Here is a 56,267-nt window from a genome sequence, read left to right as displayed (position 1 = left end):
GCCGCGCCGCCTTGCTTTGGCGGCATCCGTTCTTTCCGCAGCGCTCTGGCTCGCTGGCTGCGGAAGCCCCGGGGCCGTTCCCGGCCAGTTGAGCGGCGCCAAGGCCGGCGCATCCGGAGCCGTGCCGCGCGCATCGAACGCGGCCACTGCGCGCGACTACCGGCGCGATGCCGCGCGCCACGTGTACGACCTCAACCGCTCGCGCATCTACAGCGGGCAACTGCCGCCCATCCTCTATGCGGTCGGCACGCTGCAGGTGAACCTCGACACGGGCGGCAAGGTGGTCTCGATGCACTGGCTGCGCGCGCCGCAGCATGCGCCCGAGGTCATCGCCGAGATCGAGCGCGCCGTGCTGCAGGCCGCGCCCTTCCCGGCCGCCACGCGCCTCGGCGCGGTGACGTGGACCGACACCTGGCTCTGGGACAAGAGCGGTCGTTTTCAACTCGACACGCTGACCGAAGGGCAACAACAAGGCGACTGACCTCAGGAGCCGCGGTACGTGGAGTAGCTCCACGGGCTGACCAGCAGCGGCACGTGGTAGTGCTGGTCGGTGTGCGCCACGCCGAAATCCAGCGACACCTTGTTGAGGAAGTTCGGCTCGGGCAGCTTCACGCCGCGCGCCTTGAAGTAATCCGCCACGTCGAACACCAGCCGGTAGGTGCCGACCTTGATCGAGTGGTTGTCGTAGAGCGGGCCGTCGCTGCGGCCGTCCGAATTCAACGTGAAGCGCTTCACCAGCGTCGCGGCTTCGCCGTCGGTGGTGTACAGCGCCACCTCCATGCCGGCCGCGGGGCCGCCGTGCATCGTGTCCAGTACGTGAGTGCTCAAGCCCATGGGGCGCTCCTTCAAAGATCGGGAAAGATCGAGCGAGGGGCTCGAATCGGGTGCGGGAAATTCCGGTGGACAAAAGTGTATACAGTTACCGGCTTTGGGTCTATCATGAAAAACATGGAGTCCTCCACCACCCGTTCGATCGTCGATGCCCTCACCAAGGCCATCGTCGAGCACCGCCTGCAGCCCGGCACCAAGCTCGCCGAGCAGAAGCTGGCCGATCATTTCGGCGTGTCGCGCACGCTGGTGCGCCAGGCCCTGTTCCAGCTCTCGCAGAACAAGCTGATCCGCCTGGAGCCGGCGCGCGGCGCCTTCGTGGCGGCCCCGGCGGTCGACGAGGCCAAGCAGGTGTTCGCCGTGCGCCGCATGCTCGAGGCCGAGATGACGCGCGAGTTCGTGCGCACCGTCACGCCGGCCAAGATCAAGGCGCTGAAGGAACACGTCGCACTTGAAAAATCCGCCGTGTCGGGCGAGGACATTTCGGGCCGCACCGAGCTGCTCGGCGACTTCCACGTGCGCATGGCCGAGCTCATGGGCAACACGGTGCTGGCGCAGATCCTCGGCGAACTCATTTCGCGCTGCGCCCTCATCACGCTCATGTACCAGAGCACGAGCGCGGCCGAGCACTCCAACGACGAGCACGCCGACATCGTGAAGGCGCTAGCCGCCCGCGACGAAGAGCGCGCCGTGCGCCTCATGACCGAACACCTGGAACACGTCGAGGCGAACCTCACCTTCGACCGCAAGGTTCCGACCAACGACATCTCTCTTGCGCTGTCCTGAAAAGCCCTTGACCTCATGACCGTCTACGACACCACCCTGCCCTACCCGCGCGACCTCGTCGGCTACGGCCGCAACCCGCCGCATGCCCAGTGGCCGGGCGGCGCGCGCATCGCGGTGCAGTTCGTCCTCAACTACGAAGAGGGCGGCGAGAACGCCACGCTGCACGGCGACGCGGGCTCCGAGCAGTTCCTCTCCGAGATGTTCAATCCGGCCAGTTTTCCGGATCGCCACATCAGCATGGAAGGCATCTACGAATACGGCTCGCGCGCGGGGGTCTGGCGCATCCTGCGCGAGTTCGAGAAGCGCGGCCTGCCGCTCACCGTGTTCGGCGTGGGCATGGCGCTGCAGCGCTACCCCGAGCTCACAGCCGCCTTCAAGGAACTGGGCCACGAGATCGCCTGCCATGGCTGGCGCTGGATCCACTACCAGAACCTCGATGAAGCCACCGAGCGCGAGCACATGCGCCTGGGCATGGAAGCCATCGAAAAGCTCACCGGCGAGCGCGCCCTCGGGTGGTACACCGGCCGCGACAGCCCGCGCACCCGGCGCCTGGTGGCCGACTACGGCGGCTTCGAATACGACAGCGACTACTACGGCGACGACCTGCCCTTCTGGATGAAGGTGCAGAAGACCGACGGCACCGTCGTGCCGCAGCTCATCGTGCCCTACACGCTCGACTGCAACGACATGCGCTTCGCGCTGCCGCAGGGCTACTCGCACGCCGACCCGTTCTTCCAGTACATGAAGGACACCTTCGATGCGCTCTACGCCGAAGGCGATGGGAACGGCGACAACAGCCCCAAGATCATGAGCATCGGCATGCACTGCCGCCTGCTCGGGCGGCCCGGCCGCATCACCGCGCTGCAGCGCTTCCTCGACCACATCGCGCAGCACGACCGCGTGTGGGTTTGCCGCCGCCTGGACATCGCGCGGCACTGGAAGCAGGTGCATCCCTACACATCGGACGCCGCATCGACCGTCACAGGAAGCTGACCATGAGCCTCACCATTGCCCAACTCAACGCCGCCGTGCCGGCCGAAGCCGTCGCCCTGCTCGACGGCATCTACGAGCACTCGCCCTGGATCGCGCAGCGCGCACTCGCCGCGCGCCCGTTCCGGTCGCTCGCCCATCTGAAACACGCGCTGGTGAAGGCGCTGGCCGCATCGTCGAGCGACGAGCAGATCGGCCTCATCCGCGCCCACCCCGAGCTCGCGGGCAAGGCGATGGTCAGCAAGTCGCTCACGGCCGAATCGACTAACGAGCAGAGCAAGGCCGGCCTCACCGACTGCACGCCCGAGGAGTTCGCGAAGATCCAGAAGCTCAACGCCGACTACAACGCAAAGTTCGGCTTTCCGTTCATCCTGGCGGTGCGCGGCCCGCGCGGCACGGGCCTGGCCAAGCGCGAGATCATCGACACCTTCGAGCGGCGCCTGTTCAACCACCCTGAATTCGAACTCGGCGAAGCGCTGCGCAACATCCACCGCATCGCCGAGATCCGCCTGGACGACAAGTTCGCGGCCGACGTCTCGCTCGGCAACGATGTGTGGGACTGGCAGGAACAGCTCTCGGTGCACACCGACCCGGGCTACGCCGAAAAGGGCCAGCTCACCGTCACGTACCTCACCGATGCGCACCGCGCCTGCGCCGCGCAGATCTCGAAGCTGATGCGCGACGTGGGCTTCGACTCGGTGCACATCGATGCGGTCGGCAACGTGGTCGGCCGCTACGAAGGCGCCACGCCGGATGCGAAGACCCTGCTCACGGGCTCGCACTACGACACCGTGCGCAACGGCGGCAAGTACGACGGGCGCCTGGGCATCTTTGTGCCCATCGCGTGCGTGCGTGAACTCGCGCGGCAAGGCAAGCGCCTTCCGTTCGCCTTCGAGGTGGTCGGCTTCGCGGAAGAAGAAGGCCAGCGCTACAAGGCCACCTTCCTCGGCTCGGGCGCGCTCATCGGGCATTTCGACCAGCGCTGGCTCGACCAGAAGGATGCCGACGGCATCACGATGCGCGAGGCGATGCAGCACGCGGGCCTCAAGCAGGAAGACATTCCGAAGATCCAGCGCGATCCGGCGCGCTACCTCGGCTTTGTCGAAGTGCACATCGAGCAGGGCCCGGTGCTCACCGAGCTCGATCTGCCGCTGGGCATCGTCACCGCCATCAACGGCGGCGTGCGCTTCGTGGGCGAAGTGATCGGCACGGCCAGCCATGCCGGCACGACGCCGATGGACCGACGCCGCGACGCCGCCGCTGCGGTGGCCGAGCTCATCCTCTTCACCGAACAGCGCGCAGCGAAAGACGGCGACTCGGTCGGCACCGTCGGCATGCTCGAAGTGCCCAGCGGCTCCATCAACGTGGTGCCGGGGCGCTGCAAGTTCAGCCTGGACATGCGCGCGCCGAACAACGCACAGCGCGATGCGCTCACGGCCGATGTGCTCGCCGAACTCAAGGCCATCTGCGAACGCCGCGGCGTTCGCTACGAGATCGAGGAAAGCATGCGCGCCTCTGCCGCACCGAGCGCGCCCGACTGGCAGCAGCGCTGGGAGAAGGCGGTCGATGCGCTGGGCATTCCGCTGTTCCGCATGCCCAGCGGCGCCGGCCACGACGCGATGAAGCTGCACGAAGTGATGCCCCAGGCCATGCTCTTCGTGCGCGGCATCAACTCGGGCATCAGCCACAACCCGCTCGAATCGAGCACCAACGACGACATCCAGCTGGCCGTGCAAGCCTTCCAGCTTTTGCTCGACAACCTCGCCGCCGAACAAGCCCACTGACTTTCAGAAGAACAACCATGACCGACTACGCCAAGCTCGACGCCTGGATCGACGCCCACTTCGACGAGGAAGTGAAGTTTCTGCAGGAACTCGTGCGCGTGCCCACCGACACCCCGCCCGGCAACAACGCGCCGCATGCCGAGCGCACCGCAGAGCTGCTGAAGGACTTCGGCCTCGACGCCGAGAAGCACGCCGTGCCCGCGCAAGAGGTGAAGGACTACGGCCTCGAATCGATCACCAACCTGATCGTTCGCCGCCAATACGGCGCGGGTGGCCGCACCGTGGCGCTCAACGCCCACGGCGACGTGGTGCCCCCGGGCGAAGGCTGGACGCACGATCCCTACGGCGGCGAGATCGAAGGCGGCAGCCTCTACGGCCGCGCCGCCGCGGTGAGCAAGAGCGACTTCGCGAGCTTCACCTTCGCGCTGCGCGCGCTCGAAGCGGTCGCCAAGCCGGCCAAGGGCAGCATCGAGCTGCACTTCACCTACGACGAAGAATTCGGCGGCATCCTCGGCCCGGGCTGGCTGCTCAAGAACAAGCTCACCAAGCCCGACCTCATGATCGCGGCCGGCTTCAGCTACGAGGTCGTCACCGCGCACAACGGGTGCCTGCAGATGGAAGTGACGGTGCACGGCAAGATGGCGCACGCCGCCATTCCGACCTCCGGCGTCGATGCACTGCAGGGCGCGGTGAAGATCCTGAACGCGCTCTACGCGCAAAACACGCTCTACCAGCAGGTCACCTCGAAGGTCGAGGGCATCACCCACCCGTACCTGAACGTCGGCCGCATCGAAGGCGGGACCAACACCAATGTCGTGCCCGGCAAGGTGGTGTTCAAGCTCGACCGCCGCATGATCCCCGAGGAGAACCCGGTCGAGGTCGAGGCGACGATCCGCAAGGTGATCGCCGATGCGGCCGCAGAGAGCGCCGGGATCACGGTGGACATCAAGCGCCTGCTGCTGGCCAATTCGATGAAGCCGCTCGCGGGCAACAAGCCGCTGGTCGATGCGATCCAGAAACACGGCGGCGAACTGTTCGGCGAGCCGGTCAAGGCCATGGGCACGCCGCTCTACACCGATGTGCGCCTCTATGGCGAAGCCGGCATTCCCGGCGTGATCTACGGCGCCGGCCCGCGCACCGTGCTCGAGTCGCATGCCAAGCGCAGCGACGAGCGCGTGGTGCTCGAAGACCTGCGCCGTGCCACCAAGGTGGTGGCGCGCACGCTGAGCGACCTGCTGGCCTGAGCCCCGAGGCCGCCCGCGCCTTTCAGTGGGCGGCTTTCAATCTTTCGAGCTCGGCCTCTTCCTCGCGAAGCTTGCTCTCGCGCTGCGCGATCTTGTCGGCACGGCCCTTCTCCCTGGCCTGCGCCAGTTCGCGCTGCCGCTCGGCCACCTTGCGTTCCTGCGCTTGCACGCGCTTGCGGTGGTCGGCCTGCAGCCGCTCCGGGCTGCAGTTGCGCTGATTGGCGCTCAGTGCACGCTCCAGGCCGCGCACCCGCTGCGCCTGGCCCTTGGCCTTGGCCGCATCGATGTCGCGCTCGATGGCTTCGCGTTTGGCGTTGCAGCTTTCGCTGGTGATCGGTTGCGCCGCTGCGCTCAACGACAGGGTCGCGAGGGCCGCGGCAAGAATCGACGGGAGAAGGTGTCGCACGTGTTGTCCTTTTTCTGGCAGATGACGTCTGCCGGACGTTCACTGTAGCGAGCGCCGTTGCCGCCGGGGCTGCGGCCTTTCCCGTTCAAACCTTTCACTTCACTTTCATCGCCGCGTCACGACAGGATTGCAGACTCGGGTTCTCTTGAAACCCTGAGCGACGGCCAGCCTTTGCTGGCCGTCGCCGTGTCTGCCGTCATGAAATCCCATCTTCCCGCTTCCCGCACTTCCGCCGCTCTCTTCTCCACCCTCGCGATCGCTGCGGCCGCGCTCACCGCCTGCGGCGGGGGCTCGGGCGGCGGCAGTCCGTTCGCCGGGCTGCCCATCGCTCCGGCGGCACCGGCACCCGCGCCTGCCGCGCAGCCACCGTCCCCGCCGCCTGCACCTCCCGCGCCGCCCACCGAGCCCGCCGGACGCTGGACCGTCGGCGACCTGCACATCCACACCATGCAGTCGGACGACACGCAGCAGATCTCCACGCTCGACCAGGTGCTGGCCAAGGCATTCGACAGGTTCGGGCTCGACTGGGCGGCCATCTCCGAACACCTGCGGCTGTCTTCGTACGACAACGACGGCAACAAGCTCGCGACGCAGATCCCCTTTTCGGAGGGCATGGCGAAGTACCAGGTGCCGCGCATCAAGGCGCTGCAGGCCGGCGGCAAGTACGCCGACAAGACGATCGTCGCGTCCTTCGAATGGGACATGCCCGCGCACGACCACGGCAACGTCGGCATCCTGACCGACACGCCGATGTCGGACGCCGCGCTCAAGGCCGCGAGCCAGTTCGAATACCTCTTCACCAACCGCGACCCCGCGCTCTTTCCGGCCGGCGACGTCGCCGCCTGGGGCCCGAAGGCGGGCGTCAACTACAACACCCACGCCGAGACGCTCGCAGCCATTGCCTGGCTCAAGAAGAACTACCCCGAGACGAGCTACCTGCAGATCAACCATCCCTCGCGCAACCCGGGCAAGTACACGGCTGCGCAACTGCGCGAGATGAACGACGCGGCGCCGAACATCGTGTTCTCGCTCGAAGGCATGGTCGGCAACCAGATGGAGCCGGACCGCGGCGGCTACAACAGCGCCTACATTCCGGCCAACCTGCCCTCGCGCACCTACGGCGGCGTGGACTACCTGGTCGCGAAACTCGGCGGCACCTGGGACGCGCTGCTCTCCGAAGGACGCCACATCTGGAACGTGGCGGATTCCGACTACCACTTCACCACCTCGCAAGGCCAGTACAGCAGCGGCTATGCGCCGGGCGAATACGCGAAGAACCACCTCTGGGGCGACATCAAGGACGCGAAGTCGCTGCTCGCGGCATTCCGCGCGGGCAGGCTCTTCGCGGTGAACGGCGGCCTGATCGACGCGCTCGACTTCAAGGTTCAGGGCGCCAAGGGCGCGGGCGAGATGGGCTCTGAAATCGCAGCCGCGCCGGGCGAAGACCTGAAGATCACCATCCGCTTCAAGAGCCCCGAGCGCAACAACTACGAGTTTCAATTGGGCAGCGGCGTGTTCGCGAACGTGAAGCCGGTGGTGGACCACGTCGACCTGATCGCAGGCGACGTGACCGGCCGCGAAACCCCGGGCACGCCCGGCTACGCGCGCGACACCAACCCGTCGACCCGCGTCGTCAAGCGATTCACGCGCAGCGACTGGAAGCTCGAGGCCGACGGTTACTTCTCGGTGAGCTACACGGTGAAGGCCGCAGGCAGCCAGTACTTCCGCCTGCGCGGCACCAACCTGGGAACCGACGTGCCCAACGAAACGGCGGGCGGCGAGCCGCTGTTCGATGCACAGACGACCGGTGCGGACAACGTGGCGCGCTTCAACGCGATCAATGCACGCAACTACAGCGACCTGTGGTTCTATTCGAACCCGGTGTTCGTGAAGGTTGCGGCGCAGTAGTCCGGCGCACAGGAGGCACGCGGGACGTCGGCGGCAGGCAGCCGCACAACTGCCGGCCGGCGTGCCCGGGACGACCTCAGCCGAATGTTGCGAAGGGGTCGCTCTCGGCCGTGACCCAGGGCAGCATCTTGCGGCCAAGTCGCGTTTCGTAGCTCGCGATCCAGATGAGTGCGCGTGCGGCCAGCGCCGCATGCGCTTCGATCGGCGTCTGCGCCGGACCTGCGTACACGAGCCGGCACAGGAAAGCCGCTCCCCAGTAGATGTCGGCGGAGTAGCTCAAGCCTCTGGCGTAGATCGGGCCGGTGAACATTCGCGTTTGCCACTGGTTGCGCGTTGGCGTGGCGCCGATCGCTGCAACTTCAAAACCGGGTTCGACTGTCAACGTGGCCACCTTTCCATGTAGTGCGAGGGTCGCGAATCGGCACCGGAAGGTCTGTGCGCTCGCCCACATAGTGGGGCCTGCGGTGCCGAACGGGAGACTTTCGATCGAATGCCGGATCGAACGGCACTTGAAGAGCCATGCGCCGCCCGGCCATCTGCCTGAGCAACAATAGCCGACCTTTTTTGACCGGCCCCGCATTCATGCGCGCTCCCAACCTCTCGGCCCGCCTGTTGCTTGTCGCTTCCGCGGCGCTGCTTCCTTTGGCGGTCGTCTGCGGTTTCGCATTGGACGGATTGCTGAAAGCGCAGCGGGACCAGATCCAGACCACCACGCTGGGCGTTGCCAGGGCGCTCGCCACCGCCGTGGATGGCGAACTCCGCCTGACCGTCGCGGCGCTCGAAGCGCTGGCGCTCACCGAGCCTTTGGGCGCGACCGAAGAAGCCGGACTGGTCGACGCCATGCTGCTCGCCAAGGCGCTGCGTGCCTCGCACGCCGACTGGCGCGGCGTCCTCTTGCTGGCGCCGGATGGCAAGGTCCTGTTCAGCACCGAAGGCGCCGTCACTGGCTCGGGGGCGCAAGCCATGGAGCCGGGGAGCCTGGCGGCGGTCGTGCGAACGCAAAAGCCGGTCGTCGGCTTGATGGTGAAGGGCCCGGGCGGCAATCTTGCCTTTCCTGTGCGGGTGCCGGTCGTTCGGGACGGCGCCGTGCGCTACGTTCTCACGGCCGTCGTCCGGCCCGAAGCCATCGCGGACGTGCTGGCCCGGCAAAGAATCCCCGACGGCTGGACCGTCTCGATATTCGACGCAGGAAAAAGCAGGGTGGCGCGCTCCCGGGAGGACGAACGGTTCCGGGGGCTTCCCCCCAGCGAGTCGCTGCTGCAGATGCTCCAGCTGATGCAGGGGCGCAATGAGTATGTGGGGACCACCCGCAATGTCGACGGCACCTGGGTACAGACGGCCGTTGCCAGGCTGGAGTTCTCCGCCTGGACGGCGGCGCTCGGCGCCCCGCGCGCAGTGGCGGACGACGCGCTGCAGCGCACGGTCATCGTGTACGGATTCGGCCTGCTCGTCTCGCTGCTGGTTGGCGGGCTCGCGTCCTGGTGGATGTCGCGGTCCATCACGCGCCCGATCGCTCGACTGCAACAGAGCGCGGATGCCCTGGGCCTCGGGCGCCCGGTGACAGCACAGGCGTCCGGCATCCGCGAGGTGGACGCGGTGGCGACCGCGCTCGTTTCCTCGGCCGATCACCGGGCGCAGCACGAGCTCGAGCGCGAAGCGTTGTTGGCAGCGGAACGCAAGGCGCTGACCACCGCGCAGGCGGCGCAGGAGCGGCTCGAACGGCTCGCCGGCGCCAGCGCCGTGCTTTCGCGTTCCCTGGAGGAAGCCTCCACGCTCGAGGCGATTGCGGCCATCATCGTGCCGGCCGTGGGCGACCTTTGCCGCATCGACCTGCTCAACGAGGACGGCGTGCTCGAGCGAAAGCTCACGCATCACTTCGATCCGGCGCGCAGCGCGCAGATCGCCAGCATGGTGAGCACCCGCACGGCATCGCCCGACGCGCAGGGCTCGTTTCCCTGGGCGATCGCCACCGGCCGGACGTTCCTGCGCAACCTGGATGAACCGAACGCCATTCAGGACCTGGATCCGCAGCTGCGTGAATTCGCGCAGGCCTTCGGCATTACCGCCGGATGTGTCGTGCCTCTGGTGGCGCGCGGCCGGACCATCGGTGCCATGGCGGTTTTGCAGGACGAATCCAGGCGCCGGCTCAGGCCTGCGGACGGCGCGCTCATCGGCGAGCTCGCGCAGCGCGCCGCACTGGCACTCGACAACGTGCGCCTGCTTGCAGAGGCCCGCAACGCGCAGAACCGCGCCGAAGTCGCGAGCAGGACCAAGGACGAATTTCTCGCGATGCTGGGCCACGAGCTTCGCAATCCGCTGGCGCCGATCTCGCTGGCGCTCAGCCTGATCGAGCGCAAGGACGACAAGGCCTTTCCGCGCGAACGCCAGATCATCGAGCGGCAGGTCAGGCACCTGTCGCGGCTCGTGGACGATTTGCTCGACATCTCCCGCATCGTGTCGGGAAAGATCGTGCTTCGGCCAGAACCGCTCGATCTGCGGGACATCGTCGCCAAGGCCATCGAGCTCACGCTCCCCGCCTTGCAGACCAAGGACGAGATGCCGTCGATCTCATTGCCGGCCGACCCGGTTCCCGTCACCGGCGATCCGCTGCGGCTTGCGCAGATCGTGTGCAACCTCCTGAACAACGCCGCGAAGTTCACCTCCCCCTCGCAGCGCATCGCGCTCGCGCTTCGCACGACCGCCACCGAAGCGGAACTGGTCGTGGCGGACGAAGGCGTCGGTATTCCGCCCGCGTTGCTTCCCCACGTCTTCGAGCGTTTCGTCCAGGCCGAACAACAGCTCCAGCGCGCCGGCGGCGGGCTGGGTCTCGGGCTGGCCATCGCGCGAAGCCTGACGGAACTGCACGGGGGAAGCATCGAGGCACGCAGCGCCGGCCCGGACCAGGGCAGCACCTTCACGGTGAGACTCCCGCTGTCCACCGCATCGGCCCGGGTGGACGTGGCCGCCCCTGCTCGCGAGCCATTCGCACGAACGCTGCGCCTGCTGCTCGTGGACGACAACGCGGACGCCCTGGAATCGCTGGCCGAGTGGTTCGTTCTCGAAGGCCATCAGGTGCTGACGGCCGGCAATGCGGAGGATGCGTTGGCGCTGCTGCAGAGCGAAAGCGTGGACGGCGGCATCTTCGATCTCGGCCTTCCGGGCATGAGCGGCTACGACCTTGCGCGGCGGGTGCGCGCCGACGATCGCCTGGGCGAGATCGCGCTGCTGGCGCTCAGCGGCTACGGCCAGGAATCGGACAGAAGCAAAGCCCTCGAAGCAGGGTTCGACGGCCATTTCGCAAAGCCGGCCGACCTGTCGAAGTTGCTGGTGACGCTGCAGCAGCTTCTCGGACCCGGCCGAGCCGGCGCACCGACTGGCCGCTGAGCTTCGACGGAGCTCTCGGGGCGCTTTCCCAGGTGGGTAGCACGGCCCTCCCGTCGTGAGGCCGACGTTGGCCTCCGCCCACGGCCGGACGGATCGGGGCCATGGTCTCCAGCATCAAGGCACAACGTCGAGTTCCGTGGCGCGCCGGTACGGCGAGCGGCAGTTCGGTGGCGGCCATCAGGGAATCTACGGATATATGATTCGCCGAATGGTCTTGATTGCGTCCAAACTTTGTATACAAATAACGCACTCGATATGTGGCGCGATATTTGCGTCAAAAGCGGGCTTCATCTCAAACACTTCTGCACGAGGAAAAGACCATGAGCACAGTCGTCAGCCACGCCCCTGCCGGGGCCAGCGAAGCGGGCATTGCGCCGCACGCGGAATCGAACGCCCTCATCAAGCCCGGCTACGACCCGCGCCTGACCAACGAGGACCTCGCGCCGCTGAAGAAACAGACCTGGGGTCAATACAACATCTTCGCGTTCTGGATGTCCGACGTGCACAGCGTGGGCGGCTACATCACGGCCGGCAGCCTGTTCGCGCTGGGCCTGTCGAGCTGGCAGGTGCTGGTGTCGCTGCTGGTAGGCATCGTGATCGTGCAGTTCTTCTGCAACCTCGTGGCCAAGCCCAGCCAGGTGACGGGCGTGCCCTACCCGGTGGTGTGCCGCGCGCCCTTCGGCGTGCTGGGCGCCAACATCCCGGCCATCATCCGCGGGCTGATCGCGGTGGCCTGGTACGGCGTGCAGACCTACCTTGCGTCGGCCGCCTTCATGGTGCTGGCGCTGCACATGTTCCCGAACCTTGCGCCGTATGCCGACGTGGCCACGCACGGCTTCGTGGGTCTCTCGACGCTGGGCTGGGTCGCGTTCATGGTCATGTGGGTGCTGCAGGCCTTCGTGTTCTGGCACGGCATGGAAGCCATCCGCAAGTTCATCGACTGGGCGGGCCCCGCGGTGTACGTGGTGATGGCGGTGCTGTGCGGCTGGCTGGTGTGGAAGGCCGGCTGGAGCAAGATCGACCTGAACCTGGGCGGCATCAAGTTCCAGGGCTGGGACGCGCTGCCGGTGATGCTCTCGGCCATCGCGCTGGTGGTGAGTTACTTCAGCGGCCCGATGCTCAACTTCGGCGACTTCTCGCGCTACGGCAAGAGCTTCGACGCGGTGAAGAAGGGCAACTTCTGGGGCCTGCCCGTCAACTTCGTGTTCTTCTCGCTGCTGACGGTGATCACCACCGCCGCCACGCTGCCCGTGTTCGGTGAACTCATCACCGATCCGGTGCATACCGTGGGCAAGATCGACAGCACCACCGCCGTCGTGCTGGGCGCGCTGACCTTCATGATCGCCACCATCGGCATCAACATCGTGGCCAATTTCGTATCACCGGCTTTCGACTTCTCGAATGTGGCGCCGCAGCACATCAGCTGGCGCACGGGCGGCATGATTGCCGCGGTGGGCTCGGTGTTCCTCACGCCCTGGAACCTCTACAACAGCCCCGAGGTCATCCACTACACGCTCGACGTGCTGGGCTCGTTCATCGGCCCGCTCTTCGGCATCCTGATTGCCGACTACTACATCGTGCGCAAGCAGCAGATCGACGTCGACGCGCTCTACACCATGAGCAAGCAGGGCAAGTACTGGTACAGCGGTGGCTACAACCCGAAGGCGATCCAGGCGCTGGTGCCCTCTGCCCTCGTGCCCATCCTGTGCGTGATGGTGCCGGCGCTGCGCGGTGGCGCGAACTATGCATGGTTCATCGGCATGGGCCTGGGCTTCGTCCTGTACGTGCTGCTGAATCGCAACACGAAAACCTGAACCACTGAGAGAAAGAAAGGGCCGCGCCGTGCGCATCAAGATCATCAACCCCAACACCACCTGGAGCATGACCGAGAAGATCGGTGCCTGCGCCCGCGCGGTGGCGCACGCCGGCACGGAAATCGTCGCGGTCAGCCCGGCCATGGGGCCGGTCTCCATCGAGAGCCACTACGACGAGGCGCTGGCCGTGCCGGGCCTGCTGCAGGAGATTGCAGCCGGCGAGCGCGATGGCATCGACGGCTACGTGATCGCCTGCTTCGGCGACCCGGGCCTGAAGGCCGCACGCGAACTCGCGCGCGGCCCGGTGGTGGGCATCGCCGAGGCGGCGATGCACCTGGCCAGCATGATCGGCAGCCGCTTCAGCGTGGTCACCACACTGGGCCGCACGATGGGCCAGGCCTGGCATCTGGCCGAGATCTACGGCATGGAGCGCTTCTGCGCCAACGTGCGCGCCTGCGAACTGCCGGTGCTCGAACTCGAAGAGCCGGGCTCGCGTGCGCGCGAGCGCATCGTGGACGAGTGCCGGCGCGCGCTCGAAGAAGACGGCTCCGACTGCATCGTTCTCGGCTGCGCCGGCATGACCGACCTGTGCGAGCACATCGGCGAACTGCTCGGCGTGCCGGTGATCGACGGCGTGGCTGCGGGCACCAAGCTCATCGAATCGCTGGTCACGCTGAAGCTCAAGACCAGCAAGCGCGGCGAGCTCGCGCGGCCGCTGCCCAAGACCATGACGGGCGCGCTCGAAGGCTTCACGCTGCGCGGGTGATGCGGGCCAGCGCGGGCGGAGGCGACGACCGCTGAGACACAATCTCCGCATGCCCCGCGCCAGCTCCAAATCCCCTGCCCTTCCCGAAACCATCGCCGTGCCGGCCGAGAACGGCGCGGCCGCTGCCGACAAGGGCAGCTCCATCGAGAGCATCGCCCAGGACATCGCCACCGCGATTGTCGAGAAGCGCCTGCCGCCCGGCACGTGGCTGCGCGAGGAGGCGCTGGGCCGCGTCTACTCAGTGAGCCGCACCAAGGTGCGCGCGGCGCTGCTGATGCTCTCGAAGGACAAGCTCATCGAGATGATTCCCGACAAGGGCGCCTTCGTCTCGCAGCCCACCGTGCAGGAGGCGCGCGAGGTGTTCGCGGTGCGCCGCATCCTGGAGAGCGAAGTGGTGCGCCTGTTCATCGCGAACGCGCGGCCGCGCGACTACCAGGTGCTGGAGCAGCACATCAAGTTCGAGCGCACCGCGCTGCGCCAGAGCCCGGCCATGGGCACGGTGCGCGAGAAGGTGCTGGGCGATTTCCATGTGGCGCTGGCCGAGGCCACGGGCAACCACACGCTCACGGAGCTGGTGCGCGAGCTGGTGGCACGCAGCTCGCTGATCGCGATGCTCTACCACTCGTCGAACGATCCGCACTGCTCGTCGGACGAGCATTCCGACTTCCTTCGCATCTGCCGCAAGGGCGACGTCGAAGGCGCCGTGGTCTGCATGACCGAGCACCTGGAGCGCATCGAGGCCAGCCTGGAGCTGGGCACCGACAAGCCCGACCGGCAACTGGACCTGGTCAAGGCGTTGCTCGCCTAGCGACCTGAAAGCGGAAACAGCCCGACACCATTGCGCGCGGGCGATGCGGGTTTTCCTGCATCCGTATTGCCGCATAAATTGTATACAGTTTCGCGTACACACTTTGTGGACGACGCGAAACGATGCGCCGTCCGCGCCCTCTCTCCCCTTGCTGCGCCAGGAGATACACGATGACGGCCGAGACCACTTCACCTGTTCAGACAGTCCATCCGGTAGACCAGCGCCTGCCCTCCGGCAAGCTCGCGGCCCTCGGCCTGCAGCACGTGCTGGTGATGTACGCGGGCGCCGTCGCAGTCCCGCTCATCGTCGGCCGCGCGCTCAAGCTCTCGCCCGACGAGGTCGCGCTGCTCATTTCGGCCGACCTCTTTTGCTGCGGCATCGCCACGCTGATCCAGGCGCTGGGCGCCACGCAGTTCTTCGGCATCAAGCTGCCTGTGATGATGGGCGTGACCTTCGCATCGGTCGCGCCGATGGTGGCGATCGCCAATGCCAACCCCGGCCAGAACGGCGCGCAGTTGCTCTTCGGTGCGATCATCGGCGCGGGCGTGGTGTCGATCCTCATCGCGCCGCTCGTGAGCCGCATGCTGCGCATCTTTCCGCCGGTGGTCACGGGCACCATCATCACGGTCATCGGCATCAGCCTGATGCGCGTGGGCATCAACTGGATCTTCGGCAACCCCGTGGGCCCGACCGCGCCCGCGCTGGTCGACCCGGTGTATGCCAAGTGGCTCGCCGAAGTCACCTCGCCGGGCAGTTCGATCCCGGCGGTGCCCAAGGGCTTCGCGATCATGCCCACGGTGCCCAACCCCAAGTACGCGGACCTCTCCGGCTTCGGCGTGGCCGCGCTGGTGCTCGTGTCGATCCTGCTCATCGTCAAGTACGCCAAGGGCTTCGTCGCCAACATCTCGGTGCTGCTGGGCATCGTGATCGGCGCGGTCGTGGCCTCGATCACCGGCCTCATGACCTATGAAAAAGTCGGCAAAGCCGCGTGGGTGGACATCGTGCTGCCCTTTCACTTCGGCATGCCGCAGTTCGACCCGATCCTCATCCTGACGATGACCCTGATCATGATCGTGGTGATGATCGAATCGACCGGCATGTTTCTCGCGCTCGGCGAGATGACCGACCGCAGGATCACGCAGAAGGACCTGGCCAAGGGCCTGCGCACCGACGGCTTGGGCACGCTGATCGGCGGCATCTTCAACACCTTTCCGTACACCAGCTTCTCGCAGAACGTGGGCCTCGTGGCCGTCACCGGCATCAAGAGCCGCTACGTGTGCGCGGCGGGCGGCGTGATCCTGATCGTGCTGGGCCTGCTGCCGAAGATGGCCGCGCTGGTCGAGTCATTGCCCACAGTGGTGCTCGGCGGCGCGGGCCTCGTGATGTTCGGCATGGTCGCGGCCACCGGCATCCGCATTCTCTCGGGCGTGGACTTCAAGAACAACCGCCACAACGCGATGATCGTCGCGGTGTCGATCGGCGTCGGCATGATTCCGCTGATCGCGCCGAACTTCAAGCAATGGATGCCGCACTCGATCCATTCGCTGATCGAGTCGGGCATCCTGCTGGCGTCGATTGCGGCGGTGCTGCTCAACCTGTTCCTCAACGGCGCGAAGCACGACGAGGAGGCCGTGATCGCCGCGGCCAAGCACGCGGACGCGCACTGAACGGAGATCAGATCATCGCCAGCGGCGTCTTGCGCCGCGGTGGTGGGTGCAGGCGATCGAGCTCGGCGAGGGTCGCTGCATCGAGCGTCAGTTCGGCAGCGGCGAGGTTTTCTTCCAGATGCGCGCTGCGCACGGCCTTTGGAATCGCGACGACACCAGGCCGCGCGATCACCGCGGCCAGCGCAAGCTGCGCGGCGGTCACGCCCAGGCGCTGCGCCAGCTCATCGAGACCGTCGTCATCGGCCAATGCGCCCTGGTCTATCGGGCTGTAGGCCATCAGCGGCATGCGCCGCTCGCGCAGCCACGGCAGCAGGCTGAACTCGGGCCCGCGCTCGCCGAGCGACAGGTACACCTGGTTGGCCGCGCAGCCCGGGCCGCCGTCGATGACGCTCTCCAGCTCTTCCATGTCGTCGGTGTCGAAGTTGCTCACGCCCCAGTGCGCAATGCGCCCATCGGCCACGAGCGCATGCATCGCCTCGACCGTTTCGCGCAGCGGATGGCTGCCGCGCCAGTGCAGCAGGTAGAGGTCGATGGCATCGAGCCCCAATCGTTTCAGGCTGCGCTCGCACGCCTCGCGCGTGCCGCGGCGGCTTGCGTTGTGCGGATAGACCTTGCTGACGATGAAGAGGTCACCCCGCCGCACATCGCCCGCGCGCAGCGCCTCGCCGATGGCCTGCCCCAGCACGGTCTCCGCGCCGCCCTCGCCGTACATCTCGGCGGTGTCGATGAGCCTGTAGCCCAGCACGATGGCCTCGCGCACCGCGGCAACCTCGGCCGCGCGGCGGGAGGCGACCTCGCCCATGCGCCATGTGCCGAGACCCAGGACCGGCATCTCGCCGCCGGCGGGGAGTGGGAGTGTTCGCATGCGCGCATGGTACGAGAGCGATGCGAAACGCGAGCATGTCCGCGGTCCGAGAGGGGTGACTTTCGACACTGGCGTGCCGCTCACCGGCCTCCTAGAGTCCCCGCGGAAGCCTTCACACCACTCCGCATGAACCACGCCGCGCCCGACCCCGTCGCCACCGTTTTCGACGTGGTCGAACTCTTCGTAGGCGACGACGACGGCCTGCTGTGGCTCACGCTCGGCTTTGCCTCGCTGGGCGAGCCGCTGGACGTGCTGCACATCGTCTGCGGCAGGATCCCAACCGGCATCCCGGAAGAAGACGCGCTCTACCTGGAGCGCACGAGCCAGGACCTGGCCTGCAGCGGGGAGGTCGTGGCGCTCGCGGTGCGCAGCGACTGCCTTGCGCTCACCCTCACACCCGAAGGCGCCGGTGCGCTCGACCTGCCCGCGCACACGCGCTTCACCTTCAAGGCGCAGCCCGCGCTCTTCGCGCAGGCGGCTTCGCACCTGGCGCAGATGGCGGCGGTCGGGCACGCCTGCATCGGGACGAACGGCCACGCATGAGCGGCAGGTATTACGTCGTCGAATACGACGACACCGGCAAGGCGCACGGCTGTCCGCCGCGCCTGGCGGGCGACCTAAACCACGACTGGCACTAGGGCCTGTTCGGCCCGAAGCCGGACCGCTCGCCAGCAGCGCCGCGTACGAATACCGTGCAAGGCAATGGCCTGGTCGACTTCGTTTACGGCATGGATGTTGGTTGGTCTCGGCACGCTCCGCCTAGGTGTGCCGCGCGGCCGAACGGTTACCGGGTGTTCGCTTCGTTCCTGCGGGGCATTCGGGCACAAGTCGTCCGGTCGTTGAAGCGCGTCACTTCAACGCCTTCGCGATGTCGGTGGCCACCTGACGCGAATTCATGATGAGGGTGTGGATGGTCGGCAGCAATTGCACCGGGATTCCGCCGAGCTGAACCTCCTTCACCGACACGACGCCGTCATTTCAACTCGTTGCCGAACGGCATCCACCGGCCGCGCGGGCCCTTGGTGCCGGCATACACGCGCAAGGGGATGTCGGGAACGGGCAAGGCGTCCATGAAATCGCGCCTTGCGAGCAACTGCCCCATCTCGCCAGTCAGGGCCCTGAACAGCCAGCGCTTCGACAGCTTGATGGCCAGGCTGGATGCCGTGCTCGGCGGCGCCAGGAAAACGCCCAACCGTGGTTGATGCCTCAGGTTCGGCAGCACCGCCCGCGTCAGCACGCATCCCAAGGAATGGCCAATCACGATGAAGCGCTCGCCGCGTGTGCGGGCGGCGATGAATCCCCGAAGGCGTTCGACGCAGGACTCCCAACCTTCGAACGCGGCTGAATAGCCGAAGAGATGGGTTGTCATACCTTGGTCGCGCAAGCGCTTGGCGAGCAGCAGCATGGACAGCGGCGTGCGGCCGAGGCCGTGGATCAGGATGGCGTGCATGTTCGGCGTTCGATGAAATGAAGGCCGCGGACGTTCCCTGCACGGCAGCCTCCTGCCCTTCGCTGTTCGCCCAGGATCTCCTGAGACCACGACCTCAGCTGCCACTGCACGGGCCCTGCCGTGAATTAATCGCGCTCCCCTTAAGAGATGAGTGCTAACCCGGGTTCCATTCCCCCAAGTCCAAAATAATAATCGCCATTCGATTGACAAGAGTGCAATGCGATTATTGGCTTGCTAGTTGCTTAGGTCAGGCCGCAGGCGTCCTTGGACGTCCTTCGATCCCCCAAACAGTGCAAAGGAACCCGAAATGAAGCTCGTTGACGCGCTGACAGAAATGCTTGGCCAGGACGCAGTGCTCCAGGATGAAGCAGACATGGCAGGCTTCACGGAAGACTGGCGCGGACGCTACCGGGGGGCGGCCTCCTGTGTCGTGCTGCCGTCCTCGACGGCGCAGGTCGCTGACGTCGTGCGTTTGTGCGCGCAGCACGGCACTGCCGTGCTGCCGCAAGGCGGCAACACGAGCCTGTGCGGCGGTGCAGTACCGGACGAAATGCAGGCGCGCCCGGTGATCGTGTCGCTCAACCGGATGCGCAAGGTGCGCTCGATCGACGCGGCCAACAACTCCATCGTCGTGGAAGCGGGCTGCGTTCTCGCCGCAGTTCAACAAGCCGCCGTGGAGGTCGGGCGCCTCTACCCCATCAGCCTGGGGGCCGAGGGTTCCTGCCAAATCGGCGGCACCATCGCCACCAACGCCGGAGGCACGGGCGTGCTGCGCTGGGGCGGCACGCGCGACAACGTGCTGGGACTGGAGGTCGTCCTTCCCGACGGCACCGTCTGGAACGGCCTTCATGCGCTGCGCAAGAACAACACGGGGATCGACCTCAAGCACTTGTTCATCGGCGCGGAAGGCACGATGGGCATCATCACTGCCGCTACCCTGAAGCTGCACCCGCTTCCGACGAGCCACGCAATGGCGTGGTTCGCGCCGACCGACCCGCAGGCTTCGGTCGATGTGCTGGGCCTGTTCCAGGCACGCTGCGGCTCACAGCTCTCGGCGTTCGAGATGATGGATGCGCACCAGCTGAACCTGGTGCTTGCTCATGTGCCAGGGCGCCGCAACCCGCTCGATTCGCCGCACCCATGGCATGTGCTGGTCGAACTGGCTGACACCGGAGATTCGGCGGCGCTCGACCAGGTACTCCAGGACGTCCTCGAACACGCCAGCGAAAAAGGTCTGCTCGAAGATGCCGTGCTGGCTGCGACCGAAGCACAGCGGGCGGCCCTGTGGGAAGTGCGGCACAGCGTGTCGGAAGCCAACAAGAAGGCCGGCATGGGCCTGACCACCGACTGCGCCGTTCCGGTTTCGGCGGTGCCGGCCTTCATTGCGCGGGCCACGGACGCTGTACGCGCCATCGTGCCTGAGATGCCGGTCGCGGTGGTCGCTCACCTCGGCGATGGAAACGCACATTTCATTCCCTTCTATTCGTTCGCGCAATGGAATGCATTGCCGGACCAGGAATCCGCGGCACAGGCCGTGCGCCACGCCGTCAACGAGATCGCCCACGCCCTGGGCGGAACCTTCAGCGCCGAGCACGGCGTGGGGCGCACCCAGCTGGCGGAGATGCGCAGCTACAAGCCCGCGGTCGAGCTGCGGCTGATGCATGCGATCAAGCGTGCCGTCGATCCGGCGTATCTGTTCAACCCGGGGCGGCTGTTGCCGCCCGAGTGAATTTCGTCTGCGCCCGTTCCTTTTTTTTCCGATCGTCTTCTTCCCATCACTCTCATCCTGGAGTTGTCATGAAAACCAATCACCCCTCCTCGCGCCGCGTGGTCCTCAAATCTGCTGCCGCCGGCCTCGTGGCGCTGTCGGCTCCAGCCATATGGACGCCTGCCCGGGCGGCCAGCAAGCGCATCGTCGTGCGCGACGACGGGGGCATCTACACCAAGGCCTATGGCGCGGTGTTCTATCGCCCGTTCACCGCAAAGACCGGTATCGAAGTGGTGGCCGTGCAGGCCAACGCCGAGCCCACTGCACAGATTCGCAGCATGGTGGAGACCCGGAACTACACCTGGGACATGGCGAAGATCAGCCAACCCGCCATCCGCACCCTGACCAGCGGGAGCAAGATCTATCTGGAAAAGCATGGCCTGGAGGCTGACCCGATGGTCGCCACCATTCCGGCGCAGTACATGTCGCCCTACGGCGTGGGCAACAACGTCTACTCCACCGTGCTGGCCTACCGCACCGACAAGTTCAAGGGCCGCAAGGCTCCTTCCTCGTGGGCCGACTTCTGGAACGTGAAGGACTTTCCGGGCCGGCGCGGCCTGCGCAAGCATCCGTTCGACACCATCGAGGAAGCACTGATGGCCGATGGCGTGCCCAACGGGCAGGTCTACCCGTGCAACCTGGATCGCGCCATCGCCAGCCTCGACAAGGTCAAGTCGGCCGTCGACGTCTGGTGGACCTCGGGCGCGCAGGTCGAGCAGATGCTGAACAACGGCGAGGTCGACATGGTGGCCACCTGGGTATCGCGCGCCCAGTCGGCCATTGCCAGCGGAGCGCCGGTCTCGATCGTCTGGAACCAGAACCTGTGGGGCTGCGACAGCTGGTCGATCCTGGCAGGCTCGCCCAACGCCGACGCCTGCCGCGAGTTCATCAAGTTCGCCTCGGATCCCAAGCGAATGGCCGCGCTCACCGAGTACTTTCCTGCCGGCCTGACCCAGCCCGCCGCCTTCGGTTTCGTCAAGCCGGAACTGGCAAAGAGCTGCCCCACCCACCCGGACAACATCAAGAACGGCCTGCAGATCGATGCCCGCTACTGGCAGGAGAACCAGGCGCAGGTGCTGGAGAAGTTCAACGCCTGGATCCTCAAGTAAGCGCCGCTGCGCCCGTCGTCCATCACCCTGCCTGCTCCCGCACCATGTCCAAGATCAGTCTGAAAATTTCCGGGCTTTCCAAGCGCTACGGTGATTTCGTTGCGCTCGCGCCGACGAACATCGATGTCGCCCAAGGCGAGTTCCTGACCCTGTTGGGCCCGTCGGGCTCAGGCAAGACCACCCTGCTGAGCCTCATCGCCGGCCTGGCTCAACCCGACGAGGGCCACATGTTCATCGACGGCGTCGATGCCACGCGCAGCGCGCCGTACGAGCGCGACATCGGCATGGTGTTCCAGAACTACGCCCTCTTTCCGCACATGACGGTGGAGGACAACATTGCCTTCCCGCTGCGCATGCGCAAGGAGGACCAGGCCTCGATCGGGCGCCGTGTGGCCGAGGCGCTCGAGATGATCCGCCTGCCGCATGTCGCCCGGCGCTATCCGCGCGAACTCTCCGGCGGCCAGCAGCAGCGCATCGCACTCGCACGCTGCATGGTCTACCGGCCTTCGATCATCCTGATGGACGAGCCGCTGGGTGCGCTCGACAAGAAGCTGCGCGACCAGATGCAGCTGGAGATCAAGCGCATCCACCGCGAACTGGGCACGACCATCGTCTACGTCACGCACGACCAGGAAGAGGCGATGACGATGTCGGACCGCATCTGCCTGATGAACGGCGGACGCATCGAGCAGCTGGGCACACCCGCGGATCTGTACTTCCGGCCGCGCACACTGTTCGTGGCGGATTTCCTCGGCGAATCGAACCTGCTGCCAGGAACCGTCGCCTCCATCGGCGCCGACGGCGTGCAGGTCGCTCTGCACGGCGGCGAGGCCACGGCGCACGGTGTCTCCAATGGCGGCGCGCTGGCGCAGGGCAACCCGGTACGCGTGATGGTGCGCCCGCAGAACCTGAACGTCTCCTCGGCTGCGCCCACGCCCGGCCAGCTGTCGGGGCAGCTGATGGACATCATGATCACCGGCAGCCTCACCAAGCTCTATCTGCAGGCACCCCAGCAGGCGGAGCCGATCGTGGCCGCCTTCCCGACCTGCCAGTCCGCCGAGCGCTATGAGGCCGGCCAGACGCTGTCGCTGCACTGGCACACGAACGACGCCGTCGTGATCGCGGAGTGACGCCATGAACAACCGTGTGAAGGCACCCAGGTTCCGCCTGGGAGCGTCGTGGCGGCAGGTCTTCATGGCCGCCCCGTTGGTCGTGCTGTTGCTCGCCCTGCTGGTCTATCCGGTCGGGCAATTGCTGCTGCTGAGCATCCAGAACGACGAAGGCTTCAGCCTCGCGTCGTATCGGCAGTTGTTCGCTTCGTCGGTGTACATCAACGTGCTGTTGATCACGCTCAAGATCTCGTTGTGGACGACGCTGTTGTCCGTGGTGGCGGCCTATCCGGTGGCCTATCTCATCTCCGCGTCGTCGCCCAAGCGCAAGGGAACGCTGCTGTTCTGGGTGCTGCTGTCGTTCTGGACGAGCTTCCTCGTGCGCGCCTTCGCCTGGGTGGTTCTGTTGGGCCGCAATGGCGTGATCAACCAGCTGCTGCTTTCCATGGGCGTGATCGATGCGCCGGCCAACCTGCTCTACAGCGTGGGCAGCGTGCTGGTCGGCATGGTCCATGCACTGATGCCGCTGGCGGTGCTCACCATGCTGTCGGTCATGGAAAACATCGACCGCAATCTGCCGCGCGCCGCTGCGACGCTGGGTGCGCCACCGGGCACGGCGTTCTGGACGGTGTACTTTCCGCAATCGCTTCCCGGGGTCGCCGCCGCGGCGATCATGGTGTTCGTGACCGCGATCGGCTTCTTCATCGTGCCCGCACTGCTCGGTGGACGCCAGGAGACCATGATCACGCAGATCATCATCGACCAGGTGCAGCAGACGATGAACTGGGGCTTTGCCGGCGCCATCTCGGTGCTGCTGCTGGTCGTGGTACTGGCGGTGTTCGCGCTCTACGACAAGTTGCTGGGCCTGTCCAGCATGACGGGCAGCGCACCTCACCGCGCACGGCCTGTGGCCGACTCGGCCGGCACCCGCTGGATCAAGCGCCAGGGCAGCGAGCTGCTCATCTCGCTGGGCCGAGCCTGCGACATCCTCATCGGCTGGCTGCCTCGGCGCCAGTCGCGACCGGAAGGGCCTTCGCGCGGCTGGAACCTGCTGGTCTGCGTCCTCCTCGTGTTCCTCAGCGTGCCGGCGTTCCTGATGATCCCGCTGTCATTCAGCGGTGGCTCCGGCCTGGCGTGGCCACCCAAGGGCTTCTCGCTGCAGTGGTACCAGCAGATGTTCGATTCGCCGCTGTGGATGCAATCCATGGTGCGCTCCGTCACCGTGGCGCTGGGGGCGGGTCTCCTGTCGATGCTGATCGGCACGCCGGCCGCCCTGCTGCTGGTGCGCGGCCAGATGCGCGGCAAGTCGGCCATGCTCGCGTTCGTGCTGTCGCCGATCATCGTGCCGCGCATGATCATCGCCGTCGGCATGTTCTATTTCTTTGCGCGGGTCGGACTGGTCGGCACCTGGATCGGCCTCGTGCTGGGCCACACGGTGGTGGCGGTTCCGTATGTCGTGATGACCATGATGGCCGTGCTTCGCAACTACGACACGCGGCTCGACCTGGCAGCGCAAAGCCTGGGCGCCGGACCTCTGGCCACGCTGCGGCATGTGACCTTCCCGATCCTTGCGGCCGGCCTGCTGTCGTCCTTCCTGTTCGCGTTCGCCACTTCCTTCGACGAACTGACGATCTCGCTGTTCGCCTCCGGCGGCCTCAATTCGACGCTGCCCAAGCAATTCTGGGACGAAGTCACGCTGCAGTTGTCACCCGTCATCGCGGCGGTCTCGACCTGCCTGTTCGTCTTCATCGCTGCGCTGATCTGGGTCGCCGACAGGCTGCGCCGCGCCAGCCTGGCGCGCTGATCCATTCACTCATCCATTCCACTCAAAGACATTCCCATGAGCTTCATCGACGCATCCAAGCTGCGCGGCATCATTCCCGCCATCCCCACACCGGTCAACGCCGACGACACGGTCAACGAGCACGCCACCAAGGCGCTGCTGGCCTACCTGCTCGAGCAGAAAATCGACGGCGTGCTGCCGCTGGGCGGTACCGGGGAGTACGGTGCATTGGCGCGTGCCGAGCGCATCAAGATGGCCCGACTGACGGTCGAGGCTGTTGCCGGCTCGGTGCCGGTGATCCCCGGCGTGCTGGACCCCGGGTTCCACGACGCGATGGATGCCGGCAAGGCCTTCGCCGACGTCGGCGCGGACGCGCTCCTGGTGCTGACGCCCTACTACACCAACCCCACGCAGGCCGGCATTCGCGACTACTTCCTGCGCTACGCCGACAGCTCGCCGTTGCCGATCATGATCTACGAGATTCCCTACCGCACCCGGATTGCGATAGCACCGGAAATCCTGCATGAGCTGTCGCGCCACGAACGCATCATCGGCATGAAGGCGTGCAACACGGACATGTACCACTTCCTGCGCACCATCGCAGGCGTCGACGATTCCTTTGCGGTGCTCAGCGGCGAGGACACGCTGTTCCCGCTGCACGTGGCGGCCGGGGCGCGCGGAGGGATCGTCGTGACCGCCAGCCTGCTGCCGCGCGCCTGGCGCAACATCTACGAAGCCGCGCGCGAAGGCCGTACCGACGAAGCGCTGTCGCTGCACCGCGACCTGATCCCCCTGATGAACCTGGCATTCGCCGAAACCAACCCAGGTCCGATGAAGTCCGTCATGGACCTGATCGGCGTGAACGCCCCCGAGATGCTTGCGCCCCTGGTTCCGCCCGCACCCGAGCTGGAACAAGCCATGCGCGCGGAGTTGTCGCGGCAACTTGCGATTGCGCGCTGACCCACAGCGACCGTGGCGGCATTGGCGGCAGTACGTGCCTTCCGCGTAATGGTGCTCGAACGCCTCGCGCGAAACGACGGCGAGCGTGCCAGCCGCCTTTGATCGCTACTCGCCGTAGCCCGCGAACTTGGCCTTGGAGATGGAAGTTGCAGCCACCTGCACGTGCTGTGCAAGCTGCGCCTCCACCTGCTCGGTCGTCCAGCGTGTCGTCGGCACGGAGATGTTGACTGCGGCCACCGCAACGCCGCGATGGTCGGTGATCGCGGAGGCGATGGAAATGTCGCCCATCACCGTTTCGTTGGTGATCATGGCGTAGCCACGCTCGGCCGCACGCTCGATGCGCGCAAGGAGTTCTTCCATGCGTGTCTCGGTATGGGGCGTGATCGCCGTCAGCCGCGAACGCTGCAACACCTCGACGCGCTGCGCAGGCTCCATGCGCGCCAGGATGCAGGTGCCCGACGCGGTGCAGAAGGCAGGCAGCCGGCTGCCCACCGCGATGTCGACGTTGACGAGGTGCTTGCCGGGAAACCGGGCCACGAACACGATCTCGGTGTCGTCGAGCTCCTGCAGGTTCGTCGTCTCTCCGAGCGTGCGGCTGATGTCCAGCAGGTACGGCGACGCCTTGTCCACCAAGGCGTTGGCACGCAGGTAGTTGTAGGACAGTTGCAGCACCTTGGACGTCAATCCGTATTGCCGCGTGTCGGGTATGCGGCGCAAGTAGCCGATCTTCTCCAGCGTGTAGACCAGTCGCTGTGTCGCACTGCGGTCGAGGTTGGACGCGCGCGCGATGTCTGCGATGGTCAGGTGGCCGCGCGTTCCGTTGAACGCATCCAGGACATGAAAGGCCTTTTCCGTCGAACCGATGAACAGCGACGAATGGCCATGACGCCTGGTTTGCTGGTTTTCCGAGGGAGTTTCGGGAGACGGATCCGACGGACTGGGCATCTGCGCGGAGAGCTGAAGTGGAAGAAGCGCCCATCGGGCCATCCGCCGTTGTTGCAACGACGAGCTTTCGAAGTTTAGCGCCTGCGCGAGCAGGAACCTGCCAGAAACCTGAGGCTTCAGAGCCCAGGCCATCACTCGGGCATTCGCGAATGCGGGGGTTGATGTTGCTCCCACATCCACACCGAGCGAGGCAACACTTGGTTGCCATCCGCGGCAAACACGCCCGGGAATACCCTCTGCCACGCCGCAACTCTTCTTGCCTACATTCTTGTATGCAAGAAAAAGCGACGCTTGCATGCAACACTCGACAAGACATAAAGACAGGAGACCTCCCATGCCTCGCTTCGCCAAATCGCTCTTCGGTCAGGTGGTCATCGCGCTGGTGCTCGGCGTGCTCGCCGGCCTCTTCTGGCCCGAGTACGCCGTCAAGCTCAAGCCGCTGGGTGACGGCTTCATCAAGCTGATCAAGATGATCATCCCGGTGCTGGTGTTCTGCGTGGTCGTGCACGGCATCGCGGGCGCGGGCGACCTGAAGCGCGTGGGGCGCGTGGGCGTCAAGGCGCTCATCTACTTCGAGGTGCTCACCACCATCGCGCTGGCCATGGGCCTGGTGCTGGCCTTCGTGTTTCAGCCGGGCGTGGGGATGAACGTGGACCCGGCCAAGCTCGACCCGGCCGCCATGAGCGCCTATGCCTCGAACGCCGACAAGCTCACCAGCGGCGGCACGGTCGAGTTCCTGATGAAGCTCATTCCCACCACGGTGGTCAACGCCTTCGCCACGGGCGACGTGCTGCAGGTGCTGCTGTTCGCGGTGCTGTTCGGCTGCGCGCTGTCGCTGCTGGGCGATCGCGGCAAGCCGGTGGCGGTGGTGGTGGACGCGCTCTCGCTGGTGCTCTTCAAGATCATGGGGATCATCATCAAGCTGGCGCCGCTGGGCGTGCTGGGCGCCATCGCGTTCACGGTGGGGCAGTACGGCATCGGCTCGCTCAAGCAGCTGGGCATGCTGGTTGCGCTCTTCTACGGCGCAGTGCTGGTCTTCGTGTTCGTGGTGCTGGGGCTGGTGATGCGCTTCTCGGGGTTCAGCCTCTGGAAGCTGCTGCGATACCTGCGCGAAGAGCTCGCCATCGTGTTCGCCACCACCTCGTCGGACAGCGTGCTGCCGCAGATCATGGCCAAGCTGCGCCGCATGGGCATCCGCGATTCGACGGTGGGGCTGGTGATCCCGACGGGCTATTCGTTCAACCTCGACGCCTTCTCGATCTACATCACGCTCGCGGCGGTGTTCATCGCGCAGGCGACCAACACGCCGATCTCGATGGCGGACCTGCTCACGATCCTGGCGATCGCGCTGGTCACTTCCAAGGGCGCGCACGGCGTGCCGGGCTCGGCCATCGTGGTGCTGGCCGCAACGCTGCACGCGATTCCGGCGATCCCCGCCATCGGCCTGGTGCTGGTGCTGTCGGTGGACTGGTTCATGGGCATCGCCCGCGCGCTCGGCAACCTGATTGGCAACTGCGTGGCCACGGTGGCGATCGCTGCATGGGAAGGCGACATCGACCGCGAGCGCGCCCATGCGGTGCTCGACGGCACCTATTCGCCTGACGACGAGCCGCTGGCCGAAGCAGCCGCCGCGCCCGTGGTAAACACCGGCACCGCAGCTTCCACCGCCCACTGAAAACACCGATGGCCACCACCGACGTCAGCCCCACCGCCATCGCCGAGCGCGTGGTCGAAGCCATCCTCGCGCAGAAGCTCGCGCCGGGCGAGCGGCTGGGCGAGCAGGCCCTGGCCGAGAACTTCGCGGTGAGCCGCACGATGGTGCGCGAAGCACTCATGCAGCTGCAGGCTCGCGGCTTCGTCGAGGTGCAGTCGCGCCGCGGCTGGTACGTGGTGGAACCTTCGGCAGAAGAAGCGCGCGATGCCTTCTCGGCGCGCCGCATCGTCGAAGCGGGCATCCTGGCCGCAAGCGAAGGCCGGCCGCTCGCCAAGGTGATCCGCAAATTGCGCGACCACATCGCAGACGAGCAGCGCGCCATCGAAGGCGCCGATGCGGCCACGCGCGCCTTCCTGCTGGCGGATTTCCACGTGTGCCTCGCGGAACAGATGGGGCACCAGCTGCTGGTCGACGTGCTGCGCGACCTCACGGCGCGCACCACGCTGGCCGCGACGCTCTACCAGTCCAGGCACGAGGCAGGGCAGTCTTGCGCGGAGCACGGCGCCATCGTTGCGGCGCTCGAAGAGGGCGACACCGACAAGGCGCGTCGCCTGATGCTGGAGCACATCGGCAACGTCGAACGCGCGCTCGAGGTGGAAGCCGCCGCCGAGCCCGATGCGCCGAGCCGCCTGCGCGCCACGCTGGCGCCGGTCGCACTGCCACGCGCCAAACGCTGAAACCGTCTGTGCATCAGCGCCGCAGCCCGCTATCGATCAGATAGCACGCTGCAACGGGCAGGCAATGGCTGCAGGCGCATCCGCCCTCCCCTGGCGCTGCATCGCACAAGGGCGTGCCCGCTGACAGGATCGCGCCACCGCGCTCGGCTACAGTCCGAGACACTTATGAATTCACCCCAACTCCAGCGCGGCGTGTTCCTCGCCCTGCTCGCCGCCGTCACCGTCGCCTTCGTCTGGGTGCTGCTGCCGTTCTTCGGCGCGGTGCTGTGGGGCGTGGCGCTGGCGATCCTGTTCACGCCGCTCTACAAGTGGCTGCTCAGGAAAATGCGCGGCAAGCCCAATGCCGCCGCGCTCTCTACCCTGGCCATCTGTCTCTTCATCGTGATCCTGCCGTTGGCGATGGTGGGCGTGTCGCTGGTGCAAGAGGTTGCGCTGGTCACGCAGAACATCCGCTCGGGGCAGATCAACTTCGCGGCGTACTTCCAGCAGATCCTGGACGCCTCGCCGCAGTGGCTGCTGAACCTGGTGGAGCGCTTCAACCTCGGCGACATGGCGGCCTGGCAGGCCCGCATCTCCGCCGCCGCGGGGCAGGCGAGCCAGATCATCGCGAGCCAGGCCCTGGCCATCGGCCAGAACACCTTCGACTTCATCGTCAGCTTCTTCGTGATGCTGTACCTCCTTTATTTCCTGGTGCGCGACGGCTCCACGCTCTCCAAGACCATGCGCGACGCCGTGCCGCTGGCCAAGCCGCACACGCACTACCTGCTGAACAAGTTCACCACCGTGATCCGCGCCACCGTGAAGGGCAACGTGGCGGTGGCCATCGCGCAAGGCACCATCGGCGGGCTGGCCTTCTGGTTCCTCGGGGTGCAGGGCGCGCTCTTGTGGGCGGTGCTGATGGCTTTCCTGTCGCTCCTGCCCGCGGTGGGCGCGGCGCTCATCTGGGGGCCGGTGGCCATCTACTTCCTGGCGACGGGGCACTTCTGGCAGGGCGGCGTGCTGATCTTCGTGGGCGTGTTCGTGATCGGCCTGGTCGACAACATCCTGCGCCCGGTGCTGGTGGGCAAGGACACGCAGATGCCCGACTACATCGTGCTGATGTCCACCATCGGCGGCATGGCGATCTTCGGCATCAACGGATTCGTGATCGGGCCGGTGATCGCGGCGCTGTTCATGGCGGCCTGGAGCCTGTTCGCGGATTCCGGGCATGTGGGCAACGGCCACGAGACGATCGAGCCGCCGCGGACGCCCGAAGCCGCCGACCCGGCTGCCCTGCCCGAGAACCGCAGGAAGGGCTGAACCCGACCGGCGCTTCGTGCGCCAGTGGCGCGCATCTGCTGCACTTGGCGCGCGCATTTGCGCATTTCGTCGCAAGCCGCTGGGCACCGCCCGGCGCCTGCGGGATCGTCGGGGCCTCTTCACTGCAACGAGGCCCTGCCATGCGTCTTTTCGCTCTCCCCTCCCGCCCGGCCGTGCGCGCGATGTGCGCCGCCGCCCTCCTCGCGCCGCTGGGCGCCCTGGCCGCCGACCTGAGCCTGAGCGTGGCCGACGGCCCCGCCGCCGACGCCACGCTGTATGTCGCGCTGTTCGACAGCACCGCCGGCTTCGCGGGCACCGCGGTGGCCTCGCAGATGGTCCCGATGCGCGGCGGCGCGGCGCGGCTGGTGTTCCCGGGCCTTGCGCCGGGGCGCTATGCCGTTCGCGCGTTCGCCGACGAAAACGGCAACGGCAAGCTGGACACCAACCTCATGGGCATGCCGACCGAACGCTACGGCTTCTCGAACGATGCCAAGGGCAACCGCGGCGCGCCCGAGTTCGACGCCGCCGCGATCGGCGTCGATGCCGACCTGCAGGCCGTCATCCACCTGCGCTGAGGCCGCCATGCAAAGACGCGAACTCATGCGCCTGCTGGCTTCGGCCGGCGCGCTCCCCCTTCTCGCACCCCTGGCCCGCGCAGCCGCCGGCAAGGACGATTGGCAGACCGACTTCGAGGCCGCCGGCACGCGCTGGAAGACCGGCTTCGCCACGCCGCCGGGCGACCTCCCATTGACCCGCGCCGCGGTGCGCGGGCGCTTCCCCGATGCCGTCGCCGGCACGCTGTTTCGCATCGGGCCGGCGGGCCACGACCTGGGCGGCGAGCGTTATCACCACTGGTTCGACGGCGACGGCATGGTGCATCGCTTCGTGATCGACGGGGCCGACGTGCGCCACCAGGGCCGCTATGTCGCCACGCCCAAGCGCGTGGCCGAGGTGCAGGCCGGACGCCGGTTGACGGAAGCCTTCGGCACCATGCCGCCGGGCGTGGAGCCGCCGACCTCGGCCGACAGCATCAACGTCGCCAACACCAGCGTGCTGCCGCTGCAGGGCGAGGTGCTCGCGCTGTGGGAAGGCGGCTCGGCCACGCGCATCGACGCGCGCACGCTCGACACGCTGGGCGTGAAGACCTGGCGCCCCGATCTCGCCGGCATGCCCTTCTCGGCGCATCCCAAGGTGGACCCCGACGGCACGGTCTGGAACTTCGGCGTCAGCTCCGGCCAGGGCCTGCTGGCGCTGTACGAGATCGCGCCCGAGGGGGCGCTGCGCCGCGCGGCCGTGGTGCCGGTGGCCGACATGCCCATGGTTCACGACTTCGCCGTGACCGATCGGCACCTGGTGTTCCTGATGCCGCCGCTGGTGTACGACACCAAACGCAAGGAAGCCGGCGCGAGCTTTCTCGATGCGCACGTCTGGCGACCGGAGCTGGGCATGCGCGCGCTGGTGGTCGACAAGCAGAACTGGGAGAAGCGCCGGATGCTCACGCTCCCGGCCGGGTTCCTGTTTCACGTGGGCAATGCCTGGGAAGAAACCACGCCGCGCGGCACGCTGATCCACATCGACTACGTGCGCTCGGAAAACGCCGACTCGGTGTTCACGACCAACCGCGAAGTGATGCGCGGGCGCCGCGTGAAAAGCACCGACCCGCATCTGACTGTCGTCACGCTGAACCTGGACACCGGTACGGCGACGCAGACGACGCTGGCGCAGGAAGCGGAGTTTCCGCGCATCGACCCGCGCCGCGTGGGCCTGCGCCATCGCCAGGTGATTCATGCCACGCAGATCCGGCGCGACCTGCCGGGTTTCGGCGCGGTCGCGCGAACCGACGTCGAGAGCGGCCGCAGCCAACGATTCAGCTATGGCTCGGAGGCCATCGTGGAAGAGCACGTCTTCGTGCCCGACGGCGCGAAACCGGGCTGGGTGCTGGGCACGGTGCTCGACTTCGGCCGGCAGAAGACGGTGCTCTCGTGCTTCGCGGCCGATCACCTGGCCGCCGGGCCGGTGGCGCAGGCCACGCTGCCGTACACGTTGCCGCTGGGCCTGCACGGGGCGTTCGTCAAGGCCTGAAGAAATCAAACCGCTCACGCTGAGCCTGTCGAAGCGCCGCGCGGGGCTTCGACAAGCTCCGCCCGAACGGATGGTGATCGACCGCTGGTGCGTATCAATCAGGCCGACCACCAGCCTTCGTCGAACCGCCCCTGCAGGAATGCCACGAAGCCCGACACCTTGCCCGGCACCAGCTTGGGCGACGGGAACACGGCGTGGATTTCCTGCTCGGGCAGCGCGTGGTCGCCGAGCACCGCGACCACCTTGCCCGCCGCCATCGACTCGCTCGCCACGTAGCGCGGCATGAGCGCGATGCCGAGGCCGTCGCGTGCAGCCGCCAGCACGGCCGAAAGATTGTTCGAGCGAAAGCGCCCCGAGACCGGCACCGTCACCGGCTCGCCCTTGGGCGTGTGCATGCGCCAGAACTCGTCGCCCACCACGCTGCTGTAGATGAGCGCCACGTGCGCGCCCAGGTCCTGAGCCCGCCTGGGCGTGCCGTGCTTCTTCAGGTAGCCGGGCGCCGCGACCATCACCCACGGGTTCGCGCCCAGGTAGCGCGCCCCCAATGACGAATCGGCCAGCTTGCCCATGCGGATGGCCACGTCGATGCCCTGCGCGATGAGGTCGACGTAGCGGTCTTCGAAGCTCAGATCGAGCTGAACCTGCGGGTGACGGCGCATGTATTCGAGCGCCAGCGGCACCACCACGCGCCGCCCGAACGCCACCGAGGTGCCCACGCGCAGGAGGCCCTGCGCCTGGTTCTGTCGCAGCTGCACGATGCTGTCGGCCTCCTCGGCGTCGCGCACGATGGTCTTGCACTTCTCGTAATACAGCGCACCCGGTTCGGTGAGGCTCACGCCGCGCGTGTTGCGGTTGAGCAGCCGCACCTTCAGCCGCGTTTCCGTGGCCGCGATCTGCTTGGTCACGGTGGGTTGCGTGGTATTGAACTCGCGCGCGGCTTTCGAGAAGCTCCCGGTCTCGACCACGCGCACGAACATCTCCATTGCCAACAATCTGTCCATTGGCGCATCGTAGCCAGTTATTCCGCCACGGAATAGGTTTTATGGTCTGCAGCCGTCTTCTTCGAATGCCCCCCGCTTCCTACAGTGGACGTCACTTAACGGAGACAGTCCATGGCAAAGATGAAAGCAGTACAAGCCGCCGTGCTTGTGATGGAAAAGGAAGGCGTGACGCAGGCCTTCGGCGTACCCGGCGCGGCCATCAACCCGATGTATTCGGCGCTGCGCCAGCGCGGCAGCATCTCGCACATCCTCGCGCGCCACGTCGAGGGCGCCTCGCACATGGCCGAGGGCTACACGCGGGCGGTGGCCGGCAACATCGGCGTGTGCATCGGCACCTCGGGCCCGGCGGGCACCGACATGATCACGGGCCTGTATTCGGCCTGGGCCGATTCGATTCCGATCCTCTGCATCACCGGCCAGGCGCCGCGCGCGCGGCTCTACAAGGAAGACTTCCAGGCGGTCGACATCGAGTCGATCTCCAAGCCCGTCACCAAGTGGTCGGTCACCGTGCGCGAGCCCGGCCAGGTGCCGCAGGTCTTCCAGCAGGCCTTTCACCTGATGCGCTCGGGCCGCCCCGGCCCCGTGCTCGTCGACCTGCCTTTCGACGTGCAGATGGCCGAGATCGAGTTCGACATCGACAGCTACGAGCCCCTCACCCCCTACAAGCCGGCCGCCACGCGTGCCCAGATCGAGAAGGCCATCGCCATGCTGCAGGCGGCCGAGCGCCCGCTGATCGTGGCCGGCGGCGGCGTGATCAACGCCGATGCGTCGGAGCTGCTCGTGCGCTTTGCCGAAGCCACCGGCGTGCCGGTGATTCCCACGCTCATGGGCTGGGGCGCGATTCCCGACGACCATCCGCTGATGGCCGGCATGTGCGGCCTGCAGACCAGCCACCGCTATGGCAACGCCACGATGCTCGCGAGCGACTTCGTGCTGGGCATCGGCAACCGCTGGGCCAACCGCCATACGGGCTCGGTCGACGTCTACACCAAGGGCCGCAAGTTCGTGCACGTGGACATCGAGCCCACGCAGATCGGCCGCGTGTTCACGCCCGACTTCGGCATCGTCTCGGACGCCAAGGCCGCGCTCACGCTCTTCGTCGAAGTGGCCGAGGAGATGAAGGCCGCCAGCAAGCTCACCGACCGCCGCGAGTGGGCCAAGTCGTGCATCGAGCGCAAGAAGACCATGCTGCGCAAGACCAACTTCGACGAAGTGCCGATGAAGCCGCAGCGCGTGTACCAGTGCATGAACAACAACTTCAGCAACGACACCTGCTACGTGAGCACCATCGGGCTCTCGCAGATCGCGGCTGCGCAGTTCCTGCACGTGTACAACCCGCGCCACTGGATCAACTGCGGCCAGGCCGGCCCGCTGGGCTGGACAATTCCCGCCGCGCTGGGCGTGCGCGCCGCCGACCCGACGCGCAAGATCGTCGCGCTCTCGGGCGACTACGACTTCCAGTTCATGATCGAAGAGCTGGCCGTGGGCGCGCAGTTCAAGCTGCCGTACATCCACATCGTGGTGAACAACTCGTACCTGGGCCTCATCCGCCAGGCGCAGCGCGGTTTCGAGATGGACTACTGCGTGCAGCTCGCGTTCGACAACATCAACGCGGGCCCCGACGCAGGCATCGAGAGCAGCTACGGCGTGGACCACCTGAAGGTCGTCGAGGGCCTGGGCTGCAAGGCCATTCGCGTGAACAAGCAGGAAGAGATCGCACCGGCCATCCAGCGCGCCGAAGCGCTCATGGCCGAGTTCAGCGTGCCGGTCGTCATCGAGGTGATGCTCGAGCGCGTGACCAACATCGCGATGGGCACCGAGATCGACAACATCACCGAGTTCGAGCCGCTGGCCGAGCACCCCGCCGATGCGCCGACCGCGGTCGCGGCCGAGATGCTGGACTGAGCGAACGAAGGAGACACGCACATGCCCAAGTTCGCAGCCAACCTCACGATGCTCTTCACCGAGCTGCCCTTCATGCAACGCTTCGAAGCCGCCGCCAAGGCGGGCTTCAAGGGAGTGGAGTACCTCTTCCCCTACCCCTTCGAGAAAAAGGAACTCGCCGCCGCCCTGCGCGCCAACGGCCTTGTGCAGGTGCTGCACAACCTGCCCGCCGGCGACTGGGACAAGGGCGAGCGCGGCATCGCGTGCCTGCCCGACCGCACGGGCGAATTCGCCGAAGGCATCGGCATGGCGATCGACTACGCGACCGCGCTCGGCTGCCCGCAGGTCAACTGCCTGATCGGCAAGGTGCCCGAGGGCGCCGACATCAACGTGGCCAACCGCACGGTGATCGACAACCTGCGCCTGGCCGCGCGGGAGCTGGAAGCCGCAGGCATCCGCATGCTGATCGAGCCGATCAACACCTTCGACATTCCGGGCTTCTACCTGAACCGCACCGACAAGGCGCTCGCGCTGATCGAGGCGGTGGGTTCGCCCAACCTGAAGGTGCAGTACGACATCTACCACGCGCAGCGCATGGAGGGCGAGCTGGGCAACACGCTCACGAAGCATCTTGCGCAGATCGGCCACATCCAGCTGGCCGACAACCCGGGCCGCGGCGAGCCCGGCACGGGCGAGATCAACTACCCGTGGCTCTTCGAGCACATCGATTCGATCGGCTACGACGGCTGGATCGGCTGCGAATACAAGCCGCGCAAGGACACGGTCGACGGCCTCGGATGGCGCGAAGCGCTCACGCACTAAGACACGACTTCAATTGGAAAAAGAGACATGACGACCACACCCCAGAAAATCGGATTCATCGGCCTCGGCATCATGGGCGCCCCCATGGCGGGCCACCTGCTCGATGCGGGCCACCAGCTCTTCGTGAACACGCAGGGCAACACGCCCGAGCCCTTCATCTCGAAGGCGAAGATCTGCGCCTCGGCGGCCGAGGTGGCGCGCCAGGCCGACATCGTCTTCATCATGGTGCCGGACACGCCCGACGTGGAGAAAGTGCTCTTCGGCGAGCCGGGTACGCACGGCGTGGCCGAGGGCCTGAAGGACTCCCGCGGCAAGATCGTGGTGGACTGCAGTTCCATCGACCCGATCGCCACCAAGGCCTTCGCCAAGCGCATCGTCGCGCTGGGTTGCGGCTACATCGACGCTCCGGTCTCGGGCGGCGAAGTGGGCGCCAAGGCCGCGAGCCTCACCATCATGTGCGGCGGCGACGAGGGCACCTTCGAGCGCGTGAAGCCGCTGCTGGACAAGATGGGAAAGAACGTCACGCTGGTCGGCGGCGTGGGCGACGGCCAGGTCTGCAAGGTGGCCAACCAGATCATCGTGGCGCTGAACATCGCGGCGGTGGGCGAGGCACTGCTGTTCGCCTCGAAGGCGGGCGCCGATCCGGCCAAGGTGCGCCAGGCGCTCATGGGAGGCTTTGCGAGCTCGCGCATCCTCGAAGTGCACGGCGAACGGATGATCAAGCGCACCTTCGCGCCGGGCTTCCGCATCGCGCTGCACCAGAAGGACCTGAACCTCGCGCTGCAGAGCGCGCGTTCGCTGGGCGTGGCGCTGCCGCAGACGGCGGGCGCGGCGCAACTGATGAACGCCTGCGCGGCGCTCGGCCATGGGCAATCGGATCACTCGGCGCTGGTCAAGGCGCTCGAAGCGCTGGCACAGCACACCGTCACGCCGGACTGATCGATCGCCGCTGTCCGGGCTGCACTTCGACAAGCTCAGTGTGAACGGACTGCTCTCGAATCCCGACATCCGTTCGGGCTGGGCCCCTCGAAGCCTTGCGCCTGCACTTCGACTAGCTCAGTGTGAACGGATTGCTCTCGAATCCCGGCACCCGCTCGGGCTGAGCCCGTCGAAGCCTTGCGCCTGCACTTCGACTAGCTCAGTGTGAACGGACTGCTTGCGAATCCCGACGTCCGTTCGGGCTGAGTCCGTCGAAGCCTCGCGCCTGCACTTCGACAACCCCAGTGTGAACGGCTTGCTCTCGAATCCCGACAACCGTTCGGGCTGAGCCTGTCGGAGCCTTCCGCGATCAACGCCGGTCCTCTAGACATGCTCAGAGCGAACGGTGGTGGCGCGAACATCTCAAGTCTTCGCGGCTTCCAGCGACTCTTTCAGATTGCGCCGGCGCCAGGCCCAGGTCTTCACGGCCTGCGGCAGGATGCCCAGGCACGAGGCGTAGTAGGTCACCTTGAAGCCCCAGAAACGCGGGCCGATGGGCGTGTCGCGGAACAGGTCGCCGGCCAGGATGGACAAGAGCGCCTCCTGCATCCGCCAGATATTGCGCGGATTCATGAACAGCCGCCGGATCGCCGGCGAGGTGATGCGATAGATGAACCACGAGAACATCTTCGGTCCGCGCTTCATCACCTTCTCGTAATGGCGGAAGGCCTTTTCGGCCTCCTTCGACTCGCCCTTGAGCCAGTGGTCGGCGGCAGTGGCGGCCTCGAAGCCGCTGTTCATCGCCAGGTACACGCCCGAGGAGAACATCGGGTCGACGAAGGCGTAGGCATCGCCGACCATCATGAAGCGGTCGCCGCGGCAGAACTTGGAGTCGTAGGCGTAGTTGCCGGTGGCGGTGGCGCCTTCCATCAGCGTCGCGTTCGCAAGGCGCGCGGCCAGCTTGGGGGCGAGCGCGATGGTCTGCATGAGGAACTCTTCGAGCGACGCACCCTGGCGGCGCTTGAAGTACGCGGGCGAGGCCACGGCGCCGACGCTCACGGTGCCGTCCTTCAGCGGGATGTACCAGAACCAGCCGTGGTCGAACCAGAAGAGCGTGATGTTGCCCTCGAAGCGCCCCGGCCGGCGCTCGGCGTTGGCGAAGTGGCCGTAGAGCGCCGCGCTCGCGTGCCTGCGGTTGCGCTGCTTGGCGTCGAACTGGTTCGACAGCAGCGTGTCGCGGCCGCTCGCATCGATCACGAAGCGCGGGCGCCAGCTGGTCTCGGTACCGTCGTCGGCCTTGATCTTCACCAGCGGGCGGTTGTCGGGCGTGCCCTTGCCGGCGTCCATGTCCACGCCGGTGACGCGCTGGCCCTCGAAGGTGCGCGCACCGCGCTTGCCGGCATGGCGGAACAGCAGCTCGTCGAATTCCGAACGGCGCACATGCACCGCGTACGGAAAGCTCTTGTCCATCGCCTCGCCGAAATTGAAGTGGCTGGAGTGGTCGTGCCAGGGCGAGACGAATTCGGCGCCGTGCTTCTTGATGCCGATGGCCTCGACCTCGGTGCGCACGCCCAGCCGGTCAAAGAGCGGCATGTTCATCGGCAGCAGCGATTCGCCGATGTGAAAGCGCGGATGCTGCGCCTTCTCGATCAGGACCACGTCGTGGCCCTTGTCCGCGAGCAGCGCGGCCACGGTGGAGCCCGAAGGCCCCCCGCCGATGACCACGACATCGGGGTCGTTGCTGGTGAAAGATCCGGGTGTCATGCGCTGCCCCTCCGTTGTCTTTTGTATGTGGGTGGGCGATCGCCCCACCGCGCTTCGCGGCAAGGCTCGCCTTGCTATGGTTAACCTTGATTCACCTTGGTTAACCGCGACGGAGTTTAGCGAACCGGCCGCCCCCTTTTGCGCAGGCTATGGGTTCAGGCGTTTTCGGCATTCCCCCCGTGGGAGAGGGGCACGCTTTTGCGGTAGCCTCATTGCCCGTCAGAAACAAGGAGACATTTCATGGCTGCACCCCTCTCCCCCGCAGAAGAAGCACTTCGCGAGGCAGCGCGCGAATACCACCGCTCGCCCGTCAAGGGCAAGATTTCGATCACCCCCACCAAGCCCCTGCTGAACCAGCGCGACCTGTCGCTGGCCTATTCGCCGGGCGTCGCCTACCCGTGCCTGGACATCGCCGCCGACCCGTCGCTGGCGGTCGAGTTCACGGCCCGCGGCAACCTCGTGGGCGTGGTCACCAACGGCACTGCGGTGCTGGGCCTGGGCAACATCGGCCCGCTGGCGGCCAAGCCGGTGATGGAAGGCAAGGGGTGCCTCTTCAAGAAATTCGCCGGCATCGACGTGTTCGACATCGAGCTGGCCGAGAACGACCCCGACAAGCTGGTCGACATCATCGCGGCGCTGGAGCCCACGCTGGGCGGCATCAACCTGGAAGACATCAAGGCGCCCGAGTGCTTCTACATCGAGAAGAAGCTGCGCGAGCGCATGAACATCCCGGTGTTCCATGACGACCAGCACGGCACGGCCATCATCTCGGCCGCCGCGCTGATCAATGGCCTGGAACTCGTGGGCAAGAAGATCGAGGACGTGAAGATCGCCGTCTCGGGCGCAGGCGCCGCAGCCATCGCGTGCCTCGACGTGATGGTGGGCCTGGGCGCCAAGCCCGCCAACATCTACGCCTGCGACTCCAAGGGCCTGATCTACATCGGCCGCGCGGGCGGCTTCGACGAATCGAAATCCCGCTACGCCCAGAAAGACACCGGCGCCCGCACCCTGGCCGACGTGGTGAAGGACGCCGATGTGTTCCTCGGCTGCTCGGCTCCCGGCGTGATGACCGCCGAGATGGTCAAGACCATGGGCACGCAGCCCATCATCCTGGCGCTGGCCAACCCCGAGCCCGAGATTCGCCCCGAACTGGCCAAGGCCGTGCGGCCGGACTGCATCATCGCCACCGGCCGCTCGGACTACCCGAACCAGGTCAACAACGTGCTGTGCTTCCCGTACATCTTCCGCGGCGCGCTCGATTGCGGCGCCACCAAGATCACGGAAGAAATGAAGCTGGCCTGCGTGCGCGAGATCGCCGACCTCACCAAGGCCGACATCAGCGAAGAAGTGGCGACCGCGTATGCGGGGCAGGAGCTCTCGTTCGGGCCCGACTACATCATTCCGAAGCCCTTCGATTCGCGCCTCATCCTGCGCATCGCGCCGGCCGTGGCCAAGGCCGCCGCCGCTTCCGGCGTGGCCACCCGTCCCATCGAGGACATGGAGGCCTACCGCCAGCACCTGACGCGCTTCGTCTACCAGACCGGCATGTTCATGCGCCCGGTGTTCACCGCCGCCAAGCTGGCCACCGCCATGCGCGTGGCCTATGCCGAAGGTGAAGACGAGCGCGTGCTGCGCGCCGCGCAACTGGCCGTGGACGAAGGCCTGGCGCAGCCGATCCTGGTGGGCCGCCCCGCGGTGATCGAGGCACGCATCAAGAAGGCGGGCCTGCACATCCGCATCGGCACCGACGTGGAGATCGTCAACCCCGAGGACGACCCGCGCTTTCGCGTGTACTGGGAGGCCTTCCACAAGCTCATGGGCCGCCGCGGCGTGACGCCCGAGGCCGCCAAGACGATGGTGCGCCGCTCCAACACCACCATCGCCGCGCTGATGCTGCACCTGGGCGATGCCGACGCGATGATCTGCGGCCTGGTCGGGCGCTTCGACGTGCACTTGGAGCACATCCGCAACCTGATTGGCCTCAAGCGCGGCGCACCGGGTTTCGCGACGCTGAACGCGCTCACGCTGGAGAAGCGCACGGTGTTCATCACCGACACCAACGTCAATGAAGACCCGAGCGCCGAGATGCTCGCGAGCATCGCGCTGATGGCCGCCGAAGAGGTGCGCCGCTTCGGCCTGCCGCCCAAGGTGGCCTTCCTCTCGCATTCGAACTACGGCACTTCGAGCCGCGGGTCGGCCCGCAAGATGCGCCTGGCGCGCGGCCTGTTCGCGCAGATGGCGCCCGACATCGAATGCGATGGCGAGATGCACGGCGACGCCGCGCTCTCCGAAGAAGTGCGCCGCACCGCGCTGCCCGAGACCACCCTCACCGGCGAGGCGAACCTCCTGGTGTGCCCGAACCTCGATTCGGCGCACATCCTCTACAACGTGCTGAAGATGACCGGCGCCAACGGCATCACGGTCGGCCCGATCCTCCTGGGCGGCGCAGGCTCGGCGCATGTGCTGACGCCTTCGTCGACCGTGCGGCGCGTGGTCAACATGACGGCGCTGGCCGTGGCGAACGCGACGACGGCGCTGAAGTAATTCGCAGCCGCATCCTCGAAAAACGCCCCGCCGTGGTGACGCAGCGGGGCGTTTTTTCATGTTTTTGCACCAAAAGCAATCGGCTGCGCACCGCGTCGGCCAGCCCGGAAGGGTTCGCACCAATCGCGTGCGGGCACCGTTTTTGCTTGAATGCCGAAGCATTCACCTTCACGGATTCCGCATGAACAAGCGTCAACTGCTCCAGTCCTTCCTCGCCGCTTCGGCCCTCAGCTTCGGCCTCACGTCGGCCTATGCCCAGGCCCCGACGCCGATCAAGTTCCAGCTCGACTGGCGCTTCGAGGGACCTGCGGCGCTCTTCCTGCACCCCGCCGCCAAGGGCTACTTCAAGGCGGCCGGCCTGGACGTGACGATCGACGCGGGCAACGGCTCGGGCGGCACGGTCACGCGCGTGGCCTCGGGCGCCTACGAGATGGGCTTCGCCGACCTCGCGGCGCTGATGGAATTTCACGCCAACAACCCCGACAGCCCGAACAAGCCGGTCGCGGTGATGATGGTCTACAACAACACGCCGGCCTCGGTCATGGCGCTCAAGAAGAGCGGCATCGCCAAGCCCGCGGACCTGGCCGGCAAGAAGCTCGGCGCGCCGGTGTTCGACGCGGGCCGCCGCGCCTTCCCGATCTTCGCCAAGGCCAACAACATCGGCGCCGTGAACTGGACTGCCATGGACCCGACGCTGCGCGAGACGATGCTGATGCGCGGCGACATCGACGCCATCACCGGCTTCACCTTCACGTCGCTCCTGAACCTGGAGGCGCGCGGCGCCAAGGCGGCCGACGTGGTGATCCTCCCCTACCCCGACTACGGCGTGAAGCTCTACGGCAACGTGATCATCGCGTCGCCCAAGCTCATCAAGGAGAACCCGGAGGCGGTGAAGAAATTCCTCTCGGCCTTCGCCAAGGGCGCCAAGGAAGTCATCGCCAATCCGGCCGTGGCCATCGAATCGGTGAAGGCGCGCGACGGCATCATCGACAGCAAGCTGGAAACCCGCCGCCTGCAACTGGCCATCGACACCGTGATCAACAGCGCCGATGCGCGCGCCGAAGGCTTCGGCGGCGTCAACGCGGGCCGCATGTCGCTGATGGCCTCGCAGGTGTCCGACGCCTTCAACACCAAGACCCGCGTGAGCCCCGATGCCGTGTGGACGGCCGCGATGCTGCCGCCGGTCGCCGAACTCAGCGGAATCCTGCGCAAGTGATGGCGGACGCACCGAGCGACGCCGGCGCCCCCTTCGTCGACTTCCAGGACGTCTGGCTCGCCTACAACGAGGAGCTGCTGAGCGAGAACCACTTCGCGGTCGAGGCGATCGACCTGAAGGTCAAGCGCGGCGAATTCATCGCCATCGTCGGGCCCTCGGGCTGCGGCAAGTCGACCTTCATGAAGCTCACGACGGGGCTGAAGATGCCCTCGATGGGCAAGATCCGCATCGACGGCGCGCCTGTGACCGGGCCGCTGAAGATTTCGGGCATGGCCTTCCAGGCGCCCTCGCTGCTGCCCTGGCGCACCACGGTCGACAACGTGCTGCTGCCGCTGGAGATCGTCGAGCCCTACCGCTCGAACTTCAAGGCCAGGCGGAAGGAATACGTCGAGCGTGCGCGCAAGCTGCTGCAGAAGGTGGGCCTCGCAGGCTATGAAGACAAGTTCCCGTGGCAACTGTCGGGCGGCATGCAGCAGCGCGCCAGCATCTGCCGCGCGCTGATCCACGAGCCCAAGATGCTGCTGCTGGACGAGCCCTTCGGCGCGCTCGACGCGTTCACGCGTGAGGAGCTCTGGTGCATCCTGCGCGACCTCTGGACCGAGCAGCAGTTCAACGTGATCCTGGTGACGCACGACCTGCGCGAGTCGGTGTTCCTGGCCGACACGGTGTACGTGATGAGCAAGAGCCCGGGCCGCTTCGTGGTCAAGCGCGAGATCGATCTGCCGCGTCCGCGCGAGCTCGAACTCACCTACACGAAGGAGTTCACCGACATCGTGCTGGAGCTGCGCGGGCACATCGGCGCCATCCGAAACACCGGCATCAGCGCGGCGCAGACGGCCGCCGCCGCGTCTCACTGATCGGCGCACCATGAAGAACACCAAGCAAATCGAACGCTGGTCGCCCTGGCTGCTGCTGGTCGCGGTGCTGCTGCTGTGGCAGATCGTCTGCGCGGGCTTCGAAGTCTCGGACTTCATCTTCCCGAGCCCGTGGCGCATCTGGACGCAGTTCTGGGAATACAAGGAAATCATCGCGGGCCACGCGTGGCGCACGTTCTGGGTCACGATGGCGGGCTTTGGCCTGGCGATCGTGGTGGGCGTGCTGATGGGCTTCGTGATCGGCAGTTCGCGCATCGCGTATGCGGCGATCTATCCGCTCATGACGGCCTTCAACGCGCTGCCCAAGGCGGCCTTCGTGCCGATCCTGGTGGTGTGGTTCGGCATCGGCGTGGGGCCGGCGATTCTCACGGCCTTCCTGATCAGCTTCTTCCCGATCATGGTCAACATCGCGACGGGCCTGGCCACGCTGGAGCCCGAGCTCGAAGACGTGCTGCGCGTGCTCGGCGCCAAGCGCTGGGACGTGCTCATGAAGATCGGCCTGCCGCGCTCCATGCCCTACTTCTTCGGCTCGCTGAAGGTGGCGATCACGCTGGCTTTCGTCGGCACCACGGTGAGCGAGATGACCGCGGCCAACGAGGGCATCGGCTACCTGCTGATCTCCGCCGGCTCGGCCATGCAGATGGGCCTGGCCTTCGCGGGGCTGATGGTGGTGGGTGCGATGGCGATGCTGATGTATGAACTCTTCAGCGTGATCGAAAAGCACACGACCGGCTGGGCCCACCGCGGCTCCCAGGCATGAAGCTCTCCCCCAGTCTTCGCGCACTTCGTGTCGCTTCGCCGACCCCCTCGCCGGGGGCAACACCAACGGCCCGGCAAAGCCGGTTACGCGGTGTTTCCCGAAGGGGTCAAAGGGCATGACGCCGGTGCAAGCCATCAAGGCGCTGCGGCGTGCCGACGAGGTGGCCCGCCGCGCGATGGCGATGGGCCACCACCCCTTCGGCGCGGTGCTCGTCGCGCCCGATGGCGAGACCATCCTCGCCGAGCAGGGCAACATCGACACGGTCAATCACGCCGAGGCCACGCTCGCGCGCCACGCCGCGCAGAACTGGCCGGCCGATTACCTCTGGCAATGCACGCTGGTGACCACCTTCGAGCCCTGCGCGATGTGCGCGGGCACGAGCTACTGGGCGAACATCGGGCGCCTGGTCTACGGCGCCGAAGAATCGGCGCTCCTCGCGCTCACGGGCGACCACCCCGAGAACCCGACGCTGAGCCTGCCCTGCCGCGAGGTGTTCGCGCGCGGGCAAAAACAGATCGAGGTGATCGGGCCGGTGCCTGAAGTGGCCGAGGAAATGATCGCCACGCACCGCGGGTTCTGGGAGACCCGCTAGGCCGCCAAGCGGGCGTCAGGCCAGCAGCAGCGAGGCCTCGTCGCGCCAGTAGTTCACCGCGGCGAGCCAGCCCTCCCACACGCAGCCGTTGCAGCCGCGCCCGCAGCAGGTGGTGGGCTCGGGCGGCGGTGGCCGCATGGCCAGCCCCTGGGCATCGAGAACCGCCTGCACGCGCGCGATCAACGCCTGCGCGCTGGCGAGATTCGTGGGTTCGGGCATGCGGTCGATGAGGTTCATGGCAGCAAAGCTCTCAGGCACCGAGGTTCAGTTCGAGCCGCATCTTCGCGCCGCCCGATTCGCTCGACCCGATGGTCAACTGGCCGCGATGCAGCCGCGCGACCTCGGCCACGAGATGAAGCCCGAGCCCCGCGCCGCGCCCGCGCGGCACGAGCCGGTGAAACGGCGCCACCACGCGCTCGCGGTCCGCTTCGGGAATGCCGGGCCCCGAATCCAGCACCTCGATGCACGAGGGCGCGCACAGGCGCACCTCGATGTCGCAGCCCTGCCCGCCATGCTCGATGGCGTTCTGGATCAGGTTGGTGAGCGCGCGTTCGAGCGAAGGCGCATCGCCGTGCACCATGAGTTGCTGCGGCGCATCGACCGAGAGCGTGCAGCGGTTCTGGATCGCGAGCGGCGCGATGTCGGCCGCCACGCGCTCGCACAGCGACTTCAGGTCCACCGGCTCCTCCTGCGGCACGACGTGGTCCAGGCGCTGCAGGTCGAGCAATTGCTCGGCCAGCGTGGCCAGGCGCGCCGAGGCCTGCATCAGCTTCACCTTGAGCGGATCGTTCGGCAACCCTTCGAGGTGGATCTGCAGCGTGGTGATCGGCGTGCGCAGCTCGTGCGCGGCGTCGGCCAGGAAGCGCTCCTGCCGGTCATAGCCTTCGTTGAGCCGGTCGAAGGCGCGGTTGACGGCGTTGACCAGCGGTCGGATTTCGCTCGCCACATTCGCGAGCGGCAGGCGCGTGGTGCGCTCGTGCACGTCGATGCCCTCCGCATGCTCCGCGGTCGCCACCACGCCCTGCAGGCCGCGCTTCACCACGAAGGGCGTGGCCAGGATCACACCCAGGCTGGTGAGCAGCGCCATCGGCGCCACCAGCCACAGGAACACGAGGCCCGTGCCCTTTAGCGTGTTCTTCAGCGACAGCGGGCTGCCGGTCTGCGCGAGCACGTTGACCGGACCCGCGGCCGTCTCGACGCGCTCGAAGCGCGCCTTGGGCTGGGTGTTGTCCTTCTCGGGCTCGATGGCGGTGCGCGCGATGCCGTCGAGCGTGCGCACGAGCGTCGCATACCGCGGCGGCACGTCGCCGTGGCGCACTTCGGCGCCCGCGGCATCGCGCGCGATGAACCAGAAGGACGGGTCGCCCTTCTGCAGCCGCTGGAAGTCGGCCGTGGGCGCCACCACCAGCCGGCCGCTTGCGTCGTGGGCCAGCGCGCGCTGGATCACGGCAACGGTCTCCTGTCCGCTCTCGTCGACCACGCGGCCCAGCATCCACGCCAGTCCGATGAAGCCGCCCAGCACCAGCGAGCCGACCACCACCTGCAGCAGGATCAGGCTCCAGATCAGCCGCCAGCGCAGCGAGAGCAGGCTCAGGCTCATGGCATCACGGCGAAGATGCCGCGCAGATGAGGTAGCCCACGCCGCGGATCGCGTGGATCTCGACCTGCGCGCCCGCCTTGTCGAGCTTGGAGCGCAGGCGCGAGACGTGCGTGTCGAGCGCGTTCGACTGGATGTCGTCCTTGTGGCCGTACACGCGGTCCTGCAGCGCTTCGCGCAGCACCGTGCGGCCGCGGTGTTCGAGCAAGGTCTCCAGCACCAGCAGTTCGCGCCGCGGCAGCGTGAGGCTTGCCTCGCCCACGTGCGCCTGCCGCGCGTGGTGGTCGAAGCGCAATTGCCCGAGCGTCATGACGAGGCTGGCGCGCACCGCAGGGCGCCGCGCCAGCGCGCGCACGCGCGCCATGAGCTCGTCCATCGAGAAGGGCTTGGCAAGGTAGTCGTCCGCGCCGCCATCGAGGCTCAGCACGCGCTCTGCCACGTCGGACATGGCGGTGAGCACCAGCACGGCGGCGGCGACGTCGTTCTGGCGCAGGAACCCCACGAGCGAGAGGCCGTCGCCGTCAGGCAGGCCGCGGTCGAGCACGATCACGTCGTGCTGCGCGCCGAGCGCGGCCTCCTGGGCTTCGCGCAGCGAGCTCGCCACATCGACCACCGCCTGGTTCTGGCGCAAGGCCGACGCGAGCGCCTGCGCCAGATCGACTTCGTCTTCGACAAGCAGGATTCTCATGAGGGGAATGGAGGCTGGAGGGAGGGCGATGGCGGACAGGCGGGACATTCTAGGAGAGCCCCTGCGCGCTCCAGGCGCAATGTTCACGCAATGCGGTTGCATAAGCTGTGGCGCTCCCCTTCATGAAAGCCGCATCGGTGACATCCCGCTCGAGCCCCACATGCCTTCCTTCCGTGCCCTGGTACCTGGCATTGGGACAGCGGATCGCGACGCTCTGGCTCGTCAAGATGATCGGCACCACGGCCGGCATCTCGGGCTTCTTCTTCCTCTATTTCTGGGTGATGCACAACCCACCGTCGACGCCGGCGGTGATGCCGCTCACGGCCATCGACCGTTGGGTGGCCGTGAGCGACGACGCGATGCTGCTGTACGGCTCGCTGTGGTTCTACATCTCGCTCGCTCCCGCCCTCGCGAAGGACAAGGCCGAGCTCTGGACCTGCGCGCAGGGCGCTGCGGTCATGGCGGCCATCGGCCTGGTGGTGTTCTGGTTCTTTCCCACCACGGTGCCGGTGTTCCCGGTCGACTGGTCGCAGTACCCGGCGCTGCAGTTCCTCAAGGCCACCGACGTGGGCGGCAATGCCTTCCCTTCGCTGCACGTGGCCTTCGCGGTGTTCACGGCCGTGCTGCTGGGCCGCCAGTTGCGCAGCGTGGGCGCGCCCGCATGGACGCAATGGGTGAACCTGCTGTGGGCCTTCGGCATCGTCTACTCGACGCTCGCGACGCGGCAGCACGTGCTGCTCGACGTGGTCGGCGGCACGCTGCTCGCGGTGCTTGTCAGCTCGGCGCGAACGAAGCGCGAACGGCTGGTGCTGGCCGAGGCCTGAACCTCGCGGTCGGGGCGGCAGTCAGAGCGCCCCCGCGCCCGCCGCCGCCACCTGCGCATCCTGCGTCGATTGCATGCCCGAGACGCCGATGGCGCCGACGAGGCGGCCCTCGTGCATCAGCGGCAGGCCGCCTTCGAGCGGGCATGCGCCCTCGGTGGCCAGCAGGCGCAGGTTGAGGCCCCCCGCGGCCAGCGCCTCTTCGAACACGCGCGTCGGCCGCTTGAAGCGCACGGTGCTGCGCGCCTTGGCCTGCGCGATCTCGACGCTGCCGATCTGCGCGTGGTCCATCTTGTGCAGCACCACGAGGTTGGCGGCGCTGTCCATCACCGCGATGACCATCGGCCATCCGTTCGCGCGCGCCTCGGCTTCGGCGGCCCCGGCAACGCGCTGGGCGATGTCGAGGGACACGGGCGGTCCGTAGGAAATGAAGGTTTGTGGCGCGGTGCTCATGGCGAATCCTGGTGAAGTGATGAACGATGCACAGGACGATATCGGCGGGCAGAATGCCTGGCCATTCCCCAAAACTTCGCATCCGTTGTGCACGAATCGCCAACTCACCGCCCCGATGCCTCTGCGCCCGTTGCCCTTGCATCCCTTGCGTGGGACGACATCCGCTTCTTCGTGGCCGTGGCGCGCGAGGGCAGCCTCTCGGGCGCGGCGCGCCAGTTGCGCGTGGAGCACTCGACGGTCGCGCGCCGGGTCGGTGCGCTGGAGTCGCACATCGGCGTGCGCCTTTTCGACCGCCTGCCGCGCAGCTGGGCGCTGACCGCAGAAGGCGAAGCGTTGCTCGCACCCGCCGAACGGCTGGAGCACGATGTGCTGGCCTTCGCGCGGGCCGCCGTGGCGAACACAGCGGACCAGGGGTCGGTGCGCGTCTCGGCACCGCCGGCCTTCGCCAGTCATTTCATCGTGCCGCTGTGGACCGCGCAAGCCGATCGTTGGCCCGGCATCGCGCTCGACATCGTCGGAGAACTGCGCAGCGCCAACCTGCAGCGCCGCGACGCGGACATCGCGATCCGGTTCATGCGCCCGACCGAGCCGGGCCTGGCCGCACGCAAGCTCGGCGAACTGGCCTTTCGCCTCTACGCCGCACCGGTGTGGCTCGCGCGCGCGGAGGGCGACTGGCGTTTTCTGGGCTACAGCGATTCGCCTGGCAACGTGCCGCATCAACAGCTGCTGGCCGAGCTTGCGGGCTCGCGCCCTTTTGTCCTCCGCAGCAACGACCTCACGGCCCTGCACAACGCCTGTCGCGGCGGCCTCGGCCTCGCGATGCTGCCGGACTTCATGGCGCGTGACGATGCCGCACTGGTCGAAGTGCCCGGCGAAGGCCGGCCTGTGATGCGAGAGGTGTGGAGCGTGGTGCACCCCGACGTGAGGCGCTCGCCGCGCGTCAGGGCCGTGGCCGACGCGCTGGCGGAAATGGTCGGCGCCCACGCCGGGCGCCTTGCGTAGTTACCAGAAGATCCAGAGCGCGAGGCCACCGAAGATGGCCCATTTCACGAGGTAGTAGGCCCGCTTGTCCCAGGCCTTCAGGCGCTTGCCGACGACGCGGATCTGGTAGATGTACTTGAACGCGCGGTTGATGCCGCCGGTCTTGTCGCCGGCATCGTTGGGCGAGCTCGCCGCGGCCAGCAGGTTCTTGGCGAACCAGCGGTTCACCGCACTGGCCCAGCGGTACTTCAGCGGACGCTCGATGTCGCAGAACAGGATCACGCGGTCGTGATCGGTCGTGTTCTCGGCGTAGTGGATGAAGGTCTCGTCGAACACCACGGCTTCGCCGTCGCGCCAGTGGTAGCGCTGGCCGTCGACGTCGATGTAGCAGCCTTCGACACCGGGCGTCCACAGCCCCAGGTGGTAGCGCAGCGAACCGGCGAACGGATCGCGGTGGCGCACGAGGCGGCTGCCCGGCGGCAGCTCGGCGAACATGGCTGCCTTGATGGTGCCGATGCCCTTGAGCAGCTCGGTCGTGCGCGGGCACAGGATGGCGGCGGAGGGATGCGCCTCGTCGTACCACTTGAGATAGAAGCGCTTCCAGCCGCTCTTGAAGAAGGAGTTGAAGCCCACGTCGTTGAACTGGCTCGACGCCTTGATGCTGCCGCCGTTGCGCATGGCCAGCGCTTCTTCGCGAATGACTTCCCAGTTCTGCTCGAGCACCCGCATCTCGGGGAACTCCGCGGGCGACAGGTACGGCGTACCCGGCACCTTCGAGAAGATGTACATGAAGACGTTCAGCGGCGCGAGGAAGGTCGAGTGATCAGAGAGCTGTCTGAAGAAACGATGCCGGACCTGCCCGCGGAAGTGAACGTAGAGCGCGCTGAGCGCGAAGATAGCAAGAATGACCCACTTCATTGTTGAAAGTGTCCTGTAGACGGCGCCGGGGGTAGCCGGGCATTGTAATTCTCCGCCCCGGATCGGACCTGACCAGGCCTTTGGCCGTGCCGGGAGGGAGGTTTCAGGTGCACAGCATGGGCTGTGGCGCCTCGGCCGCCGCCAGCGGCAGCCGCACCCGGGCCCGCAGGCCCCCGCCCAGGGCTTCGTCGAGCACGACGTCGCCGCCGTGCCTGTCGATCACCGACTTGACGATGGCCAGGCCCAGCCCGCTGCCGCTCTGGGTTTGGTCGGGGTTGCGGAAGAACCGGTCGAACACCCGCTCGCGCAGCGCGGGCGGAATGCCGGGGCCCTGGTCCGCCACGGTCAGCACCGCCCGGTCGCCCTCGCGGGCCACCTGCACCCTGACCGTTCCGTTCCCGGGGCTGTACTTGATGGCGTTGTTGATGAGGTTGTCCACCATCGAGGCCAGGCTTTCGCGTTCGCCCAGCACCGGCACGGGGCCCTCGCCATCGAGCTCGAGCTCCACGCCGCGGGCGCGCGCCAGGTCCTCGATCATCGCCAGCCGGTCCTGCACCAGCGCATCGAGCGACAGCATGACGGGCAGGTCGCCGTGCAGCACCGCATCGCTGCGCATGAGCTGCAGCAGCTGCCCCACCAGCCGTGCGGCGCGGTCGTTGCTGCGCAGCAGGTTGCCCATGAGTTCGCGCTGGCCTTCGTCGGTGCTCTGCTCCTTGAGCGCCTCCACGTTCACACGCATCGCCGCGAGCGGCGTTCGCAGTTCGTGGGCCGCGTCGGCAATGAGGCTGCGCTCGCGCGAGGTGCTGTCGCGCACGCGCTGCAGGAGGCTGTTGATGCTCTGCACCAGCGGCTTGAGCTCCTTGTGCGGCGGCGTGTACGACAGCGGCGTCATGTCGGCGGGCCCGCGCTCGGAGGTTTCCTTGGTCACCTGCCGCCAGGGCCGCAGCGCCACGCGCATCGAGAGCCATGCCGGAAAGATCAGGAACGGAAGGCTGATCACCAGCGGCAGCAGGTAGTAGCCCCGGTACGCCATCGTGACGGTCAGCCGCCAGACGCTCGGCTCGGCCAGCATCACGCGCGTATCGGAGGTGGCGGACACGTGCGTGCGCGCACGCCATTCGCGGCCCCCTGCCTTCACGGTCTCGATGCGGTTGGGCACCGTGTTGAGGATGACGGGCACGCCCGCCGTGGAGCGGTAGATCAACCGGTCCTTCTGCCACACCTGCATCACGGCTGCCGTGTCCGAGGCGGCATCGCCGTCGCCAGAGGCCTCGACCAGCACCTGGTCGAAGGCGGCCAGCGTCTCCTGCTGGAGATCGGGCCGGTCGGCCAGGTTGTCCGCGATCACCGTGATGGTGTGGAAGATCTTCTGGTACTTCAGCAGCTCGGGGTCTTCGTACGAGTCGTAGAGCAGCAGCGCGATGGCCATGGTCCACAGCAGGGCCACCACCGCCATCTGCGCGAGCAGGAGGCGCCGCATCAGCGAAGGCTGCTTCCACTTCTTCCAGCGCAACGCCAGGGCCTGCATCACTTGGGCGTGCTCCGGACCAGCGACTGCACATCGATCACGTAGCCGATGCCACGCACCGTACGGATGTAGCCCTGCCCGATCTTCTTGCGCAGGTTGGAGATGTGCACCTCGAGCGAGTTGCTGCCGTTGGCCTGGCCGCCGGGCAGCACCTGCTCTTCCATCACGCGGCGCGTGACGACGCGGCCGGTGCGCTTCAGAAGGAGCGCGAGCAGGTCGAACTCGCAGCGCGAGAGCTCTACCGGTTCGCCATCGACGATCACGCCGCGCGTCGGCTCGTGCAGCGCGAGGCCTCGCATGCGGATGGTCTCGTCGTTGAAGCCGTAGCTGCGGCGCGCCAGCGCCCGCACGCGCGAGAGCAGTTCGGCGAGCGCGAAGGGCTTGACGAGGTAATCGTCCGCGCCGTCGTCCAGGCTTCGCAGGCGGTCGTCGAGCGCATCGCGCGCGCTCAGCACCAGCACCGGCAGGATCTGCCGGTCTCGCCGCAGGCGGAACAGGAGATCGAGCCCGTCGCCATCGGGCAGGCCCAGGTCGAGCAGCACCATGTCGAACGTGCCGCCATCGAGGGTGCGCAAGGCGTCGTCGAGCCGGCGGACCCACACCACATCCATGCCCTGGTTGGCCAGCGCAATGCGCACGCCGTTGCCGAGATCGAGATCGTCCTCAACAAGCAGAAGGTTCATGGGAGTGCGGGGCGAAGGCGCCCGAAGGTCGGAATGGGGCGAAGTATCTGCCAAGCCCCTACCGGCAACTTCAGGAAATCTTCATGAAGGGCGAAGGGGTTCCCATGCGTGAACCCCGAGCCCCGGCATCCGCGTTTTCAGCGCAGCAGCTTGACCAGCGCCGCGATCTCTTCCCCGCCGAGCCCCGCCGCATCGGCACGCTGGAAGAGCCCTGCGGCAAACGTCGGGAACTCGGTGTTGATGCCCGCCTCATGCGCGGTCTGCAGGATGCGCTGCGTCGCCTCGACCGAAATGCGCATCGGGCTCTGCGAGATCTTGAAGTCGCCCGACTGGATCACCGAACCTTCATGCTGAAGGAAGCCGGCGAAGGTCGGCATGATCCGCGCGACGATGCGGCCGTACTCGGCCACATCGAAGCCTTCGTGCTCGGCGATGCGCGCGCCGTGCATGAACCCGAGCAGCGTGCCGTAGATGGTGGAGAGCGTGGCCAGGTCCATCGCCGCGGCGGCGCTCGCCTTCTCGCCCAGGTACACGATGCCGCCGCCCAGCACCTTCAGCATCGGCTCAGCTTCGCGGAAGACGGCTTGCGCGCCCGACATGAGGATCGGCGTGTCGGGCTGACCCATCTGGTCGGGCGCGGCCTGGATGGCGCCTTCGAGGTAGGTGGCGCCCTGCCGGTGCGCCCACAGTTCGGCATCGCGCGCGTCGGTCGGGCTGCCGGTGGTCAGCTGGACCAGCAAGCGGCCATCCATCGCGGCGCCAACGCCCTCCATCGCGAGGATCGCCTCGGCGGCGCGGTAGTCGTAGACGCACATCAGCACGACCTTCGCGGCGCGCACCGCCTCGGCCGCGCTGCGCGCCAGCACGGCGCCCTTCGCGACCAGCGCATCGGCCTTCTCCGACGAGCGGTTCCAAACGGTGACCTTGTAGCCCTGGTCCAGGTAGAGCCGCGCGATGGTGAGGCCCATGGAGCCCAGGCCGAGAACTGAAATTTCCTTGTTGCTCATGATGTTCCGGATGCAGGTTGTGACGACGGGTGCATCGTAGGAATTTCACTTGCAAACGGTCAAGTACCTACCATAAAGTGAGGTACTTACCAAAACGTATGTATTGGATCAGCGCATGAAGGCGAAGAAGCCCTACAACTGCGGCATCGGCCCCGCATTCGAAGTCATCGGCGGCAAGTGGAAGGCCGTCATCCTGTGGGAACTGCATGTGCAGCCGCGACGCTTCGGCGAGCTGAAGCGATTGCTGCCCGACATCAGCGAGAAGATGCTGATCCAGCAGCTGCGCGAGCTGGAAACCGACGGCCTCGTCAACCGCGAAGCCTTCCACGAAGTGCCGCCGCGCGTCGAATACTCCGAGACGAAACTGGGCGCCACGCTCAATGCGGCGCTCGGTCCGCTGGCCGATTGGGGCGATCGCTATGCCAAGCGCGTGGAGGCCGCGCGCAAGAAGGCCGAAGGCTAGGCGGCCCAGCCCGTCTCGATCTCGGTCTTCACCTCGGTCATGAGCTTGTGCACCGGGCACTTGCCCGCCACGCGCAGCAACTCGTCGCGCTGCGCCTCGGTCAGGTCGCCGGTCAGGCGCAGGCCCGACTTCAAGCGGTAGACGCCCTTGCGCTCCTCGCTGTCGTCGCGATCGACCACCACCTCGATGTCTTCCACCGGGATGCCCTTGCGGCGCGCGTAGATCAGCACCGTGAGCGCCTTGCAGGCCGCGAGCGACGCGTCGTACAGGTCGTGCGGCTCGGGGCCCGCATCGCTGCCGCCGCCGGCCGGCGAGGCATCGACCGGAATCTCGTGGTTGCGGATCTTGAGGATGTGGCGTGTGCCGGTGGTGCCGTCGCGGCGGATCGAAATGCTCATTGCCGGTGTCCTTGGTGAGTGGAGTGGGAGTTCAGCGAACGCGCGGCCGATGGTAGCCGCCGCGCTCAGCGGTCCACGGCGAGCGTGAGCGTTTCCTTGATCTCTTCCATCACCACGTAGCTGTGCGATTCGGCCGCCACGGGCAGCTTCTTGAGGATGTCGCCCAGGAGGTGCCGGTACTCGCTCATGCCGCTCAGCCGCGCCTTCACCAGGTAGTCGAAGCTGCCCGAGACGAGGTGGCATTCGAGCACCTCGGGCATGTGCAGGAGCTCCTGCTTGACCTTGTCGAACACGTCGCCCGACTTGGCCGAGAGCTTGATTTCCACGAACACCAGGAGCGTCTTGCCCAGCGCCTCGGGCGACACCCGCGCGTGGTAGCCGGTGATGACGCCATCGCGCTCCATGCGCTTGACGCGCTCGGCGCAGGGCGAAGCGGAAAGGCCGATGCGCTCGGCCAGTTCGGTCATGGAAACACGGCCCTGGCGCTGCAGCAGGTCGAGGATCTTGCGGTCGATTCGGTCGAGTTCCGGCATTTCACTCCGCGCGGTGCGTTGGACGATTTTCGGCAGTGGATTTCACCGCCAAACCCTGAAGAACAATGGAATCCACTGCATTGTGCACTTTAGATTCCATGCATTCCATACGAATCAGCGGATACACCATGAAAGTCATCGTTCTCGGCGGCGGCGTGATCGGCACCACCACGGCCTACTACCTCGCGCGCTCCGGCGCCGACGTGACCCTGCTCGACCGGCAGTCCGGTCCTGCGGAAGAAACCAGCTTCGGCAACGCCGGGCAGGTGTCGCCGGGCTACTCCACGCCATGGGCCGCGCCGGGCATTCCGCTCAAGGCGATCAAGTGGATGTTCAAGAAGCACGCGCCGCTGTCGATCCGGCCCGACGGCACGCTGTTCCAGCTGCGCTGGATGGCCGCGATGCTGCGCAACTGCTCGCCCGAGCGCTACGCGGTCAACAAGGAACGCATGATGCGCGTGGCCGAATACAGCCGCGGCTGCCTGCAGCAACTTCGCGCCGACACCGGCCTCGCCTACGAGCACCGCACCGGCGGCACGCTGCAGCTCTTTCGAACGCAGGCGCAGCTCGATGCGGTGCAGCGCGACATCGCGGTGCTCGAGGAATGCGGCGTGCCTTACGAACTGCTCGACCGCGATGCGCTCGCCGGCGTCGAACCGGCTCTGGCCGGCGCGCGCGACCGCCTCACCGGCGGCCTGCGCCTGCCCAACGACGAGACCGGCGACTGCCACCTCTTCACCCGGGGCCTGGCCGACATCGCGCGCGGCCTGGGCGTGGACTTCCGCTTCGGCCAGGCCATCGACGGCCTGGAAACCGACGGCGGCCGCATCACTGGCGTGCGCACCACCACCGGCAAGATCCTGACGGCCGACCGCTACGTGATGGCCTTCGGCAGCTACTCGCGCGCCGCCATCGCCTCGCTGGGCCTCGACATCCCGGTGTACCCGGTCAAGGGCTACTCGCTCACCGTGCCGCTGGTCGACGAGTCGCTCGCGCCGCAATCGACGGTGCTCGACGAGACCTACAAGGTCGCGGTCACGCGCTTCGACAACCGCATCCGCGTCGGCGGCATGGCCGAGCTCGGCGGCTTCGACCTGCGCCTGAACCCGGCCCGCCGCGCCACGCTCGAAAAAGTGGTGAGCGACCTGTTCCCGGGCGGCGACCTCGCCAGCGCCAGCTTCTGGACGGGCCTGCGCCCGATGACGCCCGACAGCACGCCCATCGTGGGTGCCACGCGCTACGCGAACCTGTTCCTCAACACCGGCCACGGCACCTTGGGCTGGACCATGGCCTGCGGCTCCGGCAAGCTGATCTCGGACATGGTGATGGGCCAGCAGCCGGACATCCGCACCGACGGGCTCGGCATGGACCGCTACGAGCAGGCTCCCACACGCGGCGCGCGCCCGCAACCGGCTGCTGCGCCGGCTTGAGCAGCGCCCCGCCCCCCACCCGTCCGTCGTTCACGCTGAGCTTGTCGAAGCGCTGCGGGAGGCCTCCACAAGCTCAGCCCGAACGATGGGGGCGATGACTCGGGCTGCGGAATTCCCGCGGTGCATTTCCGCTTCGCCATGCTTGGCCAGCAGCTGCATCAGGTGCTTGCGGATCAGCATGCCGGGGCGGTCGGACTCCATCGAATACTCCACGCCGCGCCGCCGCGTATCCACCAGCGCGTCGG

53 protein-coding genes (2 of these 53 only partly in view) are annotated in these 56,267 nt (G+C 66.9%); 34 read left to right on the top strand and 19 right to left on the bottom strand.

Annotation, left to right across the window (positions count from 1 at the left end; genetic code table 11):
- A protein-coding gene (locus RT97_RS06925) for a hypothetical protein (protein ID WP_042578048.1) crosses the window boundary here: on the top strand, positions 1-481 show its 3' portion. 17 nt of this gene lie to the left of the window's left edge; the window shows 481 of its 498 coding nt (coding positions 18-498); its start codon lies off the left edge, out of view; it ends in the stop codon at positions 479-481.
- 2 nt (positions 482-483) lie between these two features.
- Here RT97_RS06925 and uraH read toward each other — a convergent pair whose 3' ends face one another.
- Positions 484-834: a hydroxyisourate hydrolase gene (gene uraH, locus RT97_RS06920; protein ID WP_042578047.1), complete on the bottom strand. Its 351-nt coding sequence runs from the start codon at positions 832-834 to the stop codon at positions 484-486.
- Between the two features lie 114 nt (positions 835-948).
- Here uraH and RT97_RS06915 point away from each other — a divergent pair, with 114 nt between their 5' ends.
- The 4 genes from RT97_RS06915 to RT97_RS06900 are packed head-to-tail and all read left to right on the top strand — an operon-like array spanning position 949 to position 5,632.
- On the top strand, positions 949-1,614 hold the full coding sequence (locus tag RT97_RS06915; RefSeq protein ID WP_233101840.1) for a GntR family transcriptional regulator: 666 nt from the start codon (positions 949-951) through the stop codon (positions 1,612-1,614).
- A 15-nt stretch (positions 1,615-1,629) separates the two neighbouring features.
- Positions 1,630-2,607: an allantoinase PuuE gene (gene puuE, locus RT97_RS06910; RefSeq protein WP_042578045.1), complete on the top strand. Its 978-nt coding sequence runs from the start codon at positions 1,630-1,632 to the stop codon at positions 2,605-2,607.
- Positions 2,608-2,609: 2 nt separating this feature from the next.
- Positions 2,610-4,388, top strand: coding sequence for a 2-oxo-4-hydroxy-4-carboxy-5-ureidoimidazoline decarboxylase (gene uraD, locus RT97_RS06905; protein WP_042578044.1), 1,779 nt, complete (start codon positions 2,610-2,612; stop codon positions 4,386-4,388).
- Between the two features lie 17 nt (positions 4,389-4,405).
- Entirely contained in the window at positions 4,406-5,632 is a 1,227-nt protein-coding gene (locus RT97_RS06900; RefSeq protein ID WP_042578043.1) for a M20 family metallopeptidase, read from the top strand.
- Positions 5,633-5,654: 22 nt separating this feature from the next.
- Here RT97_RS06900 and RT97_RS06895 read toward each other — a convergent pair whose 3' ends face one another.
- Entirely contained in the window at positions 5,655-6,038 is a 384-nt protein-coding gene (locus RT97_RS06895; RefSeq protein WP_172672170.1) for a DUF1090 domain-containing protein, read from the bottom strand.
- Positions 6,039-6,236: 198 nt separating this feature from the next.
- Between RT97_RS06895 and RT97_RS06890 the strand changes: the two genes are divergently transcribed.
- Positions 6,237-7,946 carry an S-layer protein gene (locus RT97_RS06890; RefSeq protein WP_042578063.1) on the top strand — a complete coding sequence of 570 codons (1,710 nt, stop codon included), beginning with the start codon at positions 6,237-6,239 and terminating at the stop codon, positions 7,944-7,946.
- A gap of 76 nt (positions 7,947-8,022) precedes the next feature.
- On the opposite strand, the gene RT97_RS06885 is transcribed toward RT97_RS06890, so the two are convergent.
- Entirely contained in the window at positions 8,023-8,328 is a 306-nt protein-coding gene (locus tag RT97_RS06885; RefSeq protein ID WP_155403758.1) for a hypothetical protein, read from the bottom strand.
- A gap of 200 nt (positions 8,329-8,528) precedes the next feature.
- Here RT97_RS06885 and RT97_RS32055 point away from each other — a divergent pair, with 200 nt between their 5' ends.
- From RT97_RS32055 to RT97_RS06860, 5 genes are all read left to right on the top strand, one after another.
- The gene (locus RT97_RS32055) at positions 8,529-11,330 is read left to right on the top strand and encodes a hybrid sensor histidine kinase/response regulator (RefSeq protein WP_172672169.1); all 2,802 of its coding nucleotides are present in this window, start codon (positions 8,529-8,531) and stop codon (positions 11,328-11,330) included.
- Between the two features lie 320 nt (positions 11,331-11,650).
- Positions 11,651-13,144, top strand: a complete 1,494-nt coding sequence (locus tag RT97_RS06875; protein ID WP_042578041.1) for an NCS1 family nucleobase:cation symporter-1 — start codon at positions 11,651-11,653, stop codon at positions 13,142-13,144.
- 28 nt (positions 13,145-13,172) lie between these two features.
- A complete protein-coding gene (locus tag RT97_RS06870) occupies positions 13,173-13,910 on the top strand; it encodes an aspartate/glutamate racemase family protein (RefSeq protein ID WP_042578040.1) in 738 nt (245 codons plus the stop codon).
- Between the two features lie 49 nt (positions 13,911-13,959).
- Positions 13,960-14,718 (top strand): GntR family transcriptional regulator, encoded by a 759-nt coding sequence (locus RT97_RS06865; protein WP_042578039.1) that lies wholly within the window; start codon positions 13,960-13,962, stop codon positions 14,716-14,718.
- A 170-nt stretch (positions 14,719-14,888) separates the two neighbouring features.
- Entirely contained in the window at positions 14,889-16,385 is a 1,497-nt protein-coding gene (locus RT97_RS06860; protein WP_042578038.1) for a nucleobase:cation symporter-2 family protein, read from the top strand.
- Positions 16,386-16,392: 7 nt separating this feature from the next.
- Here the strand turns inward: RT97_RS06860 and RT97_RS06855 are convergent, their stop codons facing one another.
- Complete coding sequence (locus RT97_RS06855) at positions 16,393-17,250, bottom strand: aldo/keto reductase (RefSeq protein ID WP_042578037.1); 858 nt, start codon at positions 17,248-17,250, stop codon at positions 16,393-16,395.
- A 126-nt stretch (positions 17,251-17,376) separates the two neighbouring features.
- Between RT97_RS06855 and RT97_RS06850 the strand changes: the two genes are divergently transcribed.
- Positions 17,377-17,793: a hypothetical protein gene (locus RT97_RS06850; protein WP_042578036.1), complete on the top strand. Its 417-nt coding sequence runs from the start codon at positions 17,377-17,379 to the stop codon at positions 17,791-17,793.
- Positions 17,794-18,223: 430 nt separating this feature from the next.
- On the opposite strand, the gene RT97_RS06845 is transcribed toward RT97_RS06850, so the two are convergent.
- A complete protein-coding gene (locus tag RT97_RS06845) occupies positions 18,224-18,700 on the bottom strand; it encodes an esterase/lipase family protein (protein WP_253278170.1) in 477 nt (158 codons plus the stop codon).
- A gap of 307 nt (positions 18,701-19,007) precedes the next feature.
- On the opposite strand from RT97_RS06845, the gene RT97_RS06840 reads away from it, so the two are divergent.
- The 5 genes from RT97_RS06840 to dapA all read left to right on the top strand — a co-directional run bounded on the left by RT97_RS06840 (position 19,008) and on the right by dapA (position 25,429).
- The gene (locus RT97_RS06840) at positions 19,008-20,429 is read left to right on the top strand and encodes an FAD-binding oxidoreductase (RefSeq protein ID WP_042578035.1); all 1,422 of its coding nucleotides are present in this window, start codon (positions 19,008-19,010) and stop codon (positions 20,427-20,429) included.
- 68 nt (positions 20,430-20,497) lie between these two features.
- A complete protein-coding gene (locus RT97_RS06835; protein ID WP_042578034.1) occupies positions 20,498-21,577 on the top strand; it encodes an ABC transporter substrate-binding protein in 1,080 nt (359 codons plus the stop codon).
- A gap of 44 nt (positions 21,578-21,621) precedes the next feature.
- Positions 21,622-22,707, top strand: a complete 1,086-nt coding sequence (locus RT97_RS06830; RefSeq protein ID WP_042578033.1) for an ABC transporter ATP-binding protein — start codon at positions 21,622-21,624, stop codon at positions 22,705-22,707.
- A 4-nt stretch (positions 22,708-22,711) separates the two neighbouring features.
- On the top strand, positions 22,712-24,490 hold the full coding sequence (locus RT97_RS06825; RefSeq protein ID WP_042578032.1) for an ABC transporter permease subunit: 1,779 nt from the start codon (positions 22,712-22,714) through the stop codon (positions 24,488-24,490).
- A 36-nt stretch (positions 24,491-24,526) separates the two neighbouring features.
- Positions 24,527-25,429, top strand: coding sequence for a 4-hydroxy-tetrahydrodipicolinate synthase (dapA, locus tag RT97_RS06820; protein WP_042578031.1), 903 nt, complete (start codon positions 24,527-24,529; stop codon positions 25,427-25,429).
- Between the two features lie 105 nt (positions 25,430-25,534).
- Here the strand turns inward: dapA and RT97_RS06815 are convergent, their stop codons facing one another.
- Entirely contained in the window at positions 25,535-26,374 is an 840-nt protein-coding gene (locus tag RT97_RS06815) for an IclR family transcriptional regulator (protein ID WP_042578030.1), read from the bottom strand.
- Between the two features lie 334 nt (positions 26,375-26,708).
- Here RT97_RS06815 and RT97_RS06810 point away from each other — a divergent pair, with 334 nt between their 5' ends.
- The 5 genes from RT97_RS06810 to RT97_RS06790 all read left to right on the top strand — a co-directional run bounded on the left by RT97_RS06810 (position 26,709) and on the right by RT97_RS06790 (position 32,146).
- Positions 26,709-28,049 (top strand): C4-dicarboxylate transporter DctA, encoded by a 1,341-nt coding sequence (locus tag RT97_RS06810; RefSeq protein WP_042578029.1) that lies wholly within the window; start codon positions 26,709-26,711, stop codon positions 28,047-28,049.
- Positions 28,050-28,057: 8 nt separating this feature from the next.
- Positions 28,058-28,765: a GntR family transcriptional regulator gene (locus RT97_RS06805; protein WP_042578028.1), complete on the top strand. Its 708-nt coding sequence runs from the start codon at positions 28,058-28,060 to the stop codon at positions 28,763-28,765.
- A gap of 165 nt (positions 28,766-28,930) precedes the next feature.
- Positions 28,931-30,064, top strand: a complete 1,134-nt coding sequence (locus RT97_RS06800; protein ID WP_042578027.1) for an AI-2E family transporter — start codon at positions 28,931-28,933, stop codon at positions 30,062-30,064.
- A 140-nt stretch (positions 30,065-30,204) separates the two neighbouring features.
- Complete coding sequence (locus RT97_RS06795; RefSeq protein ID WP_042578026.1) at positions 30,205-30,639, top strand: DUF2141 domain-containing protein; 435 nt, start codon at positions 30,205-30,207, stop codon at positions 30,637-30,639.
- Between the two features lie 7 nt (positions 30,640-30,646).
- Entirely contained in the window at positions 30,647-32,146 is a 1,500-nt protein-coding gene (locus RT97_RS06790) for a carotenoid oxygenase family protein (RefSeq protein WP_042578025.1), read from the top strand.
- A gap of 98 nt (positions 32,147-32,244) precedes the next feature.
- Here the strand turns inward: RT97_RS06790 and RT97_RS06785 are convergent, their stop codons facing one another.
- Positions 32,245-33,147 (bottom strand): LysR family transcriptional regulator, encoded by a 903-nt coding sequence (locus RT97_RS06785; RefSeq protein ID WP_042578024.1) that lies wholly within the window; start codon positions 33,145-33,147, stop codon positions 32,245-32,247.
- A gap of 111 nt (positions 33,148-33,258) precedes the next feature.
- On the opposite strand from RT97_RS06785, the gene gcl reads away from it, so the two are divergent.
- From gcl to RT97_RS06770, 3 genes are read left to right on the top strand one after another with little or no spacing between them, the layout of a single operon-like run.
- Positions 33,259-35,052, top strand: a complete 1,794-nt coding sequence (gene gcl, locus RT97_RS06780) for a glyoxylate carboligase (protein WP_042578023.1) — start codon at positions 33,259-33,261, stop codon at positions 35,050-35,052.
- A gap of 21 nt (positions 35,053-35,073) precedes the next feature.
- Positions 35,074-35,853, top strand: coding sequence for a hydroxypyruvate isomerase (gene hyi, locus RT97_RS06775; protein WP_042578022.1), 780 nt, complete (start codon positions 35,074-35,076; stop codon positions 35,851-35,853).
- Between the two features lie 27 nt (positions 35,854-35,880).
- On the top strand, positions 35,881-36,792 hold the full coding sequence (locus RT97_RS06770) for a 2-hydroxy-3-oxopropionate reductase (RefSeq protein WP_042578021.1): 912 nt from the start codon (positions 35,881-35,883) through the stop codon (positions 36,790-36,792).
- A gap of 402 nt (positions 36,793-37,194) precedes the next feature.
- Here RT97_RS06770 and RT97_RS06765 read toward each other — a convergent pair whose 3' ends face one another.
- On the bottom strand, positions 37,195-38,535 hold the full coding sequence (locus RT97_RS06765; protein WP_042578020.1) for an NAD(P)/FAD-dependent oxidoreductase: 1,341 nt from the start codon (positions 38,533-38,535) through the stop codon (positions 37,195-37,197).
- A gap of 240 nt (positions 38,536-38,775) precedes the next feature.
- On the opposite strand from RT97_RS06765, the gene RT97_RS06760 reads away from it, so the two are divergent.
- From RT97_RS06760 to RT97_RS06740, 5 genes are all read left to right on the top strand, one after another.
- On the top strand, positions 38,776-41,079 hold the full coding sequence (locus RT97_RS06760) for an NADP-dependent malic enzyme (protein WP_042578019.1): 2,304 nt from the start codon (positions 38,776-38,778) through the stop codon (positions 41,077-41,079).
- 181 nt (positions 41,080-41,260) lie between these two features.
- Positions 41,261-42,295: an ABC transporter substrate-binding protein gene (locus RT97_RS06755; RefSeq protein WP_042578018.1), complete on the top strand. Its 1,035-nt coding sequence runs from the start codon at positions 41,261-41,263 to the stop codon at positions 42,293-42,295.
- Positions 42,295-43,152, top strand: a complete 858-nt coding sequence (locus tag RT97_RS06750) for an ABC transporter ATP-binding protein (RefSeq protein ID WP_042578017.1) — start codon at positions 42,295-42,297, stop codon at positions 43,150-43,152. The genes RT97_RS06755 and RT97_RS06750 overlap by 1 nt, the downstream gene beginning before the upstream one ends.
- A gap of 10 nt (positions 43,153-43,162) precedes the next feature.
- Positions 43,163-43,930 (top strand): ABC transporter permease, encoded by a 768-nt coding sequence (locus RT97_RS06745; protein WP_042578016.1) that lies wholly within the window; start codon positions 43,163-43,165, stop codon positions 43,928-43,930.
- 115 nt (positions 43,931-44,045) lie between these two features.
- The gene (locus RT97_RS06740; RefSeq protein WP_042578015.1) at positions 44,046-44,522 is read left to right on the top strand and encodes a nucleoside deaminase; all 477 of its coding nucleotides are present in this window, start codon (positions 44,046-44,048) and stop codon (positions 44,520-44,522) included.
- Positions 44,523-44,537: 15 nt separating this feature from the next.
- Here RT97_RS06740 and RT97_RS06735 read toward each other — a convergent pair whose 3' ends face one another.
- The 3 genes from RT97_RS06735 to RT97_RS06725 are packed head-to-tail and all read right to left on the bottom strand — an operon-like array spanning position 44,538 to position 46,807.
- Complete coding sequence (locus RT97_RS06735) at positions 44,538-44,759, bottom strand: oxidoreductase-like domain-containing protein (RefSeq protein WP_042578014.1); 222 nt, start codon at positions 44,757-44,759, stop codon at positions 44,538-44,540.
- Between the two features lie 13 nt (positions 44,760-44,772).
- Entirely contained in the window at positions 44,773-46,122 is a 1,350-nt protein-coding gene (locus tag RT97_RS06730; RefSeq protein ID WP_042578013.1) for a sensor histidine kinase, read from the bottom strand.
- Between the two features lie 4 nt (positions 46,123-46,126).
- Complete coding sequence (locus tag RT97_RS06725) at positions 46,127-46,807, bottom strand: response regulator transcription factor (protein ID WP_042578012.1); 681 nt, start codon at positions 46,805-46,807, stop codon at positions 46,127-46,129.
- Positions 46,808-46,980: 173 nt separating this feature from the next.
- Between RT97_RS06725 and RT97_RS06720 the strand changes: the two genes are divergently transcribed.
- The gene (locus RT97_RS06720) at positions 46,981-47,631 is read left to right on the top strand and encodes a phosphatase PAP2 family protein (RefSeq protein WP_253278168.1); all 651 of its coding nucleotides are present in this window, start codon (positions 46,981-46,983) and stop codon (positions 47,629-47,631) included.
- A 21-nt stretch (positions 47,632-47,652) separates the two neighbouring features.
- Here RT97_RS06720 and RT97_RS06715 read toward each other — a convergent pair whose 3' ends face one another.
- Positions 47,653-48,081: a GlcG/HbpS family heme-binding protein gene (locus RT97_RS06715; RefSeq protein WP_052810592.1), complete on the bottom strand. Its 429-nt coding sequence runs from the start codon at positions 48,079-48,081 to the stop codon at positions 47,653-47,655.
- A gap of 87 nt (positions 48,082-48,168) precedes the next feature.
- On the opposite strand from RT97_RS06715, the gene RT97_RS06710 reads away from it, so the two are divergent.
- The gene (locus tag RT97_RS06710; RefSeq protein WP_042578011.1) at positions 48,169-49,083 is read left to right on the top strand and encodes a LysR family transcriptional regulator; all 915 of its coding nucleotides are present in this window, start codon (positions 48,169-48,171) and stop codon (positions 49,081-49,083) included.
- Here RT97_RS06710 and lpxO read toward each other — a convergent pair whose 3' ends face one another.
- The 4 genes from lpxO to RT97_RS06690 form a co-directional block, all read right to left on the bottom strand.
- Positions 49,084-49,980: a lipid A hydroxylase LpxO gene (lpxO, locus tag RT97_RS06705; RefSeq protein WP_042578010.1), complete on the bottom strand. Its 897-nt coding sequence runs from the start codon at positions 49,978-49,980 to the stop codon at positions 49,084-49,086.
- Between the two features lie 103 nt (positions 49,981-50,083).
- Complete coding sequence (locus RT97_RS06700; protein WP_042578009.1) at positions 50,084-51,508, bottom strand: sensor histidine kinase; 1,425 nt, start codon at positions 51,506-51,508, stop codon at positions 50,084-50,086.
- Complete coding sequence (locus tag RT97_RS06695; protein ID WP_042578008.1) at positions 51,508-52,191, bottom strand: response regulator; 684 nt, start codon at positions 52,189-52,191, stop codon at positions 51,508-51,510. Before RT97_RS06695 ends, RT97_RS06700 begins: the two co-directional genes overlap by 1 nt.
- Before the next feature lie 137 nt (positions 52,192-52,328).
- A complete protein-coding gene (locus RT97_RS06690) occupies positions 52,329-53,198 on the bottom strand; it encodes an NAD(P)-dependent oxidoreductase (RefSeq protein WP_042578007.1) in 870 nt (289 codons plus the stop codon).
- 115 nt (positions 53,199-53,313) lie between these two features.
- On the opposite strand from RT97_RS06690, the gene RT97_RS06685 reads away from it, so the two are divergent.
- The gene (locus RT97_RS06685) at positions 53,314-53,661 is read left to right on the top strand and encodes a winged helix-turn-helix transcriptional regulator (RefSeq protein ID WP_013542967.1); all 348 of its coding nucleotides are present in this window, start codon (positions 53,314-53,316) and stop codon (positions 53,659-53,661) included.
- Here the strand turns inward: RT97_RS06685 and RT97_RS06680 are convergent.
- The gene (locus RT97_RS06680) at positions 53,658-54,059 is read right to left on the bottom strand and encodes an OsmC family protein (RefSeq protein ID WP_042578006.1); all 402 of its coding nucleotides are present in this window, start codon (positions 54,057-54,059) and stop codon (positions 53,658-53,660) included. The two genes, RT97_RS06685 and RT97_RS06680, sit on opposite strands and share 4 nt — an antisense overlap.
- A gap of 65 nt (positions 54,060-54,124) precedes the next feature.
- Complete coding sequence (locus tag RT97_RS06675; RefSeq protein ID WP_042578005.1) at positions 54,125-54,592, bottom strand: winged helix-turn-helix transcriptional regulator; 468 nt, start codon at positions 54,590-54,592, stop codon at positions 54,125-54,127.
- A 128-nt stretch (positions 54,593-54,720) separates the two neighbouring features.
- Here RT97_RS06675 and RT97_RS06670 point away from each other — a divergent pair, with 128 nt between their 5' ends.
- Positions 54,721-56,022 carry a D-amino acid dehydrogenase gene (locus tag RT97_RS06670; RefSeq protein WP_042578004.1) on the top strand — a complete coding sequence of 434 codons (1,302 nt, stop codon included), beginning with the start codon at positions 54,721-54,723 and terminating at the stop codon, positions 56,020-56,022.
- A 30-nt stretch (positions 56,023-56,052) separates the two neighbouring features.
- Here RT97_RS06670 and RT97_RS06665 read toward each other — a convergent pair whose 3' ends face one another.
- A protein-coding gene (locus RT97_RS06665; RefSeq protein ID WP_042578003.1) for an aromatic ring-hydroxylating dioxygenase subunit alpha crosses the window boundary here: on the bottom strand, positions 56,053-56,267 show its 3' portion. It continues 913 nt past the right edge of the window; 215 of the gene's 1,128 nt are visible here — the last part of the coding sequence; the start codon falls outside the window, past its right edge; the stop codon is at positions 56,053-56,055.

This window comes from Variovorax paradoxus, assembly GCF_000834655.1.
In the GTDB taxonomy this organism is placed as follows: Bacteria; Pseudomonadota; Gammaproteobacteria; order Burkholderiales; family Burkholderiaceae_C; genus Variovorax; species Variovorax paradoxus_F.
The sequence above is the reverse complement of the archived record's forward strand: the minus strand, read 5'-3'. Positions and strand labels throughout refer to the sequence as shown.

Coding starts and splice junctions, on each gene's coding strand:
- uraH (WP_042578047.1), bottom strand. CDS start 834: ATGGGCTTGAGCACTCACGTACTGGACACGATGCACGGCGGCCCCGCG.
- RT97_RS06915 (WP_233101840.1), top strand. CDS start 949: ATGGAGTCCTCCACCACCCGTTCGATCGTCGATGCCCTCACCAAGGCC.
- puuE (WP_042578045.1), top strand. CDS start 1,630: ATGACCGTCTACGACACCACCCTGCCCTACCCGCGCGACCTCGTCGGC.
- uraD (WP_042578044.1), top strand. CDS start 2,610: ATGAGCCTCACCATTGCCCAACTCAACGCCGCCGTGCCGGCCGAAGCC.
- RT97_RS06900 (WP_042578043.1), top strand. CDS start 4,406: ATGACCGACTACGCCAAGCTCGACGCCTGGATCGACGCCCACTTCGAC.
- RT97_RS06890 (WP_042578063.1), top strand. CDS start 6,237: ATGAAATCCCATCTTCCCGCTTCCCGCACTTCCGCCGCTCTCTTCTCC.
- RT97_RS32055 (WP_172672169.1), top strand. CDS start 8,529: ATGCGCGCTCCCAACCTCTCGGCCCGCCTGTTGCTTGTCGCTTCCGCG.
- RT97_RS06875 (WP_042578041.1), top strand. CDS start 11,651: ATGAGCACAGTCGTCAGCCACGCCCCTGCCGGGGCCAGCGAAGCGGGC.
- RT97_RS06865 (WP_042578039.1), top strand. CDS start 13,960: ATGCCCCGCGCCAGCTCCAAATCCCCTGCCCTTCCCGAAACCATCGCC.
- RT97_RS06860 (WP_042578038.1), top strand. CDS start 14,889: ATGACGGCCGAGACCACTTCACCTGTTCAGACAGTCCATCCGGTAGAC.
- RT97_RS06855 (WP_042578037.1), bottom strand. CDS start 17,250: ATGCGAACACTCCCACTCCCCGCCGGCGGCGAGATGCCGGTCCTGGGT.
- RT97_RS06850 (WP_042578036.1), top strand. CDS start 17,377: ATGAACCACGCCGCGCCCGACCCCGTCGCCACCGTTTTCGACGTGGTC.
- RT97_RS06845 (WP_253278170.1), bottom strand. CDS start 18,700: ATGCACGCCATCCTGATCCACGGCCTCGGCCGCACGCCGCTGTCCATG.
- RT97_RS06840 (WP_042578035.1), top strand. CDS start 19,008: ATGAAGCTCGTTGACGCGCTGACAGAAATGCTTGGCCAGGACGCAGTG.
- RT97_RS06835 (WP_042578034.1), top strand. CDS start 20,498: ATGAAAACCAATCACCCCTCCTCGCGCCGCGTGGTCCTCAAATCTGCT.
- RT97_RS06830 (WP_042578033.1), top strand. CDS start 21,622: ATGTCCAAGATCAGTCTGAAAATTTCCGGGCTTTCCAAGCGCTACGGT.
- RT97_RS06825 (WP_042578032.1), top strand. CDS start 22,712: ATGAACAACCGTGTGAAGGCACCCAGGTTCCGCCTGGGAGCGTCGTGG.
- dapA (WP_042578031.1), top strand. CDS start 24,527: ATGAGCTTCATCGACGCATCCAAGCTGCGCGGCATCATTCCCGCCATC.
- RT97_RS06815 (WP_042578030.1), bottom strand. CDS start 26,374: ATGCCCAGTCCGTCGGATCCGTCTCCCGAAACTCCCTCGGAAAACCAG.
- RT97_RS06810 (WP_042578029.1), top strand. CDS start 26,709: ATGCCTCGCTTCGCCAAATCGCTCTTCGGTCAGGTGGTCATCGCGCTG.
- RT97_RS06805 (WP_042578028.1), top strand. CDS start 28,058: ATGGCCACCACCGACGTCAGCCCCACCGCCATCGCCGAGCGCGTGGTC.
- RT97_RS06800 (WP_042578027.1), top strand. CDS start 28,931: ATGAATTCACCCCAACTCCAGCGCGGCGTGTTCCTCGCCCTGCTCGCC.
- RT97_RS06795 (WP_042578026.1), top strand. CDS start 30,205: ATGCGTCTTTTCGCTCTCCCCTCCCGCCCGGCCGTGCGCGCGATGTGC.
- RT97_RS06790 (WP_042578025.1), top strand. CDS start 30,647: ATGCAAAGACGCGAACTCATGCGCCTGCTGGCTTCGGCCGGCGCGCTC.
- RT97_RS06785 (WP_042578024.1), bottom strand. CDS start 33,147: ATGGACAGATTGTTGGCAATGGAGATGTTCGTGCGCGTGGTCGAGACC.
- gcl (WP_042578023.1), top strand. CDS start 33,259: ATGGCAAAGATGAAAGCAGTACAAGCCGCCGTGCTTGTGATGGAAAAG.
- hyi (WP_042578022.1), top strand. CDS start 35,074: ATGCCCAAGTTCGCAGCCAACCTCACGATGCTCTTCACCGAGCTGCCC.
- RT97_RS06770 (WP_042578021.1), top strand. CDS start 35,881: ATGACGACCACACCCCAGAAAATCGGATTCATCGGCCTCGGCATCATG.
- RT97_RS06765 (WP_042578020.1), bottom strand. CDS start 38,535: ATGACACCCGGATCTTTCACCAGCAACGACCCCGATGTCGTGGTCATC.
- RT97_RS06760 (WP_042578019.1), top strand. CDS start 38,776: ATGGCTGCACCCCTCTCCCCCGCAGAAGAAGCACTTCGCGAGGCAGCG.
- RT97_RS06755 (WP_042578018.1), top strand. CDS start 41,261: ATGAACAAGCGTCAACTGCTCCAGTCCTTCCTCGCCGCTTCGGCCCTC.
- RT97_RS06750 (WP_042578017.1), top strand. CDS start 42,295: ATGGCGGACGCACCGAGCGACGCCGGCGCCCCCTTCGTCGACTTCCAG.
- RT97_RS06745 (WP_042578016.1), top strand. CDS start 43,163: ATGAAGAACACCAAGCAAATCGAACGCTGGTCGCCCTGGCTGCTGCTG.
- RT97_RS06740 (WP_042578015.1), top strand. CDS start 44,046: ATGACGCCGGTGCAAGCCATCAAGGCGCTGCGGCGTGCCGACGAGGTG.
- RT97_RS06735 (WP_042578014.1), bottom strand. CDS start 44,759: ATGAACCTCATCGACCGCATGCCCGAACCCACGAATCTCGCCAGCGCG.
- RT97_RS06730 (WP_042578013.1), bottom strand. CDS start 46,122: ATGAGCCTGAGCCTGCTCTCGCTGCGCTGGCGGCTGATCTGGAGCCTG.
- RT97_RS06725 (WP_042578012.1), bottom strand. CDS start 46,807: ATGAGAATCCTGCTTGTCGAAGACGAAGTCGATCTGGCGCAGGCGCTC.
- RT97_RS06715 (WP_052810592.1), bottom strand. CDS start 48,081: ATGAGCACCGCGCCACAAACCTTCATTTCCTACGGACCGCCCGTGTCC.
- lpxO (WP_042578010.1), bottom strand. CDS start 49,980: ATGAAGTGGGTCATTCTTGCTATCTTCGCGCTCAGCGCGCTCTACGTT.
- RT97_RS06700 (WP_042578009.1), bottom strand. CDS start 51,508: ATGCAGGCCCTGGCGTTGCGCTGGAAGAAGTGGAAGCAGCCTTCGCTG.
- RT97_RS06695 (WP_042578008.1), bottom strand. CDS start 52,191: ATGAACCTTCTGCTTGTTGAGGACGATCTCGATCTCGGCAACGGCGTG.
- RT97_RS06690 (WP_042578007.1), bottom strand. CDS start 53,198: ATGAGCAACAAGGAAATTTCAGTTCTCGGCCTGGGCTCCATGGGCCTC.
- RT97_RS06685 (WP_013542967.1), top strand. CDS start 53,314: ATGAAGGCGAAGAAGCCCTACAACTGCGGCATCGGCCCCGCATTCGAA.
- RT97_RS06680 (WP_042578006.1), bottom strand. CDS start 54,059: ATGAGCATTTCGATCCGCCGCGACGGCACCACCGGCACACGCCACATC.
- RT97_RS06675 (WP_042578005.1), bottom strand. CDS start 54,592: ATGCCGGAACTCGACCGAATCGACCGCAAGATCCTCGACCTGCTGCAG.
- RT97_RS06670 (WP_042578004.1), top strand. CDS start 54,721: ATGAAAGTCATCGTTCTCGGCGGCGGCGTGATCGGCACCACCACGGCC.